This window comes from Streptomyces sp. NPDC027672 (assembly GCF_055566335.1).
Genome location: NZ_JBVHSO010000023.1, coordinates 1 through 52,440 on the forward strand (window position 1 = coordinate 1; position 52,440 = coordinate 52,440).

The 52,440-nt window shown below is 71.3% G+C and carries 43 protein-coding genes; 17 read left to right on the forward strand and 26 right to left on the reverse strand.

The annotated features are described in order from the left end of the window. Positions 1-789: 789 nt before the first annotated feature. A complete protein-coding gene (locus ACZ4SV_RS35000; RefSeq protein ID WP_468010605.1) occupies positions 790-2,682 on the reverse strand; it encodes an ATP-binding cassette domain-containing protein in 1,893 nt (630 codons plus the stop codon). A gap of 298 nt (positions 2,683-2,980) precedes the next feature. Continuing rightward, positions 2,981-4,006 carry an NAD-dependent epimerase/dehydratase family protein gene (locus tag ACZ4SV_RS35005; RefSeq protein WP_468010608.1) on the reverse strand — a complete coding sequence of 342 codons (1,026 nt, stop codon included), beginning with the start codon at positions 4,004-4,006 and terminating at the stop codon, positions 2,981-2,983. Positions 4,007-4,083: 77 nt separating this feature from the next. On the opposite strand from ACZ4SV_RS35005, the gene ACZ4SV_RS35010 reads away from it, so the two are divergent. Next, positions 4,084-4,524 (forward strand): MarR family winged helix-turn-helix transcriptional regulator, encoded by a 441-nt coding sequence (locus ACZ4SV_RS35010; protein ID WP_468010612.1) that lies wholly within the window; start codon positions 4,084-4,086, stop codon positions 4,522-4,524. A 136-nt stretch (positions 4,525-4,660) separates the two neighbouring features. Here ACZ4SV_RS35010 and ACZ4SV_RS35015 read toward each other — a convergent pair whose 3' ends face one another. Further along, a complete protein-coding gene (locus ACZ4SV_RS35015) occupies positions 4,661-5,215 on the reverse strand; it encodes a CGNR zinc finger domain-containing protein (RefSeq protein WP_468010615.1) in 555 nt (184 codons plus the stop codon). Between the two features lie 82 nt (positions 5,216-5,297). Here ACZ4SV_RS35015 and ACZ4SV_RS35020 point away from each other — a divergent pair, with 82 nt between their 5' ends. After that, a complete protein-coding gene (locus ACZ4SV_RS35020; RefSeq protein ID WP_468010618.1) occupies positions 5,298-6,470 on the forward strand; it encodes an epoxide hydrolase family protein in 1,173 nt (390 codons plus the stop codon). Positions 6,471-6,576: 106 nt separating this feature from the next. On the opposite strand, the gene ACZ4SV_RS35025 is transcribed toward ACZ4SV_RS35020, so the two are convergent. Then, positions 6,577-7,125, reverse strand: a complete 549-nt coding sequence (locus ACZ4SV_RS35025) for an AAA family ATPase (protein ID WP_468010622.1) — start codon at positions 7,123-7,125, stop codon at positions 6,577-6,579. Positions 7,126-7,438: 313 nt separating this feature from the next. Continuing rightward, on the reverse strand, positions 7,439-8,479 hold the full coding sequence (locus ACZ4SV_RS35030) for an epoxide hydrolase family protein (RefSeq protein WP_468010625.1): 1,041 nt from the start codon (positions 8,477-8,479) through the stop codon (positions 7,439-7,441). Positions 8,480-8,516: 37 nt separating this feature from the next. On the opposite strand from ACZ4SV_RS35030, the gene ACZ4SV_RS35035 reads away from it, so the two are divergent. Further along, on the forward strand, positions 8,517-9,077 hold the full coding sequence (locus ACZ4SV_RS35035; RefSeq protein ID WP_468010627.1) for a TetR/AcrR family transcriptional regulator: 561 nt from the start codon (positions 8,517-8,519) through the stop codon (positions 9,075-9,077). A 357-nt stretch (positions 9,078-9,434) separates the two neighbouring features. On the opposite strand, the gene ACZ4SV_RS35040 is transcribed toward ACZ4SV_RS35035, so the two are convergent. From ACZ4SV_RS35040 to ACZ4SV_RS35050, 3 genes are all read right to left on the reverse strand, one after another. Continuing rightward, on the reverse strand, positions 9,435-10,880 hold the full coding sequence (locus ACZ4SV_RS35040; protein ID WP_468010630.1) for an Nramp family divalent metal transporter: 1,446 nt from the start codon (positions 10,878-10,880) through the stop codon (positions 9,435-9,437). Further along, a complete protein-coding gene (locus ACZ4SV_RS35045; RefSeq protein ID WP_468010634.1) occupies positions 10,877-11,137 on the reverse strand; it encodes a hypothetical protein in 261 nt (86 codons plus the stop codon). The genes ACZ4SV_RS35040 and ACZ4SV_RS35045 overlap by 4 nt, the downstream gene beginning before the upstream one ends. A 184-nt stretch (positions 11,138-11,321) precedes the next feature. Beyond that, positions 11,322-12,230, reverse strand: coding sequence for a manganese catalase (locus ACZ4SV_RS35050; RefSeq protein ID WP_365884205.1), 909 nt, complete (start codon positions 12,228-12,230; stop codon positions 11,322-11,324). A gap of 493 nt (positions 12,231-12,723) precedes the next feature. Here ACZ4SV_RS35050 and ACZ4SV_RS35055 point away from each other — a divergent pair, with 493 nt between their 5' ends. After that, on the forward strand, positions 12,724-13,485 hold the full coding sequence (locus ACZ4SV_RS35055; protein WP_468010640.1) for an AfsR/SARP family transcriptional regulator: 762 nt from the start codon (positions 12,724-12,726) through the stop codon (positions 13,483-13,485). 125 nt (positions 13,486-13,610) lie between these two features. Here the strand turns inward: ACZ4SV_RS35055 and ACZ4SV_RS35060 are convergent, their stop codons facing one another. Beyond that, positions 13,611-13,802, reverse strand: coding sequence for a hypothetical protein (locus ACZ4SV_RS35060; RefSeq protein ID WP_468010644.1), 192 nt, complete (start codon positions 13,800-13,802; stop codon positions 13,611-13,613). 221 nt (positions 13,803-14,023) lie between these two features. On the opposite strand from ACZ4SV_RS35060, the gene ACZ4SV_RS35065 reads away from it, so the two are divergent. After that, positions 14,024-16,612 carry an NACHT domain-containing protein gene (locus ACZ4SV_RS35065; RefSeq protein ID WP_468010647.1) on the forward strand — a complete coding sequence of 863 codons (2,589 nt, stop codon included), beginning with the start codon at positions 14,024-14,026 and terminating at the stop codon, positions 16,610-16,612. Positions 16,613-16,688: 76 nt separating this feature from the next. Here the strand turns inward: ACZ4SV_RS35065 and ACZ4SV_RS35070 are convergent, their stop codons facing one another. Then, positions 16,689-17,006, reverse strand: coding sequence for a hypothetical protein (locus tag ACZ4SV_RS35070; RefSeq protein ID WP_468010650.1), 318 nt, complete (start codon positions 17,004-17,006; stop codon positions 16,689-16,691). Between the two features lie 681 nt (positions 17,007-17,687). Between ACZ4SV_RS35070 and ACZ4SV_RS35075 the strand changes: the two genes are divergently transcribed. Together ACZ4SV_RS35075 and ACZ4SV_RS35080 are read left to right on the forward strand one after the other, a co-directional pair. Beyond that, positions 17,688-18,626, forward strand: coding sequence for an SRPBCC family protein (locus tag ACZ4SV_RS35075; protein WP_468010654.1), 939 nt, complete (start codon positions 17,688-17,690; stop codon positions 18,624-18,626). Next, on the forward strand, positions 18,623-19,798 hold the full coding sequence (locus ACZ4SV_RS35080) for a zinc-dependent alcohol dehydrogenase (RefSeq protein ID WP_468010658.1): 1,176 nt from the start codon (positions 18,623-18,625) through the stop codon (positions 19,796-19,798). The genes ACZ4SV_RS35075 and ACZ4SV_RS35080 overlap by 4 nt, the downstream gene beginning before the upstream one ends. A 126-nt stretch (positions 19,799-19,924) precedes the next feature. On the opposite strand, the gene ACZ4SV_RS35085 is transcribed toward ACZ4SV_RS35080, so the two are convergent. The 4 genes from ACZ4SV_RS35085 to ACZ4SV_RS35100 are packed head-to-tail and all read right to left on the reverse strand — an operon-like array spanning position 19,925 to position 23,375. Then, positions 19,925-20,368, reverse strand: a complete 444-nt coding sequence (locus tag ACZ4SV_RS35085; protein WP_468010661.1) for an NUDIX hydrolase — start codon at positions 20,366-20,368, stop codon at positions 19,925-19,927. Further along, complete coding sequence (locus ACZ4SV_RS35090) at positions 20,365-21,021, reverse strand: dTMP kinase (protein ID WP_468010665.1); 657 nt, start codon at positions 21,019-21,021, stop codon at positions 20,365-20,367. Before ACZ4SV_RS35090 ends, ACZ4SV_RS35085 begins: the two co-directional genes overlap by 4 nt. Further along, positions 21,018-22,559, reverse strand: coding sequence for a B12-binding domain-containing radical SAM protein (locus ACZ4SV_RS35095; RefSeq protein WP_468010669.1), 1,542 nt, complete (start codon positions 22,557-22,559; stop codon positions 21,018-21,020). Before ACZ4SV_RS35095 ends, ACZ4SV_RS35090 begins: the two co-directional genes overlap by 4 nt. Positions 22,560-22,571: 12 nt before the next feature. Further along, positions 22,572-23,375 (reverse strand): DNA glycosylase family protein, encoded by an 804-nt coding sequence (locus ACZ4SV_RS35100; protein WP_468010672.1) that lies wholly within the window; start codon positions 23,373-23,375, stop codon positions 22,572-22,574. Positions 23,376-23,555: 180 nt separating this feature from the next. On the opposite strand from ACZ4SV_RS35100, the gene ACZ4SV_RS35105 reads away from it, so the two are divergent. Both ACZ4SV_RS35105 and ACZ4SV_RS35110 read left to right on the forward strand, forming a co-directional pair. Beyond that, the gene (locus ACZ4SV_RS35105; protein WP_468010675.1) at positions 23,556-25,349 is read left to right on the forward strand and encodes a hydroxysqualene dehydroxylase; all 1,794 of its coding nucleotides are present in this window, start codon (positions 23,556-23,558) and stop codon (positions 25,347-25,349) included. Positions 25,350-25,502: 153 nt separating this feature from the next. Next, on the forward strand, positions 25,503-26,018 hold the full coding sequence (locus ACZ4SV_RS35110; RefSeq protein ID WP_365879777.1) for a lytic polysaccharide monooxygenase auxiliary activity family 9 protein: 516 nt from the start codon (positions 25,503-25,505) through the stop codon (positions 26,016-26,018). 178 nt (positions 26,019-26,196) lie between these two features. On the opposite strand, the gene ACZ4SV_RS35115 is transcribed toward ACZ4SV_RS35110, so the two are convergent. The 5 genes from ACZ4SV_RS35115 to ACZ4SV_RS35135 all read right to left on the reverse strand — a co-directional run bounded on the left by ACZ4SV_RS35115 (position 26,197) and on the right by ACZ4SV_RS35135 (position 34,064). Beyond that, complete coding sequence (locus ACZ4SV_RS35115; RefSeq protein WP_468010681.1) at positions 26,197-28,101, reverse strand: RICIN domain-containing protein; 1,905 nt, start codon at positions 28,099-28,101, stop codon at positions 26,197-26,199. A 125-nt stretch (positions 28,102-28,226) separates the two neighbouring features. Further along, entirely contained in the window at positions 28,227-29,111 is an 885-nt protein-coding gene (locus tag ACZ4SV_RS35120) for a carbohydrate ABC transporter permease (protein ID WP_468010685.1), read from the reverse strand. 6 nt (positions 29,112-29,117) lie between these two features. Continuing rightward, entirely contained in the window at positions 29,118-30,095 is a 978-nt protein-coding gene (locus tag ACZ4SV_RS35125; protein ID WP_468010689.1) for a carbohydrate ABC transporter permease, read from the reverse strand. 24 nt (positions 30,096-30,119) lie between these two features. After that, entirely contained in the window at positions 30,120-31,403 is a 1,284-nt protein-coding gene (locus tag ACZ4SV_RS35130; RefSeq protein ID WP_468010693.1) for an extracellular solute-binding protein, read from the reverse strand. A 96-nt stretch (positions 31,404-31,499) separates the two neighbouring features. Further along, entirely contained in the window at positions 31,500-34,064 is a 2,565-nt protein-coding gene (locus tag ACZ4SV_RS35135; RefSeq protein WP_468010696.1) for a beta-glucosidase, read from the reverse strand. Positions 34,065-34,347: 283 nt separating this feature from the next. Between ACZ4SV_RS35135 and ACZ4SV_RS35140 the strand changes: the two genes are divergently transcribed. The 3 genes from ACZ4SV_RS35140 (at position 34,348) to ACZ4SV_RS35150 (ending at position 38,479) form a co-directional block, all read left to right on the forward strand. Next, complete coding sequence (locus tag ACZ4SV_RS35140; protein ID WP_468010753.1) at positions 34,348-34,953, forward strand: TetR/AcrR family transcriptional regulator; 606 nt, start codon at positions 34,348-34,350, stop codon at positions 34,951-34,953. Positions 34,954-35,456: 503 nt separating this feature from the next. Continuing rightward, positions 35,457-36,149, forward strand: a complete 693-nt coding sequence (locus tag ACZ4SV_RS35145) for a hypothetical protein (protein ID WP_468010700.1) — start codon at positions 35,457-35,459, stop codon at positions 36,147-36,149. Positions 36,150-36,457: 308 nt separating this feature from the next. Next, a complete protein-coding gene (locus tag ACZ4SV_RS35150; RefSeq protein WP_468010703.1) occupies positions 36,458-38,479 on the forward strand; it encodes an SEL1-like repeat protein in 2,022 nt (673 codons plus the stop codon). A gap of 99 nt (positions 38,480-38,578) precedes the next feature. On the opposite strand, the gene ACZ4SV_RS35155 is transcribed toward ACZ4SV_RS35150, so the two are convergent. From ACZ4SV_RS35155 to ACZ4SV_RS35175, 5 genes are all read right to left on the reverse strand, one after another. Continuing rightward, positions 38,579-39,085, reverse strand: a complete 507-nt coding sequence (locus tag ACZ4SV_RS35155; protein ID WP_468010707.1) for an RICIN domain-containing protein — start codon at positions 39,083-39,085, stop codon at positions 38,579-38,581. A gap of 368 nt (positions 39,086-39,453) precedes the next feature. Then, positions 39,454-39,684, reverse strand: coding sequence for a hypothetical protein (locus tag ACZ4SV_RS35160; RefSeq protein ID WP_468010712.1), 231 nt, complete (start codon positions 39,682-39,684; stop codon positions 39,454-39,456). Between the two features lie 388 nt (positions 39,685-40,072). Next, on the reverse strand, positions 40,073-40,294 hold the full coding sequence (locus ACZ4SV_RS35165) for a hypothetical protein (protein ID WP_468010716.1): 222 nt from the start codon (positions 40,292-40,294) through the stop codon (positions 40,073-40,075). A gap of 16 nt (positions 40,295-40,310) precedes the next feature. Beyond that, on the reverse strand, positions 40,311-40,991 hold the full coding sequence (locus ACZ4SV_RS35170) for a hypothetical protein (RefSeq protein ID WP_468010721.1): 681 nt from the start codon (positions 40,989-40,991) through the stop codon (positions 40,311-40,313). A gap of 580 nt (positions 40,992-41,571) precedes the next feature. Then, on the reverse strand, positions 41,572-42,255 hold the full coding sequence (locus ACZ4SV_RS35175) for an NADPH-dependent F420 reductase (RefSeq protein ID WP_468010726.1): 684 nt from the start codon (positions 42,253-42,255) through the stop codon (positions 41,572-41,574). A 74-nt stretch (positions 42,256-42,329) separates the two neighbouring features. Here ACZ4SV_RS35175 and ACZ4SV_RS35180 point away from each other — a divergent pair, with 74 nt between their 5' ends. Next, positions 42,330-42,710, forward strand: coding sequence for a winged helix-turn-helix transcriptional regulator (locus tag ACZ4SV_RS35180; RefSeq protein ID WP_468010729.1), 381 nt, complete (start codon positions 42,330-42,332; stop codon positions 42,708-42,710). A gap of 361 nt (positions 42,711-43,071) precedes the next feature. Here ACZ4SV_RS35180 and ACZ4SV_RS35185 read toward each other — a convergent pair whose 3' ends face one another. Together ACZ4SV_RS35185 and ACZ4SV_RS35190 are read right to left on the reverse strand one after the other, a co-directional pair. Next, positions 43,072-43,602 carry a VOC family protein gene (locus ACZ4SV_RS35185; protein WP_468010733.1) on the reverse strand — a complete coding sequence of 177 codons (531 nt, stop codon included), beginning with the start codon at positions 43,600-43,602 and terminating at the stop codon, positions 43,072-43,074. 521 nt (positions 43,603-44,123) lie between these two features. Continuing rightward, positions 44,124-44,969, reverse strand: a complete 846-nt coding sequence (locus tag ACZ4SV_RS35190) for an LLM class flavin-dependent oxidoreductase (protein WP_468010737.1) — start codon at positions 44,967-44,969, stop codon at positions 44,124-44,126. A 326-nt stretch (positions 44,970-45,295) separates the two neighbouring features. Between ACZ4SV_RS35190 and ACZ4SV_RS35195 the strand changes: the two genes are divergently transcribed. The 4 genes from ACZ4SV_RS35195 to ACZ4SV_RS35210 all read left to right on the forward strand — a co-directional run bounded on the left by ACZ4SV_RS35195 (position 45,296) and on the right by ACZ4SV_RS35210 (position 52,132). Continuing rightward, complete coding sequence (locus ACZ4SV_RS35195; protein ID WP_468010742.1) at positions 45,296-45,643, forward strand: GntR family transcriptional regulator; 348 nt, start codon at positions 45,296-45,298, stop codon at positions 45,641-45,643. Then, positions 45,640-46,644, forward strand: coding sequence for a DUF1648 domain-containing protein (locus ACZ4SV_RS35200; protein ID WP_468010746.1), 1,005 nt, complete (start codon positions 45,640-45,642; stop codon positions 46,642-46,644). Before ACZ4SV_RS35195 ends, ACZ4SV_RS35200 begins: the two co-directional genes overlap by 4 nt. Before the next feature lie 677 nt (positions 46,645-47,321). Next, positions 47,322-50,354, forward strand: a complete 3,033-nt coding sequence (locus tag ACZ4SV_RS35205; RefSeq protein ID WP_468010757.1) for an FG-GAP-like repeat-containing protein — start codon at positions 47,322-47,324, stop codon at positions 50,352-50,354. Positions 50,355-50,935: 581 nt separating this feature from the next. Then, positions 50,936-52,132 (forward strand): eCIS core domain-containing protein, encoded by a 1,197-nt coding sequence (locus ACZ4SV_RS35210; protein WP_468010750.1) that lies wholly within the window; start codon positions 50,936-50,938, stop codon positions 52,130-52,132. Positions 52,133-52,440 lie beyond the last annotated feature (308 nt).

Genomic DNA, 52,440 nt, shown 5'->3' on the forward strand with positions numbered 1-52,440 from the left:
CATGAACCCACAACCAGCCCCAAACCACAACGCAGTTAAACACCGCCGCTCCACACCCCTGTTGACAACCTTAACCGCCGTCGCGTGTTGGGGGTAACCCAACGGAACCCCCCCACGCCAAGCGCCGTTCTGCACATCGCGGAACGCCTCCCGACCAGATGCCCGGCCGGGGCTCCGCAGAGGGCGTTTCGACCCGTGGCCGCCGCAGTGACCTTTCCCGGGCGCCGGGGTTGTCCGGGCATGATCCCCAAGAGGACGGCTGCGACCATCTTGCTCACCACAGCCGCCTCGGGAGCGGGACTTGCTGCTGCCGCGCCCGCCGGCGCGGGGGGAGTCGGCGACTTCCTTTCCCCTGCCTTCGGCACCAACTGCTCCAACGTGCACAACGTGCGCATGCGGCGGGCGGCACCACCCACGGCACCGGATCGGCCGGCGGCAACCTCCTCGGACTCCCCATCGGCAGCCCCCTCAACCAGTGCGGCGGCGCAGACCTCGACCCCGAAGCCGACCTCGACGCGATGGAGAGCATGTTCCCGTCGCCGCGAGCACGAACGGCGAAGCTCTCACCGGAACGGGTAAGCGCCTCCTGGCGGCAGCCGCCGCGGGACCGCCCGGTCCGGTCGATCGCCGCTTTCCGGCCGTCCGTACGGCCATCCACGCGTCCGGCAGCCGTACGAAGTCCCTTACCGCGGCGCCCGTTTCCGAACGGTCGGCATCGATCAGGTACCGGGCATCGGCGGCCTCGTTCCAGCGCAGAGCGTGCAGATCGTGCGGACGGGGGACACGTGGTCAGCGGTCCTGGGAGAGCCGGAGGAGTTCGGCGAAGGTTCCGCCGGCGTGGACCAGGTCGTCGTACCGGCCCTGCTCGGTGATCCGGCCGTGTTCCATGACGATGATGTGATCGGCGATCTTCGTGTTCTCCAGGCGGTGGGTGACCACGATGGTGATGCGGCCGGGAGCGATGGCCTTGATCCGCTCGAAGATCTGGTGCTCGCCACGCGGATCCATCTGGGAAGTCGGCTCGTCCAGGATCAACAGCCCGGGGCGCCGGTACAGAGCCCGGGAGCAGGCGATGCGCTGCCACTGGCCGCCGGACAGCTCCGAGCCGCCGAAGACGTCGCGGGACAGCAGGGTGTCCAGACCCGCCGGGAGGTCGTCGACCGCTTCGCGCAGGCCGACCGCGTCGATCGCCTCCCAGACCGGGGCGTCGTCATGGCTGCGGGGCTGGCCGAGGGTGACGTTCTCGCGGACCGGCATCGGCCACTGGGCGAAGATCTGCGGCACCAGACCGGTCTGCGCCCACACGGCGGCCGGATCCACCTCGGCCAGATCGGCGCCGTCCCAGGTGACCTTGCCCTTGTCCGCCAGGTAGATCCCGGTGAGCAGGCGGGTGAGCGTGGACTTCCCCGAACCGTTCGCACCGACGATCGCCAGGATCCGACCGCGCTCCAAGGTGAGGGAGACGCCGTCGACGGCGGGCTTGTCCTTGCCCGGGTACTGGTAGACGACCTCCTCTAGCCGGATCTGCTGCACCTGGCCGGCGGGCCGGCTCGGGCCGCGCTGGGGCGTGCGGGCGGCCGCGTCGTCGAGGAACGCCTGCATGTCGCTCAGGTAGAGGCTGGTGTGGAAGACGGCGGCGCCGTTGATGACGACCTGGGAGAGCGCGGCGAGCGTGGTCTGCACGGCGATGACGGCCGTGGCCGCGACCGCCAGCTCGATCCGGCCCGAGACCGCCAGCCACGCCAAGGCTCCCCAGGTCGCCACGAGGAAGACGCCGCCGGCCAACGCGGAGAGCACCGCGATCCGCAGAGTGCGGGGCGCGGCGGCCAGGGTGCGCCGGTCACACCGCTCGGACAGGGCCCGGTACCAGTAGACCAGGTAGTCCGTCATCGAGTTGGCGCGGACCTCGTCGCCGTACTTCGACGTGGTCGCCCACCAGCGCATCATCCCGCGCACGTTGAGGTCCGCCACGTTGGCGTAGTGGATCTCGTAGTCCACCCGGGCGGTCAGGACCGCCCCCACACCGGCCGGCAGCACCGCGAGCAGGAGCAGCGGCAGCATGAGCGGGTTCAGCACCGACAGCACCCCGCCGGCGGTGATCATCCGGATCAGCGCGGACAGGAACCGCTGGGCGTCGGTGACCATCACCTGGGTGCGGATCACTCCCATCTCGGCCGCCTCGTGCCGGTCGGAGAACCCCTCCTCCGCGTAGGCGGACGCCTCCACCCGGCACACCGCCTCGACCAGGGCGCTGTCCGTCTGCGTGGTCAGCCGGGGGCTGATCCGCCGCTCCGCGTACGCGGCCACCGCCGCCGCGCCGCGGCCGAGCGAGGCGGCGAGCGCGACCACCGCCAGTGCCGGGGCGGCCCCGTGCAGCCGGTCGCCGGCGGAGCCGTCGCCCAGGACGGGCCCCATGGCACGAGCCGTGGCGGCCAGCAGCACCGCGGCCGAGACACCCGTGACCACCTGGCAGCCCAGCAGCAGTTGTACGGCGCGCCGGTCGGTCTCCCACGACAGCCGGGCGATCCGGCCCAGGACGGCCGGGATCTGCGCGCACATCCGCCGGAAGGAGACCTCGGCGAGTGGATTGACGGAGTACTGCCCGCTGTAGGTGATCTCCGCCGGCGGTGGCGGAGGGGGCGCGGGGTCCTGCTGTTCGTTCGATGAGGCAGAGGTCGGCATGGGTTCCCCCTGACGGTCGTCCGGCGTGCTTGTGAGGCTCAACGACCCGGCCGGGCTATCGAACACATGTGTTTCGGCCGGTCCTGGATTCCCACGGGGGAGCGGGTGGCGACGCATGGAGGATGCATGGACCCGGCTCGCGCACCAGGTCTGCGCATCGGCACGGTTGGCCGAATCGCCGACGGTGGTGCTTGCGGGGCGGGGATGGGCGGTGGTGTCTACGAGGCCGGAGTGGGCGGTGCTCTTGCGAGGCTCGCGTGGGCGCGTCCGCGTAGAACCCTTCCGGGTGAGGCGGCAGCTACTTGCCGGGCGAGTCCTTGGCCGTGAGCGCGGTGGCGGTGTCGATGATCGTCTGTTCGGTGGGGCGGGGCTGCCAGCCGAGCGTGCGTGCCTTGCTGCTGTCGACGAGCCTCTTGCGGCCGAGTTCGGAGCGCACCATCGCCATCTGCGGGTTCACTCGGGCCAGCAGTTTGACGATGAGGTCGGGCATGGTGCGCGTGGGTACCCTGGCGGCTTCGTCCGGGAGCTTGTCGCGCAGGATGCGGGCGATGTCCCGGTACCACAGGAAGCTGCCCGAGGCGAGGAAACGCTGCCCCGCGGCGGCGGGACTCGTCATGGCGAGAAGGTGCAGTTCGGCGACGTCGCGGACGTCGACGACGTTCCAGCCGATGTTCGGGACAGCGGGGATTTCGCGGGCGAGCAGGCGGCGGATGACGTCGGTCGTCCCTGCCCCGTTCCGCGTGCCCAGCGGGGGGCCTTGCATGAACGTCGGCAGGACGGCGGACAGTTCGAGTCCGGCCGCTCCGGCGAGTTCCCATGCGTCGCGCTCGGCGAGGATCTTCGAGTCCGGGTACGAGCGCTGCGGGGTGCCGGACGGTTCGGCGTATGTCGCTTCGGTCGCGGGCATGCCCGAGTCGCCTCCACCGGCCGTGGTGCCGGAAGAGGTGAGCACGGCACGCTTCACCCCGGCGCGGGCGGCGGCGCCCAGGACACGGCGGGTGCCCTCTCGGGCGGTTCTGACGAGGTCCACGCCTGAGCCGAAGGGCATCGGCGACGCGGTGTGCATCACGTAATCGGCGCCCTCGCAGGCCCTGTCCCACCCGTCGTCGCTGAGGAGGTCGGCGACGGCGAACCGGATACCCATGGCCGCCTCCTGGCCCGCGCGACCACTGACGGCTTCACGCACCTGCTCCGCCTGGCCGAGGCTGCGCACGGTGGTGCGCACCCGGTAGCCGCGCTCGAGTAAGCCCGCGATCACCCAGCCTGCCAGGTAGCCCGTTCCGCCCGTGACGAGCACCGTCTCACCGTTGTCACCGAGAGTCATGTACCCCTCCAACTTCATTGAGATTCTCATTGATATAGGGAACGTACCATGGATCCATGACTGCCGACCGTGATGCGATGACATCGACGACTCACCGCGCGGATGCCGAGCGGAAAGCCGAGATCGTCCGTGTTCTCGTGGAAGTGGGGCACTCCGCGGACGCCGTCGTGGCCCAGGTGCTCGGGGAGTTCCAGGTGCCGGCCTCCGTCGCCGGCACACTGTGGGCGCTCGCGCCGGGAACTGAGCCGCCCACCCTGCGGGACGTGGCGGCCCGCCTCCGCTGTGACCCCTCGACGGTCAGTCTCGCCGCAGACAAACTGCAGAGCGTGGGACTCATCGCTCGCCGGCCTCACCCCTCCGACGGCCGCAAGCGAACCCTGGTCCTGACGGAACGCGGGCACGACCTATGGGAGGTGCTCAGGGCGCGACTTCATGCCTCCGGCCTCTTCGCCGGTCTCGACGCGGAGGAGCAGCGCACCCTGCTCACGCTGCTCACGAAAATGCGGCAGCGGCACTAGTACTCCAGTTGCAGTTCGCTACCCCACTCAAGGCCTCCTGATCAACACCCCTTCCGCGAACTTCCGCGGAGCGGCACTAGAGGTACGGCGGGACTCCGCCAGGACCGTCCAGGCCGCCCTCGTCCTTCGCCGCGCGTCAGCGCTGGTTGGCGTTGAAGCGCGCTTTCTTCTGGCGATTGCCGCAGGTGTTCATGTCGCACCATTTCCGGGTGTGGCTCTGACTGGTGTCGAGGAAGACGGCTCGGCAGGTCGGTGAGGCGCACAAGGCCAATCTCCCGTCCCGCTCGCCTGCGATGACGCTGATCGCGTCGGCGGCGATCACGCTGAGGGCATCTTCCACAGGGGAAGCCGAGCCGAGCCGCCATCGCCGCTCACCCTCGGGTGTCAGGACGGCCGCGGCCCGGCCCTGCGCGCTGCGGTCGTTGATGACTCGGACGGCAGACGCGGGGAGAGCGTCCTGGGTCGCGGCCGCTGTCGCAGCGGCGTGGATCGACTCCCTCAGTTCCCGCGCGAGGTCGAGCTGGGCAGTGGTGCAGGAGTCCACGGCGAGGCCGTGCAGTGCCAGCCAGTCGACGAGTCGCTGCGGCGTGGGGATGCGCTCGACAGGGGTGCCAAGACGCTCGGACAGAGTCCCCGTGAAGCTGGTCGTCAGCACATTGCCGAGGCGGAAGTCGGGGAACGCAGCACGCATGGAACCAGCTTAGCCGGTTGCAGCGCGGCGCGCGGAGCTGTTAGAACCGTCTTAGACGGTTCCGCGATGGCCAGGAGGTCTCATGCCCCGTCCCACCAGCGACGTGCACACATTCGAAGCCCGCGCGACTGACGCCGACCTGGACGAGCTGCGCGCGCGGCTGGCCGCGGCGCGACTGCCGGAGGCCGAGACGGTCCACCGCGCCGAGCCCGGCCCGCACCGATGGGAACAGGGCGTTCCGCTCGCCGACCTCGTCGATGTCGTGAACTACTGGCGCACCGGGTACGACTGGCGGTCGTTCGAAGAACGCCTCAATGAGATCGGGCAGTTCCGTACGACCATCGATGATCTGGGAATCCATTTCCTGCACCGCCGATCCGCGCGCGCAGATGCCACTCCGCTGATCCTGACCCACGGCTGGCCGGGCAGCATTGCCGAGTTCACCGACGTAGTGGACGTGCTGGCGGATCCGGAGGACGAAGACGCGCCGGCGTTCCACGTCGTGATTCCCTCGCTGCCAGGCTTTGGTTACGGCGACAAGCCCGCCGCCACCGGGTGGGGAGTCGAAAAGATCGCGGCCGCGTGGGTGGAACTGATGGGAAGGCTCGGCTACGGCGAGTTCGCCGCCCACGGCGGCGACTGGGGAGGCAATATCACCACGGTTCTCGGCGGCAGGTTCCCGGAGCACGTGCTCGGCATCCACACCACGTTGGCGGAGGCACCGCCCGGGCTGACGACGGACGGGCTGACGGCGGTCGAGCGCAAGTGGGTGGAGGAAACCCGCGATTTTCAAAGCCGTCGCGCGGCGTACGCGAAGCAGCAGGCGACCCGACCGCAGACCGTCGGCTACTCGCTCGTCGACTCACCCGTCGGGCTTCTGGCCTGGATCCTCGACAAGTTCGCCGAATGGTCGGACACCGAGGACAGCCCGTTCGAGACGATATCCAAGGACCGCGTCCTTGACGACGTCACCCTGTACTGGCTGACGCGGACCGGCGCGTCGTCGGCCCGCATCTACTGCGAAAGTCACAACTCGCTCGATCCCGACCTCCGGGTCGACGTCCCGTCGGCCATCACCGTGTACCCCCGCGACATCGAGAAGTGTCCGCGCCCCTGGGCACAGGAGCGGTACCGGCAGATCGTCCGATGGAGGGCACCCGAATTCGGGGGCCACTTCCCGTCGCTGGAGGTGCCCGAGTATTTCGTCCAAGATCTGCGAGAGGGCCTCGCGGCAGTGCTGGCCGCGCATCGCTGAACCTGGCTGTTCCCGGTGAAGCAGTGCAGGGCCTCGCCGCCCCGTACGCCGGTACGCCGGTGCCACCGCGTCCGGTTCACCTCCGCCGCCGTCACCTCCGCCGTCGTCACGGCTGTCGCGGCGGCCGGCGATCACTCTCGACGGCCTCGGCGATCTGCTGGGCGGTCTGGGCGGGGGTGAGGTGTGTGGTGTCGACGACCTCGGCCTCGGCGTGCAGCCATGTGCGGGCCGCCTCGGCATAGGGCTCAAGGTAGCGGAGACGGAACGGGGAGTCGGGGCCGAGTACGGTGTCGCCCGCGATACGCGCGCGGAGGGTGTCCTGGTCGGCATGGAGGACGAAGTGCCGGACCGGAATGCCGTGCTGGGCAAGGCCCGAGCTGATCTCGCGCCAGTACTGCTCGACCAGAACGGTCATGGGCATCACCAGGGTTCCGCCGGTGTAGTCGAGGACGCGGCGGGCGGTCTCCACCACGAGCGGCCGCCAGGGCGGCCAGTGCTGGAAGTTGTCCGTCGCGGGCAGTCCCGGCTCGATGTCCATGAGCGTCTCGCCGACTTTCTCGGCGTCGAACACCCGTGAGTCCGGAATCAGCTGCTGGACGAGCGCACTGGTCGTCGTCTTGCCCGCGCCGTGCGTGCCGTTGAGCCATACGATCATGGACACGACGCTAGCGTCGTGCGGGCCGCAGGGACGGGCAGAGCAGAAAGTCCGGTGCGGTCGATCGCCTTGGCTAGTTGCTTGGTGTGGTCTTCGGGCAGTGGCTTGAGGGGGCCGTAGTAGAGCTGGTGGTCAGCTTTGCGGGGGCCAGTGGATGGCGTTGTCTGTCTCCCGGGTCCAGGCGGCGCGTAGTTCGGGGGCAGGTGTGATGTGCGGGGCCGGCGTCGAGGGCTTGTTCCAAGTCGCGGGCAGTGTCGGCGACGTCGACGCCGGCACACGGTGTGGCAGCCGTGGAGCGTCTGCAAGTTCCGTGTCAGCCGCCCAGTTTGACCGTGCGGTGTACGTCGGCGGCGTAGGCCTCGGGCTGTTCCCAGGCTGCGAAGTGGCCGCCGGCGGGGTGTTCCACGTAGTCGCGAACGTTCAGGAAGGCCTCTGCGTAGCTGCGCGGCTCCGGTTTCAGGTCGCGCGGGAACACGGAGAGCACGGTCGGCGTGCCGATCCGGTCGGGAAGGGTGACCCGTTCGGCATAGGTGGCGAACGAGGTGCCGATCGTGCCGGTGACCCAGTAGGCGGTGACCCAGGTGAGAAGCTCGTCCGGTGTGAAGGCCGACTCGTCGGACCAGGACTGCAGTTTTTCGACGATCCATGCCAGGAGGCCGGCTGGTGAGTCGCCGAGGGCGACGGCGAGCGTGTTCGGTCGCGTCGACTGCTCCGCGATGTACCCTCCCTCGGTGCGGAACCACTGCGCCGACCGGCGGAGGTAGGCCGCCGCGTCGGGCGCCAGTTTCGCCGGGTCCGCCGTGAGCGCGCGCAGCGGGGCGATGTTCGTGAGGTGCAGGGCGGCCACCCGGTCCGGGTGGTCGGCCGCGAGGATCTCCGCGACGGTGCCGCCCACGTCGCCGCCGGACACCGTGTACCGCCAGTAGCCGAGCTGATCGAGAGCGTCCGCGACGATCCCCGCGATCTTGTCGACCGACATACCGGGAACGGTGAGCGGGGCCGCGAACGGGAAGCCCGGCAGCGCGGGAACCACCACGTGCAGGTCCGCGAGCAGAGGCAGGACGCGCTCGAACCGCAGCACCGAGTCCGGCCAGCCGTGCAGCAGTACGACGACCGGGGCGTCGGGATCCGCGGACCGCTGGTGGATCACGCGCAGCTCGGTGTCGCCGGCCTGCACCGTTACCCAGGGGAACGCGTTGATGCGGCGCTCGTGCACGCCCCAGTCATACCCGTTCGCCCAGCGTGCGAGCAGTTCGTCGAGGTCGGTGCCGCTGATGCCGCGCGTCTCGTCGTCACTCCACGGGGTCGTGACGCGCCGCGTCCGCTGGAGTCGTTCCCGCATCTCATCGTTCATGTGTATGAGCGTACACATGATGTGTATGCTCATACACATGACTTCGCGCAATGCGGCCGCCACCAGGCAGCGGATCCTGGAGCACGCTCGCCGCCAGTTCGCCCGGCACGGGTACACGGCGACCACGGTGAAAGGCGTAGCCGACGCGGCCGGCGTGTCGCCCAACCTCGTCACGCGCTATTTCGGCGGCAAGGACGGCCTTTTCCTGGCGGCGACCCGGGTCGAGATCCCGGTCTCGAACTCCTTCGACGGCGACCGTTCCGCGCTGGGTTCGCGCCTCGCGGCGAGCATCGTCCAGCGCTGGTTCGGTGCACCAGGGGAGGATCCCCTGCTCGTGCTGCAACGCGCGTCCGGCGAACGCCCGGAGGCGGCGGAGGCACTGGCCGCCTTCCTGGACACCAACTCGCTGGAACCGCTGTACCGTTACCTGCGCGACAGCGGCCTGGACGACGCGGACGCCCGCAGCCGCGCCGCAGCGATCGACGCCTTCGTACTCGGCGTCTCGACCCGCCGCCGGGTCCTGCGGTCCGAACTCGGCGATCCCGCTGCTCTCCAGGCTTGGCTGAGCGCCACCATCCAGCTTCTCGCCGACGGATGACGCACGATGGCGAGGCGCCCGGGCGGTGGGTTGGCCCAAGCGTCGTTGCCGTCCACTCGCGCCGGCGTGCCGCTTTCGCCGGCGTAGTCGACAGGGCGGCGGGTGGCGGGGTGTCCGGGTGCGGCAGGCGGACGCCGCCGAGCGGTGGCTGAACCACTGCCGGGTCTGCCGGGCCTGCTGGTCCGTGAAAGCGGTCAGGGCGCCGTGACGAGCACCGAGCAGACCTTCGTCGCCAGCTCCGCGAACTCGCCTGTCGGCCAACGGCGTCGAGGGGGTGGTCGGGGCGGAAATCCCGGCCCCGGCCCACCTCCTCGACGCGAGACTCAACCGGCCAGCGCAGCGGTGACCGGCGCCGGGTCAGCCGTGTACCGCTCGGGCCACGAGGAGGACGTTCAGGACACTGATCGCGGCACACGCCAGGGTGGCGAGTGCGGTGGTCGCCGCGTGGTTGGCCATGGAGCCCATCAGGGACCGGCGGGCGGTGAACCACAGCAGGGGGCCGAGCGCGCAGGGGATGCCGCAGGACAGCACGATCTGGCTGAGCAGGAGTGCCTGGGTGGGGGGAATCCCGGTGGCGAGGACGGCCAGCGGCGGTGTCATGGTCAGCAGCCGGCGGGTGAGCAGGGGAATCCGCCGATGGAGGAAGCCGCGCATGATGACCTGCCCGGCGAAGGTGCCCACGCCGGCCGAGGCCAGTCCCGAGGCGAGCAGGGCGAGGGCAAAGGCGAGGGCCGCGCCGGGCCCGAGTGCGAGTCGCAGCCCGTCGTGGAAGTCGTCCAGGCTCTTACCGCCCTGCCCGGGGGAGCGCAGTGCCGTCGCGGCGAGGGCGAGCATGCCGGCGTTGACCAGTCCGGCCAGGCCGAGGGTGAGGGGCAGGGAGATCCGCTGTCCGCGCAGCACCCGCCGCTTCTCCTCCGGCGGGGTGGTGGCCGGCATTTTGCCCAGGGAGGAGTGCAGGTAGATCACATGGGGCATGACGGTCGCGCCGACGATGCCGGTGGCCAGTGTCAGGCTTTCGTTCCCGGCCAGGGCGGGCCGCAGCCCGGACAGCGTGCCGTGCCAGGAACCGGCGCGCACGAACTGGTAGGCGAAGCCGGCGACGAGGACCAGCAGCAGGAGCGCGGTGACGGTCTCGAAGCGGCGCCGCCCCTCGGGGGCCAGGACGAGCAAGGCCAGCGACAGTGCCGCCACGAGGAGCGCGGCGGGCAGGAGCGGCAGGCCGAACAGCAGGTGGAGGGCTACCGCTCCGCCGACGAATTCGGTCAGGTCGGTGGCCATGGCGACGAGTTCGGCCTGGCCCCACAGCGCGTAGGTGACCGGGCGCGGGGCGTGCTCCCGGCACAGTTCGGGCAGATCTCTGCCGGTGGCGATGCCTACTTTGCAGGCCAGGTACTGCACGCCCGTCGCGACGGCGTTGGACAGCACGATCACCCACAGCAGCAGGGGTCCGTAGCGGCTGCCGGCGGTCATGTTGGTGGCGAAGTTCCCCGGGTCGAGGTAGGCGACGGACACCACCAGGGCCGGGCCGAGCACGGCGAGCCCGTGGCGGCCCCGCAGCGGCCCGCGCCCGGCCCGTGGCCCGGCGGCGACGACGGTCTCGGGGGCCGCGGAAGGCGGACCGGCCCCGGTTAGCGGGTGCTCTTCCCCGGTGGTCTGCTGACCGGCGGCCGGGTGGCCGGTGGTCTGGTAACCAGTGGCCGGGTGCCCGTCGGCCGGGTGGCCGGGAGCCGTGGTGGGAGCCGTGGTGGGAGGCCTGAGGGCGGCTGCGGGGACGCGCCGGCAGGAGCGTGGGTCGAGCATCATGCCCGGCTCCGGTCGCCGACGGGTTCCCCGGCCGCACGGTCGGCGCCGTGCGGCCGGCGAAGCGCGCCCGCCCGCGGCCGGGACACGGCGGCCCGGCAGGCGGCGGCGGTGAACAGCGCCGCCACGATCAGCCACTGCGGCCAGGTTCCCAGGGCCAGGGCGGTCACGGCGGCGGCGCAGTACAGGCCGTGCAGGAGGAGACGTGCCGGGGCCGGACGGGACTGGTGCCGTGCCGCGGCGGAAGAGGGGACTGCCATGCTCGCTCCCCGGGTTGCGTGACGAAGTGCGGACCTGGAGTAGGGGTGGAGAAGACCGGAGCGGGGTGATGAGGGGCAGGGGGCCGGGTCGGGCCGGCGTGCGCCCGGCTCGCGGGCCGTGGCCTGGCGGCGCGGCGGGACGGGGCCGGGGCCCACCGTGAGTGGTGGGCCCCGGGCCGGGAGGTCAGTCGTCCGGGGTGATCGCGTCCTTGATCTTGCCCTTGATCCCGGTCTCGGTTCCCAGGACCGGTCCCTTGGGCTTGCCCTGGCTGCCGTCATAGGTGGCGAACAGCTTCGGGTCGGGCGGGGGCGCCATGCCGAGGTCGCCCAGCGGCTGCGGTGTCTCCAGCACGGTCAGCTCGTGCTCGCCGTCCGGTGCCAGACCGGAGGCCCACAGTCCGGCCCCCGACTCGGTGCCGTCGGACAGGTGCCACAGGGTCTGCGCGTGCTCGCGGTACTCCTCTTCCTCCAGCCCGCCGGGCACGACGTAGTTCTCCAGGCCGTCCTCGCGGAGCTGCTCGATCGCGGCGAGCCACTGGTTCTGGTGGACGGTGTCCCGGGCCAGGTTGAACCGCAGCATGTTCTTCACGCCCGGGTCGTCGGTCATGTTGTACAGCCGTGCGGTCTGCAGGCGGCTCTGCGCCTCGGCGGCGACGTTGGCGTAGAAGTCGGCCATCAGATTGCCGCTGGCGATGGCGTAGCGGCCGTTCCACGGGTAGCCGTTGCTGTCCGCGGGCAGGGCCGCGCCGCCGGCGATGATCGCCTGCTGCGGGTCCATGCCGCCCAGGACCGCGCCCACGGCCGGGTCGCTGGTGGCCATCTTGGTGGTGGCGGTCGCGGGCGCGCCCTCCAGCAGCCGGGCGATCATGGTGGCCAGCATCTCCACATGGCCGATCTCCTCGGTGGCGACGTCCATGATCAGGTCCTTGTACTTGCCCTTGATCCTGGCGTTCCAGCCCTGGAAGAGGTACTGCATCATCACCGACATCTCGCCGTAGGCGCCGCCGACCAGCTCTTGCAGCTTGTGGGCGTAGGCGGGGTCGGGCTTCTCCGGCTTGGCTTCGAACTGCAACCGCTGGGTATGGGTGAACATCGCTGCTCCTTGGGGGCGTATGGGGTGCGGCCGTGAACGGCGGGTCCTGCCGGCGCCGACGGCCGCGGGGGCCGATGACGGTGACGTTAGGCGCCCCCTGTCACCGCCTCGTCTCCGCCGGCGTACCCCCGGCGCCACCGGCCCCGGGAGCCACACGCGCTCCGGTCCGCGCCGGCCCGGGGGGGGCGACACGTCCCTGTCCGGGCAGCGAGACGCCCCCGCCGCCGACGGCGAGACGCCCCCGCCGATGGTGAGACGTGCCCGCGCCCCCGGAGCCATACGTGCCCATTCCTGCCGGCCCGGCCCGGTGCCCATGCGCGCAGGCGCCCCGGTGACGCGGCGGAGACGGCGGCGCGTGGGAATCCGCCGGGGACCGCGTGGCCGTTTGCCCCGGCGGCCCCCGGATACCCGGGCTCCGCGACAGTCCCAGGCGCTGCGACAGCCCTACGGGCACCGCCACCACGCGAACAGATGCGAGCAGACGGTTACGCGTATGAGTGCTGACAACGTCCCCCGCCGAACCGTCCAGGACAGCGCCTCCTTCCTCACGCTCCTGGGCGGCTTCCAGTTGCAGGTCGACCAGCGTGGCGTCTATCTCCCGCCCTCGGCCCAGCGGCTCCTCGCCTACCTCGCCCTGCACAACGGAGTGGTCTGCCGTGACCAGGCGGCCGAACTGCTCTGGCCCAACCTGCCGCGGGCGCGGGCCGGGGCGAGTCTGCGCTCGGCACTGTGGCGGATCTCCCGGCGCAGCAGCCCCCACCCGGTGGTGGACCTGGACACCACACGGCTCTCCCTGTGCAGCCGGGTCGGCGTCGACTTGCCGACCGCCTCCCGGTACGCCGTCGCGCTCGCCAACGGCTCCGGCGACGACCCGCCGGGCGAGGAGATCCCGGGCATACTCCGCGAAGAACTCCTGCCCAGCTGGTACGACGACTGGCTGGTGGACGCCCGGGAGCACTTCCACCAGCTGCGGCTGCACGCGCTGGAGGCCGCCAGCCGCCACCACCGCTCGCACGGACGGCTGTGCACGGCCCTGATGTACGCGATGACGGCGGCCGAGGCCGAACCCCTTCGGGAGAGCGCCCACCGCGAGATCACCGCCGTACACCTCGCGGAGGGCAACGCCACGGAGGCACTGCGGCACTTCACTTCCTACCGGCACCGTCTGCACCGGGAACTCGGCCTGCCCCCGTCCACGGAATACCGCCGCCTCATCTCTCCCTACCTGGGCCGTCAGCCGTCCGGCAGAGGATGACCACCGCTCCGCGCCACCCGCGCCCCTGGCGCGCGCCGGGGGCACGGGTGGCGCGGGACCGGCCGCCCGGGTCCGGGACGTAGCGGAGCCGGCTCGGGACCGGGGCCTCGGGCGGCCGGGCGTGGTCATCGGATCAGCTTGCACAGGACGGGGACGGCGGTGCCGGCGCTGGTGAGTCCGACAGCGACCGCGCCGGCCACCGGGACATCGGCGAGGAGGGCGAGTGTGCCCATGACGACGCCGATGACGAAGGCGACGAGCAGGACGACGGCCGTGTGCAGGGACAGGAACGGCTGGGAGTTCCGCGGTGTGGTCATGTGCCGACTGTGCGCTGCCCGAGGACCCGATCCGCGTGCACCGAACAACCCCGGAAAAGCTCGAACAACAGGTCACCGGCACCGGCCACCGGGCGTGTTCGGCGGGAGGGTCCTTCCCTTCCGGCACCGTTCGGGATTGTTCGGCGAAGTCCGCCGCGGAGTGCCCGAAGCGCCCTAACCTGTCCTGTCACAGGGCGACGCGGGGGGGGAAGGGGGGCGGGATGGCGGAGCAGCACGACCCACACGCCGGCGGCAGCACCTACGAGGAGCTGCTTCAGGAACAGGCCCGGGAGCTGAGGGCGCTGAAGGCGCGTGCGGGGAATCCGTCCATGAGGAAGGTCGCGCAGCGGGCCGCGGACCTGTTCGCCGACGAGAAGGCGGTCCTGGCGCCCTCCACCCAGAGCGCCTTGTTCCACGGCGGCCACTCCCGCCGCGACACTCTGCTGTGGCTCGTGCGCACGCTGCTGTCCTGGGACCGGGACGGCGAGCCGCCGGCCTATGGCGCGGCCGAACTCGACGCATGGGACGAACGCTGGACGGCCATCACCCAGGCCAAGCCGCGACGCCGGGCCCGCGGCGGGCTGAAGGCGTACCTCGCCGATGTCTGCCGCGCCGCACAGGCTCCGGAACCCTACGTCTCCCAGTCGGTGGTGAGCTGGGACGCCGGGCGTTCCGCCGAGCGTGCGACGGCCCGGCCGGCGAGCGCCGCCGTCTTCACGGCCGGGCCGCTCGTGGTGCTGCTCGGTGATCCAGGTGGCGGCAAGACCGCGCTGCTACGACGGCACCAGCTCGACGTGTGCCGACAGTGGGAGGCCGGAGTCCGGACTGCCGCGCTGCCGGTCTACGTCGCGGCCACCTCGCTCGCCGACGAGCCACTCGCGGCGCCGCTGCACGCCCGCCCGCCGGCACCCGGCTCCCACTGGCTGGTGCTGCTCGACGGTCTCGACGAGATCACCCACGCACCCACACGCCGGGAGACGCTGCGCGGCATGGTCCGCTGGGTCGCGCGACGCGGGAAGACCCACCGGCTCGTGGTCGCCACACGGCACCTGTCCGCGCAGGAGCTGAGCGATCTGAAGGATGCGGCACCCGTCTGCCTGGAGCTCTTGCGGTTCGAGACGGAGGATGTCCGGAAGCTGGCCGCGGCACGGCTCGACCCGGAGCGAGTCGACGTCCTCATGACGGCGATCGACGACGCGGGCCTCGCTGACCTGGTCAAGCTGCCCCTGATCGGCGCCGTCGTCTGCCGGTCGTACCGGGACCATCCCGACCGGCCGCTGGGCAGCACCCGGGGCGAGCTCTACGACGAGTTCCTCACCGGGCTGATGGCCCCCACACCGCGCACGGACACCCGGCCCGAGCATCACGCGGGCCAGCAGGGCGACGCCGGGGCACCGGCGGCGCTCAGCCCGGCGGTGCGGGAACACGTCGACGCTCTGAGCACGCTGCCGCCCGCCGACCTCCGTACGCTGCTTCAGGAGGTGTCCGCCCGTCGGCGGGAGAGCGACGCCGGCCGGCCGGTCATGGACATCCTGCTGGAGCAGCCCCTCGCCAGGCGACCGCCCGGCGTGCCGGTCGAGTGGTGGAAGGAGTGGCTCATCGCCTGCTTCCGGCGCAGCGGGGTGTTCCGGCAGCAGGGCGCGGAGCTGGAGTTCGAGCATCACACGTACGAGGAGTTCCTGGCCGCCTGCGCTGTCTGTGAGCCGCCCGGGCGTGGCCTGGCGGAGCTGCGCCGTGTCCTCGACGGCCACCGGCGCCGGCTCTGGCCGTGGCAGCCCGCTCCCGGTTACCGGCCGGGGGGCGGCTGGGGCCAGCGGATGTGGACGGCCGCGGCCGTCGACGGCGAGAACATGTCCTACCTCGGCTTCCTCATCGACCGGCTCACCGGTGCCGCCACCGCGGAGCTGGAGAAGCTGCCGTCATCCGCCGGCATCAGCGGCTCCACGTTCCTCGCCGCCCAGAAGCGGCTCGGAACCCACCTCCCGGCCGAGGTGGGGCACCAGGCGGTGGAGAAGCTCCGGCGGCACCTCAAGGCCGGTGCCCTGGCACGGTTCGGCGCCGCGGTCGACATCGACGGGGTGAACCAGCTCGACCCGAACTCCGTGCCGGTGGCCGAGGCCCTCGCCGCCCTGGCGATCGACGACTCCCGGGTCGACGCGGCCGGCGCGCTGCTCGCCTTCGCCGAGAGCCGGGCCGAGGGCCGGGCGGCGCTGCGCGCACTGGCCCGCTCGCCGCGACTGACCAGTGTGCAGGGCCGGGTGGCGGCGGCGACGGCGCTCGTCCACGACGGTGACGCAAGCGGCCCCGGCCTGATCGTGGACCTGGCGTCCGACCCGGGACTGGACGACGACACGCGGCTCGGCATCGTATGGCGGCTCACCGGGCTCCGCCGGCACCTCGCTCTCGACCTCCTGGACAGCTGGATCGACGCCCGTACCGGAGAGGATCTCTGGTTCAAGGCGGTGCTGATGGTGGTCAAGATCGACGAGGCGCACGGCGTCGCGAGGATGAAGGCCATCGCCGACGATCCCGCCTGCCCGGCCCGCAAGCGCCTCAACGCGGCCTATGTGGCCGCGCGACACCACGATCCCCGGGCTCCGGAGGACCTCGCGCGCTTCGCCCGCGACCCTGGTCTGGAGGAGGACCTGCGCGTGGCGGCGGTGCACCTCCTGGCCGAAATCGGCCACCCGTCGGCCATGGCGGTACGCGACGAGCTGACCCGGGACGCGCACCTCACCTCCCGGGCCCGGAAGTCCCTGCGCCGGCTTCCGTCGAGCGACGAGAGCATGGCCACCCGGCTCGGCGAGTAGAGAGGAGGGCCAGGAGCGGGTGCTCGCCACCCCTGAGGGGCCCGGACCACGGCGGCCCCGCCCGGCCAGGCGCGGATCAGTCGGCGGAGCGGCGCTGGCCGGTGAGGGTGTCGAACACCCAGGGGTGCGCTTCTGGCGGTTCACCGCAGACCTCGCAGACGCCGGGGCGCAGGAGCACCTCGAAGTAGTTGTGAGCGAAGCCGCCGGGGCCGTCGTAGTCGCGCTGCGCGGCTGTCAGGCAGTTCCGGCCGGACCGGCAGCGGCCGCAGCAGTCGTGTCCGAAGACGGTCGGGTTCACCTTCTTGCTGCATCCCTGGTGACTGCACACGCAGTAGCCGCCCGCGTGGTTGGTCCATCGGCGAGTGGGTGGCTCGGTGTCCTCTTCCTCGACCACGTCGGCCCCAGTGGCGCGAGGGCTGGACGAGGTGAGAAGACTTCCGGCCACCGCAGCGGCCACGCCGCCGATCACGATGACCCCCGCTTTGCCGACGGGCCCGAGGCGGTTCCATCTGTCGGCGAGGCGCTGACGCAAGGGCCTTTTCCCCTCGCTGCCTTCCTGCGGTGGGTCGGCAGGCTGAGGATCACTGCTCGGCGAGTGGGATGTCGCATCGTCCGGCGCTGCCATCTGACAGGTCGTCCTCTCTGCTGTGGAGACCCGAAGTCTAGCGAGTAGGTCGGTCCGGCTTGCCGGGCGCGTGCCCGAGCTGGACTAGGACCCATACGAGTGTGCAGGCCGGCACCACGGCACCGGCCGGCAGGAGCACGGCGGCGCCCAGACCCTGCAGAACCCGTCCGGCCACCAGCGTGGCCAGGCTGGTCGCCGCGGAGCCGACCGCCGCTGCCGGGCTCGACGGCCCAAGGGCGGCGGGTGCCCCTCCCCTCGGACCCGAACCCCGGAGCCGAGGACGTGCGGCGTCCCCGGGAGCGGCCACCGGAGGGCGGCGCCGTTCGGCGACGGGCGGTGAGGATTGAACACGGGCCAGGCGGAAACTACGGCGTTGTCCGACACACGCGCTTCACCTTGTCACTCGAGGCGCCCGCCGTCCGTCCACCTCACCGCACGTGGGGAGCATCCATGAAGACAGACACCCGTTCCGCCTCCCGCCTACGGGGCGATCCGCTCGTACGCGGCCTCGGCTGGGCCAGCGCCCTCCTGGGCGTGCCCCAGGTCGTCGCCCCGGCGGGCTTCGCCCGGACCCTGGGCGTGGGCGACGCCGCCCGGCACCGCTCGGCCACGGCCGCCGTCGGGGTGCGCGAGCTGGCGGCGGCGGCCGGGCTGCTGGGGCGGCCGCATCCCGCCTGGCTGTGGGGCCGCGTCGGTGGCGACCTCGTCGATCTGACGATGCTGGCCCGGGCCCTGAAGAACCACGACGGCCGCGGTCTCGGCCGTACCGTCGCCGCGACCGCCGCGGTCACCGCCATCACGGCCACGGACGTGTACGCGGCCGTGACCCGCACCCGTAGGAGCGCCCCCGTGGAACTGACCGCGACCACCACCGTCAACCGGCCCCCGGACGAGGTCTACCGTCTCTGGAGCGACCTGGAGCGCCTGCCGGACTTCATGGAGCACCTGGACGAGGTGCGCGTCACCGGCGCGAAGACCAGCCACTGGCGGGCGAGCGCGCCGTTCGGCGAGACGGTCGAATGGGACGCCGAGACCACGCAGGACATCCCCGGCCGGCTGATCGCCTGGCAGTCCGCGGACGGCGCCGACATCGGCAACTCGGGCGAGGTCCGCCTGGTGCCCGCTCCCGGCGACCGGGGCACGGAGATCCGGGTGACCCTGCGCTACGACCTGCCCGGCGGCGCGCTCGGCAAGGCCGCGGCGCGCTACTTCGGCGAGGAACCGCACCAGCAGCTCGACGACGACCTGCGCCGCTTCAAGCAGATCGCGGAGACCGGCGAGGTCGTCCGCTCCGAGGGCGCACCCGGCGGCAAGCGGGCCCGCGGGGAGTTCCCGCAGCACCCGGCCCGACCGCTGACCGAGGACGAACTCAAGGAGGCCCTGGCATGAAGGCGAACTGCTGGACGGGACGCAACTCGGTCGAGGTGCAGGACGTCCTCGAACCGTCGATCCTGAACAGCCGCGACGCCATCGTGAGGGTCACCTCGACGGCGATCTGCGGCTCCGACCTCCATCTGCTCGACGGCTATGTCCCCACCATGGAAAAGGGCGACATCATGGGCCACGAGTTCATGGGAGAGGTCGTCGAGGTCGGGCCCGGCATCAGCGCAGACAAACTGCGCGTCGGCGACCGGGTCGTCGTGCCCTTCCCGATCGCCTGCGGCGCCTGCGCGTCCTGCCGCGCGGAGCTGTACTCGTGCTGCGAGAACACCAACCCCAACGCCGGCATCTCGGAGAAGTTCTTCGGTCACCCCACCGGCGGCATCTACGGCTACTCCCACCTCACCGGCGGCTTCGCCGGCGGCCAGGCCGAGTACGCCCGGGTGGTGTTCGCCGACGTCAACGCCCTCAAGATCGAGTCGCACCTCACCGACGAGCAGGTGCTGTTCCTGTCCGACATCCTGCCCACCGGGTACATGGGCGCCGAGCTGTGCGACATCCAGAAGGGTGACGTCGTCGCCGTCTGGGGCGCCGGGCCGGTCGGGCAGTTCGCCATGGACAGCGCCCGGGTCCTGGGCGCGGAGAAGGTCATCGCGATCGACAAGGAGACCTACCGGCTCGACATGGCCGCCGCCCAGGGCTACACGACCGTCAACTTCGAGGACGTGGACGTACGGTCGGCGCTGCTGGAACTCGCCGGCGGCCGGGGCCCCGACAAGTGCATCGACGCGGTCGGGCTGGAGGCCACCCACGGCGCCTCCCACGTCCACCTCTACGACCGCGCCAAGCAGGCGGTCCGCTCCGAGACCGACCGGCCGCACGCCCTGCGCCAGGCCATCCTGTCCTGCCGGAGCGGCGGCGTGGTGTCGGTCATCGGCGTCTACGGCGGGCTGATCGACAAGTTCCCGGCGGGTGCCTGGATGAACAGGTCCCTGACCCTGCGCACCGGGCAGTGCCATGTGCAGAAGTACATGAAGCCGCTGCTGGGTCTGATCGAGCAGGGCAGCATCGACCCGACCAGGGTCATCACCCACCGGCTGCCCCTGACCGAGGCACCGACCGGCTACGACCTGTTCAAGAACAAGAAGGACCGCTGCGAGAAGGTCGTCCTCACACCGTGAGCGCCGCACCGGCGAACCGCGGCACCCTCCGCCCGCCAGCCCGGCCCACGCCCCCGCGTCCGACTGCTGCGCGACAGCAGGGACCGGGGGAGCCGGGCCGGCCCGGGGCGGCACCCGGGCGCCGTGTCACCGCCAGTTGTGCACCGTCAGCGGGCCGGTGGCGCCGAGGTAGCCGAGCAGGCCGACGCCCGGGTATTCGATGATGTCGTCGGGGAGTTCGTGCACCGTGAACCAGGTGAGCGCCAGACACTTCTCCGGTTCCTTGTTGACGGGCTCCCCCTCCCAGGTGCGCGCTTCGAAGAAGAAACCGATCCGCTCCATCTCCTCGTCCTCGCGATGGTGGACGACCTGGACGAGCCGGAGATCGGCCGGGTCGACGGTGATCCCGGTCTCCTCGAACAGCTCGCGGGCGGCGCCGGCGGGCAAGGGTTCGCCTCGGTCGAGTTTCCCGGACGGCATGTGCCAGCGGCCGTGGCCGTACGGGCCGCCCCGCTGGGAGAGCAGGATCTTGTCGCCGTCGCGGACGATGACGTGGGTGTCGATGACGGGTGTTGCCGGTTGTCCGCTCATGTTCCTTGGGGGGTCGCAGGTGCGGGGGAGGGCACCGAGGCTAGCGGCAGAACCGGGATGGCGCGGGCGATCCGCCACGCTACGTCCGATGGGGTGGCGGCACCGTTGTCGACGACCAGCACGTTGACGCCGGCGCTCGTCAGCTGGGCCGCGGCCTCCCGGTACAGCTCGACCTCGCGGCCGGGCGCCGCCGGGTCCGCCCGGAAGCGGTGGGTGACGCCTGCCGAGGCGATACGCCGTGTGATCTCAGCCGGGGAAGCGGTGAGGATGACCGCCAGGTCGGGCATGCGCACATGCCGGTTGACGTCGAGCAGGAACTCCAGCGGGACGCCGTCGAGGCGCTGCAGGACGAGCGTGGACGGCAGATAGCGGTCGCTGACGACGAGCCGGCCGGCGCGCACCGCGGGCTCGATCACCGTCTCGACGTGCTCGTAGCGGGTGGCGGCGACGAGGCAGGCCAGCGCCAGGCCGTGGATCTCGTCGGCGTGGGAACGGGTGAAGGCGCCTAGGGCGGTGGTGGTCGGCTCGGCCGTCCGCACGGCAGGGCGGCCCTGTCCGGCCAGGAGGCCGTGCAGGGTGTCGACGGTGGCGGACTTGCCGACCCCGCTGGGTCCGTCGACCGTGACGAAGAAGCCCCCGCGCTGCCCGGTCACGCGGCGGTCCCCAGACCGGCCTGGTCGCGTTCGTGCTGCTCCCGGGTGAGCATGGCGAGCGTGGCACGGAGCTGCTCCAGGGGGACTTCACCGAACGGGATGCCGACACTGAAGTTGAACTCGTCGCGCTGCCGCATCGACTCGTCGGCGCCGTCCCGCGTGAGGTCGACGTCCGCGTAGGCGAGCAGGTCGTCCGGGGCGTACCCGTGCTCCTCGGTGAGGGTCTTCCACACCGGTGTTCCGGGGTACGGGCGGAACTCGAAGACGCTCGCGCGGATGCCGCCCGGGCTGCGGTCGGCGAGGTCCCACAGCTTCCGGATGTGCCGCACGGTGGCGTCCAGGTCCGCGCGGGTCTCGCCGGGGTAGCCCAGGATGAAGTAGCCCTTGACGCCGATGCCGCGCCGGAGGAGGCGGCGGGTGACGTCCTCGGTCATCGCGGCGGTGATCCGCTTGTCCATGACCTGGAGCATGCGATCGCTGCCGGACTCGATCCCGAGGGCCACCTCCCGCAGGCCGTTGGCCGCGAGGACGTCCAGGTCCCGGTCTTCCAGGCGGTCGAGGACGTTGATGCGGCCGGTGGCGTCCCACACGTACTTCTCGCCGATGCCGTGGCCGGCGAACGCCCGCATGTGCCGGTGGATCACGTCCCGGACGCCGAGGAAGAGGTCGTCCACGAACCGGAAGGCACTTACGCCGTACTCGTCGTGCAGTGCTTCCAGTTCGCCGATGACGTTCTCGGGGCTGCGCACGCGGATCCGCACGTCCGGGTTGGCGCTCCAGGCGGCCCCGCAGAAGCCGCAGTTGTACGGGCAGCCGCGGCTGCCGACGATGTTCGCCTCCAGGTGCCCGCCGACGGCGGCGGCGAGCCGCTGCGAGTCGCGGCGGGCCGCGATGCGCCGGTCGGCCGGTGTGGGAGCGGCGCGGTAGGGGTCCTGGGGGAGGAAGGCGCGGTCGACGTACGGCAGCGAGTCGATGTCGGGGCCGAGCATCCGGGCCCTGGTCCGGGCCTCGGCCACGCCCATGCCGGTGGTGCCGAGGAGGGGGTCCCGCCAGAACACCTCGGGCAGTTCTCGCCGGCGCTGCTCGTCCTCCAGCAGAGCCGTGACACGTGACTCGCCCTCACCGATGACCAGCGCGCGCAGGTTGCGCATCCGGGGGTCGGCGAGGACACGGGCGGGCAGGGCCCTGGCGTGGTGGCCGCCGGCCATCAGGGCGATTCCCGGGTCGAGTTGGGCGGCGATGCGGGCGGACATCTCGTAGGTGGGGGCGAGCAGGTTCATCCCGGCCCAGCGCGGCCGGGCCGCGTTCACGATCGCCGCCGTCTCGGCCGGGCCCAGGCCGTGCGCCTCGGCATCCAGGACACCGACGTTGAAGCCGGCCTGCCGGGCGTACGTGGCGATGTAGGCCATGCCGAGGACGGGGAGGGTGTAGTCGTTGGTGCGTGGCCGCACGGTGTAGTCACGCAGCGGCGCGTTGACGAACAGGGCGTCGAGCGTATGCGTGGCGTCGGCGCCCGCGATCAGCGGTAACGGCTGCATGGAACCTCCGGCTCATCGGGCGTGCGACCCCCAGGTGAGGGTCGTGAGGGTGAGGGTGTGCAGGGCGGTGCGGTCGGTGCCGGCCCAGCCGGTCCACAGCGGGCCGAAGCTCCTGTCCGTCCTGTCCGGCCAGGGGTGGGAGGGGGCGATCTGCGCGGCCCAGGTGCGGACCGCGAGGTCGTCGTGCGGGTAGACGCTGAAGTCGCCGGTGTAGTCGGCGGCGGCCGCGCGGGCGGTCCAGGGCCCGATCCGGGGGACGGCCGTCAGTGCCACGACAAGGTCGGCGGGGGCCGCCTGTTCCCACCACTCGTGCCGGCGCTCGTAGTGTTCGGCCGCGGCCCGCAGCGCGGTGCGGTGGAACTTCGCGCCGACGGCGGCGAAGCTCTCGTCGGCCAGCGACAGCACCTCGGCGGGGGACGGGGCCACCGCCAGCTCGCCGAAGGGGCCGTCGACGACGGTGCCGTACCGGGCGCACCAGGTGCGGTAGAGCCTGCGGGCCTGCTCGGCGCGCACGACCTGGCGCAGGATCGCCGTGGTGATCGCGTCCCACAGCCACGGGTTGGCCAGCCGCTGCGTGACGCCGAGCCGGACGAGCCCCGCGCGCAGGGCCTGCGGTGTGGCCTGCGGGAGGTGCGCGGGATCGGTGTTCAGGACGGCGGGCTTCACGTCCTCCGCGCCTTCCACGCAGTCGATACGGAGTCCTTGGTGATCGCGGACCAGGACCCAGACGCCGGAGGCCGTACGGACGGCACGCGCGCGTGTCCCGTCGTCGTGGCCGTGCCAGGCGGGGTGATCGGTCGTCAGGACACCGCTCATGAAACGCTCCAGGGGTGGTTCGGGTCGCGCGCCATAGCCTCTCGCACCCACCCGGGCGGCACGTCCCGGTTGTGGAAAGCCGGGGGACCACCCCGTGAGATCCGCTGGATTGTGAGGATGCGGTGGTGACCGAATGGCGACCTGTCGCCGCGTTCCCGGTCTCTCTACCCTCCCGTAGTCATGACAACTGGACACAAGGGAACGTCCCGCAGACGGTTCCTCGCGGGTGCGGGGGGCACGGCGGGCGCCCTCGCCTTATCGCCGGGTACCGCCCGGGCCGCCGCCTCCGCCGGCAAGCACGTCGCCGTCCTCGGCGGCGGGGTCGCCGGACTCAGCGCCGCCCACGAACTCGCCGAACGCGGCTACACCGTCACCGTCTACGAGTACTACGACGTGCTCGGCGGCAAGGCCCGCTCGATGGACGTACCGGGAACCGGCACGGGCGGCCGCAGGCCCCTGCCCGGGGAACACGGCTTCCGCTTCTTCCCGGGCTTCTACCGGAACCTGCCGGACACCATGCGCCGCATCCCCTTCCCCGGCAACGCGAACGGCGTCCACGACAACCTCCGCAACGGCACCGAGACCCTCTTCGCCCGGGCGGGCGGCCGCCCGGACCTGCACTTCCCCCTGCGCCGCGCCACCACCCCGCCCGCACCCGGCGACATCACCCCGTCCTGGCTCCGCGACCAGCTCCTCTCCGTCCTCGACCTGGGCAGCCGGCTGCCCGCGCACGAGGCCGCCTACTTCGCCGACCGTGTCCTCGTCCACCTCACCAGCTGCGACGCGCGCCGCGAGGACCAGTGGGAGAAGACCTCCTGGTGGCACTTCATCCGTGCCGAGCGGATGAGCGAGGAGTACGGCACCCTCCTCGGCATCGGACAGACCCGCAACCTCGTCGCCACCCGCGCCGAGGTCGCCTCCACCCGCACCGTCGGCCGCGTCATCATCGAGGCGCTGCTGCTGTGGGGCCTGCTGGGCCGCGGTATGGACGGCGACGCGGACATCGACCGGGTGCTCAACGCGCCCACGAGCGAGGCGTGGATCGACCCCTGGTCCGCCCACCTGCGCTCGCTGGGCGTCCGGTTCGTCCTCGGCACGCAGGTGCGGGAGGTGCTGTACGACGGCGGGCGCGTCACCGGCGTGCGGGTCTCGGCCCGTGACGGGAGCGGTGAACACACCGTCACCGCCGACCACTACGTCTCCGCCATGCCCGTCGAGCACGCCCGGCGCACCTGGGGTGCCGCGCTGCGCGCGGCCGACCCGCAGCTCGCCCGGTGCGACGCGCTGCAGACGGACTGGATGACCGGGGTGCAGTTCTATCTGCGCACCCCGACGCCCGTCGTCCGCGGGCACGTCAACTGCCTCGACTCGCCGTGGTCGGTGACCGGGATCGGGCAGGCCCAGTTCTGGGACGTACGGGACTTCGCACAGGACTACGGCGACGGACGCGCCCACGACTGCCTGTCGGTGATCGTCTCGGAGTGGGACAAGCCGGGGATCCTGTACGGCAAGACGGCCCGTGAGTGCACGCGCGAGGAGATCGTCGAGGAGTGCTGGGCGCAGCTGCGGGACGCCCTGAACGACTCCGGCAAGACGACGCTCAGGGACGCCGACCGGGTCGCCTGGTTCATGGACCCGGCCGTGACCGGGCTCGGCGGCCCCGATCCGCAGAACCGGGAGCCGCTCCTGATCCATCCCACGGGCACGCTCTACCACCGCCCGTCGGCGAAGACCGCCGTGCCGAACTTCTTCCTGGCCGGCGACTACGTCCGGACCGACGTGGACCTGGCGACGATGGAAGGCGCCAACGAGTCGGCGCGGCGGGCCGTCAACGCGCTGCTCGACCGGGACGGTTCGGACGCCGGACGGTGCCGGGTCTGGGAGCTGTACCGCCCCGAGGAGCTGGAGCCCCTCAAGCGCGTCGACGAGGTGCGCTACCGGCTCGGCCTGCCCAACACCTTCGACCTGGGCTGAAGGGGCGTCGTAGCGGAGTAGTGGTTTGGTCTAGACCAAGGAGGGTACGCTCTCGTCACTGTCCATGGCCGCTCACCGGGCCATGGAAGCCCTGCTTGACATGCTCACGCCCATCCGGTCCGGGTGGGCACGAACCCCCACACAGGAGTTGTCATGAAGAGCAAGAGGATGCTGGCCGTCGCCATCGGCGCGGGGATCGCCCCGCTCCTGGCCGTGAGCCTGCCGGCCGCCAGCGCGAGCGCGCACGGCTACATCTCCTCGCCCCCCAGCCGGCAGGCCCAGTGCGCCGCGGGTACCGTCTCCTGCGGCTCCATCAAGTACGAGCCGCAGAGCGTGGAGGGGCCCAAGGGCCTGATGAGCTGCAGCGGAGGGAACGCCGCCTTCGCCGAGCTCGACAACGACAGCAAGGGCTGGAAGGTCACCCCGGTCAGCCGTACCACCAGCTTCAACTGGCGGCTCACGGCGCGGCACGCCACCAGCACCTGGCAGTACTACGCCGGGGGCCGGAAGATCGCCGAGTTCAACGACGGCGGTGCCCAGCCCGGCCAGACCGTCACCCACCAGGTGAACTTCGGCAGCCTGACCGGCAAGCAGAAGGTGCTGGCCGTGTGGAACATCGCGGACACCTCCAACGCCTTCTACGCCTGCGTGGACGTGAACGTCAGCTGACCCGGCGTCCCGGTGCCCGGAGCGGACGGAGGCCCGCTCGCTCCGGGCACCCCGGCCCGCCACCCCGTGCGGCGATGACCGTGCCGCGACCGCGGGGCGGCGGGACGGAGCCCGGGTGACGGGGCAGGGCCCGGTCCACCGGACCGGGCCCTGCGCGTCGCGGAACGCTTCAACGGTGTCAGCGGCTCAGGGTGAACGCCTGGGCGGAGGAGCCGTTGCAGGGCTGCTGGGACAGCTTGGCGCCGTTGACGGTGGAAGAGCCGTTCACGGCGAGGCACTTGCCGCTGTGGCGGGCGACGAAGCGGTACTGGTTGCCGGTGTCGGCGGGTTCGGCCTTCCACTGCTGGTTGGTGCCTCCGCCGTAGGTCCACAGCTGGAGCCGGGCGCCGTCGGCGGTGGCGCCGGGACCGCCCTCGACGTCCCACGCCTTGGAGTTGTACTGGTTGACGACCTGGTAGTTGCCGTCGCTGGTGGGCCTGAACTGCCAGCGCTGGTTGGTCTGTCCGGCGCCGCAGGTCCACTGCTGCACGGCGGTGCCGTCACCGGTGCCCCAGTCGGCGGCGTCCAGGCAGGCGCCGCTGCCCGCGTTGCGGACCTGATACCACGCGCTCGGGTCTATCGCGCCGGCGGGCGGGTTGGCCGGGCCACCGCTGTCGGTGCCGTTCCACAAGAAGGTGGCGACGGCGCCGGCGGGGAGGGAGTAGGCGAGGGACTTGCCGTTGTCGGTCAGCGAGAACTGCTGGGCGCCGGAGCCGGTGTTGACGACGTAGGCGGCCCGGGTGCCGTCCGGGTTCTGGAAGGCGACGTCCTCCACGCCCCCGTCTCCTTGGCTGGTGGAGCCGATACGGGTGGCGCCGGGCTTGACGAACTTGGTCAGCTGGCCGAGGACGTAGTACTCGGCGTTGCGGGTGACGCCGCCGCCTGCGATCTCCACGACGCCGTTGCAGCGGTTGCCGCAGTTGCCCTGGTGTGGACCGCCGTTCTGGTCCAGGGCCAGGTTCCAGTCGACCACCGTCTCCCCGCCGTTGCGCATGTTCTGCACGACGAGGTTCTCCGCGTGCCACTTGAGGGTGTCGGCGAAGGTGTTGGCCGGGGCGGGGCTGTCGGTGCCGGAGCACTCGGTGAAGAAGACGCGCTTGCCCGCGTTGACGATCTGCTGCTGCGCGTCGGGGCTGCCGCTGTAGCAGTGGAAGGCGGCGCCGATCACCCGGTTGATGCCCTGGGTGGCGTTGAAGACCTGGAGCGGGTAGCCCGGGTCGTCCCAGTTGTGGTCGTAGGCGAGGATGTTGGTGGGCAGGCCCGCCGCGGTGAGCGACTTGTCGAGGACCTTGATGAAGTCGGCCTGCTGGGACGCGGACATGGTCATCGAGGGGTAGCCGGCGGCGAGTTCCGGCTCGTTCTGCACGGTGAGGTCGGTCAGGGTGATGCCCTGCTGCCCGTACGCCTTGACCGTGTCGACGAGGTAGTCGGCGTAGGCCTGGTAGTCCTCCGTCTTGAGGCTGCCGCCGTTGAGGGAGTTGCTGGTCTTCATCCACGCGGGCGGCGACCAGGGGGTGCCCATGAAGCGGATGGCGGGGTTGATCGCGGTGGCCTGCTTGAGGACCGGGATGATCTCGCTCTTGTCGCGGTCGATGGAGAAGGACTTGGGGGTGTCCTCGTAGGTGTGGAAGCCGCTGTCGGCGTTGAAGTCGCTGCTGCCGAGCGGCTGGCGCAGGTAGCCGAGCCCGATGCCGTCGCCGTTCGTGGAGAACAGCGAGTTCAGCAGGGCGGTGCGCTGGTCCTGGGGCAGGCTCTGGATGAGGTGGGCGGAGGCACCGGTGACGGAGGCGCCGGCGCCGGTGAACGTCTGGGCCTTGCTGTTCGCGTCGATGCGGAGGTCGACGGACTGGGGCGAGCCCGAGAACGGGACGCTGCCCTCGGCGGACAGCTTCTTGGCGCCGTCCGGCGTGGTGACCCACACCTGCGCCGTCGGGTCGGCGGCCCGGGCCGGGCCGGCGCCGGCGGCGCCGAGTCCGGCGGCGGCCAGGACGAGGGCGGCGCTCGCGGCGCACGCCCGGGGGCGGAGGAATCTGCGAGGTGACACGGTGCGGCTCTCCTTCGGTCGGTGCCTGAGGGGGTGGTGCGACCCGCCTGGACGGAACGGCAATCCGCGCAGGCCGGTGGTCTACCGGAAGGGGTGGTGCACGCGGGGCCGGTGGCCCCTGGTTCTCACTTCAGGCCGGTGGTCGCGATCCCGGCGACGAAGTGGCGCTGGAAGAGGAGGAAGACGATCATCACGGGCAGGAGCACGACGACGGCTCCGGCCAGCAGGACGCCGTAGCGGGTGAAGTCCTGGCCGCTGCTGGCAAGGGCGAGGCCCACGGGAAGGGTGTACTGGTCCTCGCTCTGGGCGGCCACCAGGGGCCACAGGAAGTTGTTCCAGGAGCCGAGGAAGCTGATGATGCCCAGGGTGGCGAGAGCGGGTTTGGTCATCGGCAGGATGATCCGCCAGAAGATGGCGATCTCGTGGCAGCCGTCCATCCGGGCGGCGTCGATCAGTTCGTCGGGCAGCGAGCCGATGAACTGGCGCATCAGGAAGACCCCGAACGGTGTGGCGAGGAACGGCAGGATCAGCCCGAGAAGGGAGTTGGTCAGGCCCAGATTCGTGGTCAGCACGTACAGCGGCACGAACGTGACCAGGCCGGGCACCATGAGGGTGCCGATGACGACGGCGAAGACCGTCTTGCGGCCGCGGAACTCCAGCTTGGCCAGGGCGTAGCCGAGCATCGAGCAGAACAGCAGGTTGCCCGCGGTCACGGCGACGGCGACGACGACGGAGTTGGTGAACATGCCGACGAAGTCCAGCTTGCCGAACAGTTCGTGGTAGTTGGCCGTGGTGGGCCGGCCCGGGATGAGGACGGGCGGCACCCTGCGGATGTCGGACTCCGGCTTCAGGGAGCCGGACAGCATCCACAGGAACGGCACGAGCATGAGGAACAGGGCGCCGGTCAGGGGCAGGTAGAGCCAGGGGTTGCCCCAGCGCTGCCGCGTCGCGCGCCGGCGCTGCGCGCGCCGGGCTGCGGTGGTGTCCACAGGTGCGGAGACGGTGGTCATGCGAGGTCAGTCCTTCTCCCGCAGCAGGCGGAACTGGAGCACGGTCAGTGCCGCGATGAGCATGAACACGACGTAGCTCGCGGCCGCGGAGTAGTCGTAGTTGCCGAAGCCGAACTGCCGGTAGGAGAACATCGTCGCGGACAGGGTGGAGTCCAACGGGCCGCCGTCGGTCATGACGAACGGCTCGTCGAAGAACTGCAGATAGCCGATGCCCGTGGTGACGGCGGTCAGCAGCAGCGCCGGACGCAGCAGGGGGAAGGTGACCCGCCAGAACCGCTGCCAGGGTCCCGCGCCGTCGATCTCGGCCGCCTCCAGGAGCGATCGCGGGACACTCTGCAGGCCGGCGAGCATGATGATCATGACGGTGCCGAGATTCCGCCAGACCGCCATGACGATCATGACCGGCAGGGCGAAGCGGGGGTCGGCGAGCCAGGCAGGGCCGTCGATCCCGCACCAGGCCAGCACGGTGTTGACGAGGCCGGCACGGGGTTCCAGCAGGGTCTTCCACACCACGGCGACGGCGACGACGCTGGTGACCACCGGCAGATACAGACCGACGCGGAACACCGCGCGGAAGCGGTGGATCCCGCGGTCGAGCACCACGGCGGCGGCGAGCCCGGCCGCCAGGGTGAGGGGCAGGCCGAACAGGACGAAGACGGCGGTGTTGCGCAGCGCGGTGAAGAACACCGGGTCCTGGAACAGCTTCACGTAGTTGTCCAGGCCGACGAAACCGACCGCGAACGGGGTCCTCAGATCCGCGCTCTTGGTGTCGGTGAGGCTCATCAGCAGGGACCAGAGGACCGGCAGCAGCATGAAGAGAGCGAACAGAGCCAGGAACGGTGCGGCGAGTACCCACGCGGCACGGCTCTGGCGTCCGGCGGTGGCCGAGACCTTGCGTCGTGGCCGGCGGGCCGCTACGGGCGTGTGCGCCCGCGGGGTCCCTGCCGCCGTGTCACCTTGCCCTGGAGCTTTGGTGAGGGACATGGAAGTGATCCGTCCGTGCGGGTGTCAGCGGCCGGTGCCGATGTTGGTGGCCTTGGACTGCAGCGCCTGTTGCACGTCCTTGGCCGTGGCCTTGCCGAGGGCGAGCTTTTCCAGCTCCGAATCGATCTCCGAGGCGATCTGCTGCCAGGTGGTGATCGCCGGCGGCGCCTTGGTCACCTTCAGCTGCTCGCGGAACGCGGCGAGCTTGCTGTTGCCCGCGATGCGCTGGTCGTCCCAGGTGGCGGCCACCGCGGGTAGCTGATTGGTGGCGGTCCCGTATACGGCGAGGTTCTTGGCATCGGTGAGGAACCGCACGAACTTCCAGGCGGCGTCCTTGTTGTGGCTGCTCTGGAAGACGGCCAGGTCGGTGCCCCCGGCCAGTCCGGCCGCCTGCTTGTTGCGCGGCAGCGGCACGGTCTGCCACTTGGCGTCCAGGTCGGGGCTGTCCTTGTGCAGATTGCCGCCGACACTGGCGCTCTGCTGCAGCGTGCCGATCAGGCCGTCGTGGAAGCCCTGCTGTCCGTCGGTCTTGTCGGTCGGCGCCATCCTGTTCTTGAAGATCTTGCCGTAGTACTCGAGCGCCTCGGCGACCTGAGGGGTGTCGAAGGTGAACTTCTTCGCGGCCGGGTCGTAGATGTCACCGCCGCTCTGCCACACCAGGGGCAGCCAGAACAGCCACGCGTTGAACCCGGTCTGCAGCCCGGAGGCGTAGCGCAGCTTGGGGTTCTGCTTGCCCGCGGTCTTCTGGATGGCCTGAAGGTCCTCGTAGAAGCCGGCCCAGTCGGCGGCCGGCTTGTCGATGCCCGCCTTCGCGGCGATGTCGGTGCGGTAGTAGATCACCGAGGTGTCGGCGATGAACGGCACGCCGTAGGCCGTCCCGTCGTACTTGGTGGTGTCCCACTGCCCGGGGAAGAAGGCGGAGGGAGCGATCTGCTGCGGCGTGGCCTGGAAGCCGTTCATGGCCGCCATCTCGGCCATCCACGTCGTCCCGATCAAGGACACGTCCGGGCCCTTGCCGCCGGCGATGGCCGTGGTCAGCTTGTCGTGCGCGGCGTCCCAGGGGATGGGCGTGATGTGGACGTGCGCGTCGGGGTTCTGCTTCTCGAACTCCTTGGCGAGGCTTTCCAGGGACGGGTCCGGGTCGCCCATGGACCACATCGTCAGGTTGCCCTCGGCCAGCCCCGTGCCCAGGGTCGCGGTGTCCTTGCTGGGGCCGTTGTCGTCGGAGCGGCCGCAGGCGGTGGCCAGCAGTGCGGCGGCGATACCGAGGGAGGCGGCTCTGGCGAGGGTGCGCTTCGTACGGGACATGTCTTTCACTTCCTGATCGTTCTGGGTGGGAGTCGCGGGAGTCCGCTGGGCGGCCGGCCCGGAGCCTGGACCTCCGGGCCGGGTGCAGGGCAGCGGTTACCGGGCGGTGGCCGGCAGCCGGAGGACGGTCCCGCCGCCGTCGGTCGTCACCTCCACGTCGAGCTCCAGCCGCAGATCGCGGCTGGAGCGCCCGATGCGCAGCCGGTGCCGGCCGGTGCGGGCGCGCCAGCCCCCGGCCTGCTCGTCCCAGACCTGGAACGCGCGCAGCGGCACGGTGACGGCGGCCGTGGCGGTCCCGCCCGCCGGGACGCTGACGCAGGCGAAGCCGGCCAGGACGCGGACGGGCCGGTCGATGCCGTCGTCCGGTGCCTCCGCGTACACCTGGACGACTTCCCGGCCTGCCCGCGGCCCGGTGTTGGTGAGGGTGACCGCGAGGGCGGGTCCGTCTCCGCCTGCGGGGCAGGCATGATCGGCGGAGACGGACGTCTGGAGGGCCTCGGCACGGTCGTAGGACCAACGGGTCCAGCCGAGGCCGTGGCCGAAGGGGAAGGCGGGCGTGGTGCCGGCGCGGTCGTGTCCGCGGTATCCGATGTGGAGCCCGTCGGTGTAGTCGACGATGCCGTCGACCGGGACGGCGTCGGGGACCGGTACGTCCTCGGCGCGCGCGGGCAGGGTCCAGGGCAGCCGGCCGGCCGGTTCGGCCCGGCCGAGCAGCACGTCGGCCAGTGCGTGCCCCGCCTCCTGGCCGGGCAGCCACGCCCACAGCAGCGACGGCACCTCGGCGGCCCAGGGCAGCAGGACCGGTGCTCCCGCGTTGACCACCACCACGGTCCGGGGCTGGGCGGCCGCGACCGCGCGGACCAGCTCGTCCTGCTGCGGCGTCAGCCGGAGGTCGGGCCGGTCCCAGCCCTCCGACTCGGTCTCCTCGTTCGTGCCGACCACCACCACCGCGACATCCGCCCGGCGGGCGGCGGCCACGGCCTCGGTGATCTCCTCCGCCGCGGACGGGCCGGGCGGCAGGTGGCGCAACTGGGCGGTGACGAAGCGGCCGTAGCCGTCCGCGTCGACGACGCGCAGGTCCATCGTCAGGTCCAGATGCCGGGGCTCGGTTCCCACGCTGACGGGATGGCGGTGGGTTTCGGGATGGCTGTGGCTGGACTCCAGGATCAGTTCCACGCCGCGGTCGTCCTGGCCCGAGTGGACCGTCTCGCCGTCCAGTTCGACGCGGAAACGCCCGGAGCAGCCGAACTCGAGCAGGTGCGTGCCCGGTTCGGCCAGCGTGATCCGCGTCCGCAGGACGACGCGGTGGGTGCCGGGCGGAAAGGAGCCGAAGCCGCCCCAGTCGCCGGTGCAGCGGACCTCGGTGCCGAGCGGCACACCCGCCGCGTCCAGGTACTCGGCGCGCACGCCCATGGCTGCAAGGTCGGGAGAGGACGTACGGGAGGGATCGATGAAGGGGGCCCGGCGCCGGGAGGAACCCCCGCGGTGCACGGTGAGGCCGACGTGCCCGGGCAGAGCGGCGCGCAGACCCTCTTCGAACGTGACCGTCCGTACGGCGGGCACGTACGCGCTTCCGCCTCCTTGCAGGTAGGGCTGGACCGCGTTCGGGCCGATCAGCGCCACGCTCGTCAGCCGTCGTGCGTCCAGGGGCAGCAGCCCGCCCTCGTTGCGCAGGAGCACGGTGGCGCGGGCGGCGGTGTCGCGCAGCACGGCGAAGTCGTCCTCGCCGGGCGGCGGCGGAACGGGCCGGCCGGGCAGCGGGGGACGCTCTTCACCCGGCGCCCAGGGCCGGGTGAGCCTGCCCACCCGTGCGGCCAGGCGCATCAGCCGCAGCACCTTGTCGTCGACGACGGCCTCGTCCACCTCGCCCCGGCGGACGGCGTCGACGAGCCGCGCACCCCACGGGCCGTCCGGCCCGGGCATCACCAGGTCGAGACCGGCGTTGGCGGAGGCGGCCGTCGAGCGGGTGGCGGCCCAGTCGCTGATCACCACCCCGTCGTAGGACCACTCGCCCTTGAGGACGTCCCGCAGCAGCCGCCGGTGCTCCAGCATCGGGGCCGACTCGATGCCGTCGTCGACTCCCGAGTAGGCGCCCATCACGCTCCAGGGGCCGGCCTGGGCCAGGATCTGCTCGAACGGGGCGAGGTAGACCTCGCGCAGCGTGCGGGCGTCGATGCGGGCGCGGTAGCGGGTCCGGCCGGTCTCCGAGTCGTTGGCGACGAAGTGCTTCAGGCAGGCGGCGACCCCGGCCTCCTGCAGGCCCCGGACCAGGGCCGCCCCGAGGGTGCCGGTCAGCAGCGGGTCCTCGGACAGGTACTCGAAGTGCCGGCCGGCGACGGGTGTGCGCTGCAGGTTGACCGCCGGCGCCAGCACCACGTCCACGCCCTTGCGGTGTGCCTCGGCGGCGAACAGGCGGCCCAGGCGTTCGGCGACGGCCGGGTCCCAGGTGGCACCCACCGCGCTGGGAGCGGGCGCGAGCAGACCGGTCTGGCCGGGGACCTCGCCGGTGCCCCGGACGCCCTGCGGCCCGTCCGAGGCGACCACCGGGTGCAGGCCCAGGCGGGGTTCGGCCGGCAGGGCCCACAGCGAGGCACCGGTCAGCAACCGCACCTTCGACTCAAGGTCCAGGGCGGCGACCAACGCGGCCCAGCGATCCGTCACAGCCGTGTCCGGGGGCGCCGGAGCGACTCCCGTGTCGGCCCGGGTTGCTGCGCGCGAAGGGGAGACCATGAGTGTCCTTCCAGCCATGACGGCGGCATGTCGTCTCGATGACGGCGTCATGAAAGCACACTTACTAAGTACTTAGTAAGTGGTTGGCCGCAGCGTCTTCGCCGCCCTCGCCCGCGGTCGTCCGACAGTCTCCGGACGGGATTAAGCTGTGCCGGTGAGCAACCAGTCAGCAGGCAAGCCGACGCGTCCCGCCAGGCCCCGCACCCCGCGCAGCGTGGAAGCACAGCGGCGGCAGCGGGACATCCTCGGCATAGCGACGGACACCTTCGCCGCCCGCGGCTACCACAACGCCTCGCTCGCCGAGATCGCCGACCGGGCCGGACTCACCCAGGCGGGCGTCCTGCACTACTTCCGCTCCAAGGCACTGCTGCTCACCAGCGTCCTGGAACTGCGCGACCAGACGGACATCGAGCAACTCGGACCCGACCGGCCCCGGGGACTGGAGTTCCTGCGCCACCTGGTGGACACCGCACTCCGCAACGCCGAACGCGAGGGCATCGTCCGGCTCTACACCGTGCTGTCGGCCGAATCCGTCACCGACGACCATCCCGCGCAGACCTACTTCCGCGACCGTTACAACGGCCTGCGCGCGTTCGTCACCGACGCCCTGATCGAAGCCTGCGACCTGCCCGCCGAGGGCACCGACGCCCGGGTCGAGCACGCGGCCAACGCCATCGTCGCGGTGATGGACGGCCTCCAGGTGCAGTGGCTCCTCGCCCCCGACCGGGTGGACATGGCGGCCTCCACCGATCTCGTGATCACGTCCCTGCTGGACACGCTCGCCCCCGGACGCTTCCGCTCCGCCCCGGCGGAGGGCTGACCTCCGGACCCGACGGCAGGCTGACCCGCGAAGGCTTGGCGTACGCCGCCGGTGCCCGGCCGAGCCGCGCACCGGCCAGGGCTACGACCGTGACCGCCTGCGCCGATGACCCGGCGGGCGAGACATGCCCCGCGTCCCACCCGCGGTGGTGTTACCCGCTGAGGCGCCGACTGCCGCGCCGACGCACCGCGTCGTACCCCAGCTACGGCGCCAGTCACCGCGCCGAGCCGTACCTTCGCCGCGGTGCCGACCGTCACGCGGCGCACCGGGCCGTATCCCCGCTGCGGTGCCGGCCGCCACGCCGACGCACCGCGCCGTACCCCGCACAGTGCGCGGGGTAGGGCCCTGCACAGTGCGCGGGGTACGGCCCCGCACAGCGCGCGGATTGCCGCAACTCGCCTGCGCGGCAAGCCGATTGCGTATCATCTGAGCCACGGCGCGGAGTCCGGCGGGGGAGTGGGCCGAGCCGGAGCGCCGGCGGATCCGGTGGGAACGGGGGCCACATGCCGAGAGCCGACGGGCGCCACCGCGCCCTGATATGGGGCGGGACCGGCGGGGCGGCGGCCGCGCTCGTGACCGCCGCGCTGCTGTGGGCGCCCGGACAGGCGCTGGCCTGGGCCGCCGGTGTCCTGGCGGCCGCCTCGGCCGCCTACCTCGGCCAGCAGGCACCCCAGCAACTCCAGGAGGCCCTGGCCCGGCGCCGGGCCGCGCGGCAACCGGCCGCCGGTGACCCGCTGGCCGTGGCCGTGGAGATCCGGGACCACGACTACGTCACTCTCGACCTCGGCGACCGCGTCGTCGACATCCCGGCCGCCGGGCACACCCTCCGCGTCGTCGTGACCGCGACCGGACCCTCGGCCGTGGTGCTGACCGGGCTGCGCGCGGAGGTGCTGTCCCGCGCGGAGGCGCCCGGGGATCTCGCCCGGCACGCGGCCGAGGTGCCGGTGCGGCGGTTCGAAGTCCTCCTCGACCCCGACCCGCCACGGGTGCGCGCCCTGGCCGGCAGCGACTTCCCCTACCGGATCGCCTCGGACGAGTCCGAGGTCCTCGACCTCCTGGTCAGCACCGAGCGCGGCCTCGTACGGTGGGTGCTGTGGCTCGACTGGACCTCCGCGGGCCGCCAGGGCCGTACCCGGATCGACCTCCAGGGCCACGCGTTCCGCACCGCCGCGCGCCTGCCGGGCGGCACCCGATGACACCGCTGCGGCGCCCCGCCGGCGCGGTCACCCTGGCAGCGGCACTTCCCGCGGTGGCCGGCGGCGCCGTCCTCGCCGCCACGGGCACGCACAGCTGGCTGCCGTACGCCGCGGTGGCCGCCGTATCGGCGCTCTCCGGGGCGACAGCCCGCACCCGGCGGCCACGGAACCCGGCAGCCGGTCCAGCGGGCAGCACGGGGAGGTCCTCGGAGCCGGCCACCGGGTACGGACGGGATTCCTCCGCCGGGACGACCCGGGCGGGGAACCGGGCGGACGACGCGCCCGCCTCCCAGGGGTCCGTCTACGACATGACACGGCCCGTCCGCACCGTACCCGTACAAGGACTGCCGGACGACCCGCCGTTCACCGTGCGGGCCGCCGTGCACAGCCACCTCGCGCACATCGTCTCACCCGGCCTTCTGGGCACCCCCGAAGCGGTGCACATCCCGCTGACCGGGCACAACCTCCAGCTCTCCCTGACCGCGACGGGCCAGGGCGAGGCCGTACTGCGGTCGCTGCGGGCCGAGGTGACGGACCGCCTGCCGGTGCGCGTGGACGGCGTCGCGATCGCCCGGTCACGGATGCCCGACCTGGTCATGAGCGCGGACCTGCTGGAGTCCGCCCAGCGCGCGGTCCGCGCCTACCGGCGCCTGAGCAGCCCCGACGTCGCCATCCTCCTGGACGTCTCGCCCGCGCCCGTGCTGACGGCCGCCGGTGCGGACCCCGCCCTGCCGCTGACCGCCACGCCCGGTGCCGGCGCCGCCCTCACCTGTGCCCCCGTGACGGACGACGGGCGGTGCGTACGGTGGCGGCTGACGGCGGAGATCGAGTGCGCGGGACGCCTCTGGCGGCCCTGGTGGGACCTCACGGTCACCGCCACCTCGGGCGTGACCCGCTTCAGCCCCGACACCACACCGGTGCCCGAGTCCGTGCACACCCTCTTCCCCGACCACTACGACCCCCGGGACCCGGACGGAGGACGGACCGGCCCGGAGACGGACCGCTCCTTCCACCTGGTGGCGCACATCTCACAGGACGGTCAGGGCGTGCTGGAGATGCCGTCCCGGCCCGCCCCCGATCCCGAGCCGCCCGGCGCCGAGGAGACCATCCGGCGCGCCGCCGGCCTAACCCGCGCCGGTGACCTCACCGGTGCCGCGGCGGCCTACCGGTCGGCGGCGGATGCGGGCAGCGGACAGGCCGCCTACCTGCTCGGCAGACTCGAACAGAACAGGGGCGACCTGGACGGCGCGGCGCGCTGGTACGAGAAGGCCGCCGCCCGCCGTATCCCCGCCGCCCCCCACAACCTGGGCGTGCTGGCCCTGCTGCGTGACGACCTCGACGCGGCCGAGCGCTGGTTCCGCCGGGGGATGGACAGCGGGGACTGGACGGCGGCCGTGGGCCTCGGCGCCGTACGCGAGAGGCAGGGTGACGAGGCACAGGCCGAGGAACTGTGGCGGCTTGCCGGCAAGCGCGACGCCCCGAACGCGGCGCAGAACCTCGCGGTCCTCTGCCGGCGGCAGGGCCGGCACGAGGAGGCCGACGAACTCTTCACGCGGGCCGCCGAGGCGGGCGACGTCCAGGCGGCCGTGCACGTCGGCTTCCGCTGCCAGGAAGCCGGGGACCAGGCAGCGGCCGAACGCTGGTGGCGCACGGCCGCCGACGCGGGCAGCGCGGAGGGCGCCTTCTACCTGGGGCTGCTGCTCGTGCGCACGGCCCGCGCGGCAGAAGGGCAACGCTGGTGGGAGCGCGCCGCCGAGCGCCTCGGCCCGCCCGGTCACGGGGCCGCGGGGCCACCGCCGGGGCCGGACACGGGGACCGCCCACCGCATCGACGGAACGGCGGAGTCGGCCGAGGCGTACGCCGCGTACCACCTCGGGCTGCTTCACTGGGAACGGGACGACCTTGAGGCCGCCCTCGCCTGGTGGACCCTGGCCGGCGGCGCCGGTCACGCGGGCGCCGTGTTCCGGCTGTGCGAGCTGCACCTCAACGTACGCGGCGACCTCGCGGAGTTCCTGCGCTGGGCATCCTTCGCGCTGCGACTCGACGGAGCGCCGGCCGGCCGGGTGGAGGCTCTCGCCGCCGGATTGCGCGAGATCACGGAGCAACTGGCTTCCACGGCAGGCGCGTCCGCTCCCGACCCCGGGACCGCCGCGGAGGTCTGCTCCGTGGCGGCCGAGGCATATCGGCGCCTCACCACGCACGACAGCGCCCACCGCCCGGCCTGGGAGGAAACCGTCCGCCGCCTCGCCACGCTGGCCGACGCCTCCGGCTCACCACGGGCACGCCAGCACGCCGACACCGCCTTGGCACGACTGCGGGCAACGGGCTGAACACGGAACACGGCCAACAGCGACGGACCTCCGGGGCCCACCCGCACTCGGCGGTGGCTTTTGGCAAACAGCTTGTTCAGCGGTGCGACACCGGAGGGCTCAGTCGTCTATGGGCACGCCGACTCGCTGGACGGTCCAGCGGCGTGAGGGGTGCGTGTCGCAGGTGAATTGGACGAGGCCCACGTTGTTGGCGGTGGAGACCCCGCCCGCGACGGTCATGCATTTGCGGGTCTGCACGTTGACGATCTGGTACGAGCTGCCGTTCCAGGCGATGATCCAGCGGCGCGAGGGGTGCGTGTCGCAGTTGTATTGGACGAGTTCGACGTTGTTGGCGGTGGAGACCCCGCCCGCGACCGTCGCGCATTTGCGCGTCTGCACGTTGACGATCTGGTAGGAGCTGCCGTCGTAGTTGGCGAAGACCCAGCGGCGCGAGGGGTGCGTGTCGCAGTTGTATTGGACGAGTTCGACGTTGTTGGCGGTGGAAACTCCGCCCGCGACGGTCGCACACTTGCCGGTCTGCACGTTGACAATCTTGAAGTCTCCCCCCACCCGTGCCGCGGTATTGGGCGTGGCCAACTGCGCGACCGCGGTATCGGGCCAGAACATGGCCCCGGCTACAAGAACTGTCGATGCCGTCAAAAGACGGCGCGTCCGGCTTGTGCGCATAGTGGTACTCCACTACTGATCCTGTGCGGGAGTTGAGAAAGACATCGGCTCGTCCGCTGGCCCCGACCCAGGGCTTCCGCCGCTGTGGCCGACGGGCTCCGGCGCCTCGTCGACGGCCTGACAGTGGGGCACCGATAAAGGTGCGGCCTTCTCTCCCGTCCATCGAAGCACGAGGCGCACAAATCGGCACCTGGAGTGGTGTGGAGCCGAAGCGCGGGAGGGCACAGGGCGTCGTCTCAATCCCCAAGGGCGGCAAGTCGGACCGGGTGAGAAGGATCCGCTGTCCCGCCGTGCGGTTCCCCAGGGCGTCAGGCGCCGAGCCGGGTCAGCGCTGCGTCCAGACGAGCCGCGATCTCCTCGAGCTCGTGCCGGGACGTGACGTCGGAGCCGACCTGGGCCTGGAGATCCGCTCGGGAGATGACCTCCAGAGCTCCTCGGTACTGATCACTGCCCAGTGCGGATGCCGGTACGACCTCGGCGGCACCCGACACGACGACCAAGGTCGGCTCGTCCGCGCCGGAGTCCAGCAGAGCCCTCACGTGATCTGCCGTGATCATGATCGCCTGCCGACCGGGCGTGCTTCTCCGGAAGTCCTCATGGTTGTTTCCTCCCTCAGGGCACCATTGCACAGCGGACGTACCGGTTTCCCTCGGCCAGGGGACCGAAACGGGCAGGAGGTGACGGAGAGGGACCCGGGTGCTGGGTGGCGCCCGGCGGGTACCCCCTCCCGCGACGACTGGGCGTTCGCCGTGCCCGACAGCGCCCGCCTGGCCGCGGTGATCGCTGATCGCACGGGCCGGCCCAGCAGGCGGACGTGGCTGGACATCCCGGGCTCACGTCGGCCGGCACCCTGACCCGGTCCGGCCGTCAGTCAGTCTGGTTCCGCCGGGCCCGGCGGACGTTCACCGGAGGGCCGGCGTACGTGCGTCAGGCCTGCTGCGCCTGCTGGTAGACCTGCTTGGCCGTGGCGCCGAACACCTCGCCGTACATCTTGGTGGGCGTCAGGGAGTCCAGCGCGCTGTTGACGGAGACGAGGACGCCCTTGCCGGTGCGGGCGTCGAAGTCGGCGAGCCACGGACCGCCGCTGGAGCCGCCGCTCATGTCGCAGGGGATGACCTGCATGCCGTTGCCCTTCTTCGCCGTGCCCACGCAGCGCAGGAGTTCCTCACCGAGCTGCGGATGCGTGGCGGGGTAGCCGAAAGCGGAAATGCTGCCGCCGACCGGGCGGTTGAACGCGATGGCCTGGCCGCCCACGACAGGTGAGCCTACGGCCGCTCTTGCCGGCGTCGACCACCAGCGCGGCCATGTCATCGGTGGAGTCCTCCTCCCAACTGCGCGGGGACATGACGCTGCGGACCGCGAAGGCGCCGTACGGTTCCTTGTGCTCGTCGTAGCCGGGGACGAACGCCATGGTGGTGTTCGTGTTGAACGGAGAGGAGACCCGGCGCACGCAGTGTGCCGCGGCCATGGCGACAGAGCGGTTGGTGCTCGTGACGGCGGTGGCCGTGCACCATGTGTCGGCTCCGTCCGCGTTGACGAAGAAGAGGCGGCCCACGGCCTTCATGGAGGTGCCCTTCCAGGGCTTGGCCTTCGGCCCAGTCGGGCTGAGGTCCACGGACTTCCCGACGGCCTTGATCCGGGCGGGAGTCCGGTAGGCGAGGGCGTCCCGGCGCTCCTTCGCCGTGTACTTCATCACCGACACCGGCCCGGCCGAGACGCCACGCGACGGGCCGGTCAGGGCCGTCGCCGCGCTCGGGGCGGCGAGAGCGAAGACGGAACCGGCCACGGCGAGCGCCGTCACACGCGGTCGGAGGTGTCGGATCACGGACGCGGACTTCTCGGGCACGGTGGATGTCTCCTCGTCGGATGCAGAAAGGGGGCGGTCCTTCGGCCCCACCCTGCAGAACAGGGAAATCACCGACCCGGTTGGCCGTCTCCCGCGTTGTCGCGGGCCTGTGACAGACGACCGCCCCGAACCTTGTCCGCACGGGAACGGGGGAGCGGCGGCTGTGTCACGGGCTGCGCCAGGCCGCCCTGCCACCAGATCAGTGACCAGTGCGCCCAGGCTCGGACTCCCACCCGGGGTCCGTCACAAACCGGCTCAGCCGGTAGGTCGTCGGCAGCGCCAGGCGCCCGCACAGCGTGTCGATCCGCATCAACGACCCGTCGACGCCTGCCTCCCGAAGGCGGCGCAACTGCGTACGCATCTCCGCCTGGTCCCGAGTCTCAACGACCACTTCCCACTGTCCCGCGCCGGGCGCGGTGCGAGCGGCAAGCCGCTGACTCTCGGCCTCCTGTCGCCGCCGTCTTTTCTCTTGTCCTGGCACCAGCTCAGACTCACTGACCGACGTCAGGACGGCAAGGCAATGGGACCGAGGATGCACATCCCCGCTTGCTGATCATGTGTCAGACACTCCCTGGAACCTCTAACGGAAAGCCGCCGTGCCCTCCTCCGCTTCCTGGTGGCTCGGTCCGGCCGCGTATGCGAGCGGAGGGGCGATCGCCTGGGCATCCGCTCCCTCGCCGACCCACAGCGCGATGAACAGCGCGGCGGTCGCTTCCAGGAGTCCCGCGCGTTCGAGACCGCCGCCAGCCACGGGTTCGCAGCCCGTGTCCCGCACCAGCTCGCGTACACGCACGAGAGCCGTCTCGTCGTCCCCGCAGACCGGGACGGCCAGTGGTCGCCCATCGAAGACAGGCGGCCGCATCCGCCACACGTCCTCGTGGCAGAGGTTGAAGGCTTTGACCACGTGGGCTCCGGGTGCTGCCGCTGCCAGTTGCTGCGCGGCGGAGGGGCCTCCTTCCGTCAGCAGCCGGAAGCCCGGCCCGACCGGGTTGGAGCAGTCGAGCAGCACCTTGCCCTCCAGGGCCGCGTGCAGCTCCCGTGCCACTCTTACTCCGGCCCTGAAGGGCAGCGCCGCCAAAACCACCTGGCCGTACTCGGCCGCCGCGCGCAGACTGCCAGGCTTCGCGCTGCCTCCGATGCGCGTCGCGAGCCGCTCCGCCTTGTGTGCGTCCCGTCCCCCGATGGTCACGTCGTGCCCGGCCCGCGCCCAGTGGGTGGCGAGCGCGTCGGCCATGTTGCCCGTTCCCAGTACGCCGATTCTCATCACGTGGTCCCTCTCCGTGCCTGCTTCGACCGTTCACACCGACGCTAGAAGGCCGTTCGGGCACCATTTGGTACGTGACGACCGACGCCTTTCTCGCCGACTGCCGCGCCCGCCTCGCCTTCGACCTGCTCTCGAACACCTGGAACGCCGTGGTGCTCTGGGCACTGCGCGACGGCCCCAGGCGCCCGGTCGAATTACGGGAGCGGATCGGGGGCATCAGTTCCAAGGTCCTCACCGAGACTCTGCGCCGATTGCAGTTCAACGGACTGGTCGACCGGCAGGCGGACCCCGACGCGCCATCACGGGTCGAGTACCAACTCACGCCTCTGGGACGGACCTTGCTGGCGCCCATCGAAGCCGTCGGCGCATGGGCCTTCGAGCACGGCGACGAGGTCATGGCCGCCCAGGAAGCAGCATGCACTCCTGGGCGGCAGTCCCCTCGTCCAACTTGCTAGACGGGTCAACGGGGAGTCAGCCGAGGCCGGTTGCCCATGCCGTCAGCGCGGCGAAGTCGTCAATGGTGAGGCCGAGTCGTGGGTCGACCCGATGCAGTAGGGCGGGACCGCCGTGGTGACCCTTCACCCAGGCGCGGTCCGCCTCTGTGCTTTCGTCGTCGACCCAGGCGAACGCACGGCCTCAAGCACAGTGCCCTTGCGGAACCATCGGCGCAGCGGTCCGAGGCGGTTGATGATGCGGTCGGCCGCAGACTTCGAGGCACCGCCGCGAACCTGGGCCAGGTCGGACCCCCGGCCGGAGAGCAGAACACAACCGCTGCCGCCGCGCCCCGGTCCAGCACGGTCAAAGCCGGACGAGTGGTCAGCGCCAGCGGTTGTTGCTGGTGTGGTCGCCGGCGAGCCAGCGGGAGAGGTCGTCGTGTGCTGTGGCTCGCCGTTCGGCGTCGATCTTTTCCACGTCGGGGTGGTCGACAGCGAACTCCAGCATCAGCCCGTTGGGATCCGTGAGGTACAGCGAGACGCAGTACCCGTGGTCGATCACATGGGCGTTCGTCTCCGCATGGCCGGCCGCGGTGACGCGCTCGCGCATGGCTTCCTGGGTCTCCGCCTCGACCTTGAAGGCGATGTGGCGCACGGGGGTGGCATTGATGGCGGTCTTGAACTCCTCCTGGTCCTCGGGGTTCGCGAACTGGAAGAAGGCGAGCGCACTGCCGTCGGCCAGACCGTAGAGGGTGTGACTGTAGACGCGCTCGGTTCCGAACAGCACCTCGCGCTCGGTCCAGGTGGCGACCAGGGGCAGGCCGATCACATCCTCGTAGAAGCGCCGGTTGGCTTCCTGGTCGTCAGTGATCCAGGCGTGGTGGTGGAGACGGAGCGGCAGGACCTCGCTCATGTCACGTCATCTCCCGCGGTGGATGGGGGTGTTGGGCTGGCGACCCGGGTGGTCGCCGACCTAGTGGCCAGCATGCCGCTCAATTAGGTTGAACGCTAAATCAAATCGAGCCGTTGTGTGCGCGCCGGGGAGCGGGTAGCCCGCCGGTCTGCCGACGGGCGTTGACATCGGACGGTCGGTTCGCGCCGGGTCGTGCGTGGTGCTGCATTCGTACCCGGACGGGCCCGCTGCTCGGTGGGGGCTGGGCCTGGTGGGTGCGAGGGCTCCGACCTGGCCCGACGTCGCACTCCTCCGCCCCGTTCGCGCAGGTCCACCGGCAAAATGGCGGATGTTGGCCCGGTGTGCGTCCAGTGGCGCGAAAAGGTTGAACAGTAATCTACTCGGGGCGGGGCTCCGCTGGGGAGGAGGCGACTCCTTCACGGAGATGCCGTCCGGGACGCGACCCTGGAACCCGCGTGACACCCGTACCGGAGCAGTTGACGGACGGTCTCAGAGAGCGCGTCCGTCAACCGCCCGGAACGTCAGACGACGTCGGCGAGGCGGTCCACCTGGTCCGGGTCGACGCCGTAGCAGTACAGCATGACCTCGTCGGCGCCCAGGTCGGCGAAGGCGGTGACGGCATCGCGGATCTCGGCCGGCGTGGTGAGCATTCCGGCCACCATGCGGTCGGCCATGCCGGTGAAGGCGTAGTAGGCGTGCATACGGGCCTGCGCGTCCCGGACCACGTGCTGCGGGCCGAGGGCGACGTTGACCTGCGCGACGATGCGCGGTTCACCGGCGCGGCCGTACTCCTTCCAGAAGCCGCGGGCCATGTCGAACAGGCCCCCTGCCCAGGAGGGCGCGGCGGCGGCGAGGAAGCCGTCACCCCAGCGCGCGACGCGTTCGACAGCGGCGGGCTTGAAGCCGCCGAACAGCACCTGGGGGCCGCCGGGCCGGGCGGGGGAAGGACCGATCGGGCCGATACCGTCGCCGTACGGCTCGCCGGACCACAGGCGGCGCAGCACCGGCATCTGCTCGTCGAGGCGTCGCCCTCGGATGCGCTTGTCGACGCCCGCGGCCTGGTGGTCGTCGTCCCGGCCGCCGATGCCCAGTCCGAGGACCAGGCGGCCGCCGGTCATCCGGTCCAGGGTGGCAGTCTGCTTGGCGAGCAGGGCAGTGTCGCGCAGCGGGGCGAGCAGCACCTCGGTCTGGAGACGGATGCGGGAGGTGCAGCCGGCGAGGACGGCGAGCGCGACCAGGGGTTCGGGGTTGTCGTAGACGAGTCGGTCGAGCAGGCCGAGCGTGCTGAACGGCCCGGCGTCGGCGCGCTGGGCCCAGGTGGGCAGGGCGGCGGGATCGCCGATGGGCAGGCCGATACCGATGTGCATGAGGTACTCCTCGGAAGGGTCGACAAGGACTGCTGCCGCCCCTCCGGCACCTCGGTGAGGTGGGACGCTCCCGCTCTGCGGCGTACTTCTGGGGAACGTCTCGTCGAAGTGATCTCACCTTAGGGAGAGGCGATTCGCCGGGACAAGCGGATTTGGCTCGACCCCTAGGCCGTTGGCTTCGACGGGAAGTGGTCGCTCGCCGCGTACAGCGGTTCCGTGTGGGGGAGGGCAAGGCGAGGGCCCGCACGCCTGTACGGCCTCGCTGGGAGTACGGAACTCCTTCCCAGCGGCTGGTTGACACCACTGGTGCTATCGTCATTAGCACCATGTTGCTGCGTCTGGACAAGAGGGACACCCGGCCCCTGCATGAGCAGGTGGCCGGCGCGATCCGTCGTGCCATTACCGAGGGCGAGTGCCTGCCGGGGGACCGCCTGCCGTCGGCACGTGAGCTCTCGCAGGTGCTCGACGTCAACGTCAACACGGTCCTGCGTGGCCTGCGCGGTCTCAGGGACGACGGGCTGCTGGAATTCCGCAGGGGCCGTGGCGTGACCGTGGCCGATGGCGCTGACCGGCGATCGGGGCTGCTGGAGCGCGTACACGCCCTGGTCGGCGACGCCGCCCGGCTGGGTTACACCAGGACCGAACTCGTCGAGATGATCAGGGGGGTACCGTGAACGACCGCTCAGGGGCCGGCCGCGGGGCGAGCTGGGGCAGGGGCGCGTGGGCGGCGGGCACCGCTGCCTTGATCGCGGCGCTGCCGTGGACCGCGAACGGACGGCTGCCGGACCGGCTGGCCACCCATTGGACGCTCGGGGACAGCACACCCGACGGATCGATGCCGCTGTGGGCGGCGTCTGTACTCCCTGCCGTCATCTGGTTGTTCCTGGCGGCTGCCGTGCTGCTGACGCTGCGACGGAGCCCAGACGCTTCCTTTGCACGAGGAGGGCCATGGGTCGCGACCTCGCTGCTGTCGGGAGGCGTCCTCTTCGCCGGCCTCCAGGCATCCGTCGTCCGTGCGAACCTCGACCGCGCGGACTGGCACGACGCACGCCAGCCGACTCCCTGGCTCGTGGCCACCCTGGTGGCGACGCTCGCCGTAGGCTGCGTCGGATGGCTGGTGAGCAGCCGCCGCCAGGCCGCTGCTCCCGCAGTACCGGAACACCCACAGGGGCCGGTTCTGCACATACCCGAAGGGCAGCGCATGGTCTGGCTGTCCCGGACGGCCAATCCCTGGCTCCAGTTGCTGGCCGCGGTGACCGGTCTGGTGGCCGTGGCAGCGATCATCGCTCTCGTCAGCGGCCTGGCCGACCCGGAGACGTTCTGGGGGCTGTTCATACCCTTCGCGCTTTGCTCCCTCGCGGTAGCCGGCTGCGCAGCGGTACAGGCCCGCGTCTCGGAGCGGGGCCTGGAGGTGGCGTTCGGACCGTTCGGCTGGCCCGTACGCCGCTGGGATGCGGCGGACATCGAGTCCGCCCGCACCGAGAACCGCACCCCCGCGCAGGTAGGCGGCTGGGGTTACCGGCTCAGCGGCCTGGGCACCACCGTCATGCTGCGCGGCGGGCAATGCCTCGTCATCCGCACCAAGGGCAAGGGAAGGGAATTCGCCGTCAGCGTCGACGACGCCGAACGGGGCGCCGCTCTCCTCAACGCCCTGAGAGAACCTCGGCTGTACTGAAGAGGTCGCTCATATTCTCCGCCCGCGAAGGCGGCAGACGACCAGCTTGCGCCGCCGTGGCCGAGGAACTGCACGTCGGCCGCGCCGCCGAGCGCCTCGTCATGGCCCAGCCACCACTGTCCCGGGCGATCCAGCAGCTCGAACGGCGACTTGGTGTTCACCACCTGCTGGACCGCGGCCGCCGCGGTCGCCCTGACCGGCGCCGGAGAGATGCTGCTGCCGGGGAAATCCCGGTGCCGGCGGTGTCGTACGCCGCTCAGCAGGCAGGGGTGGTCACTCCTGCGAGCTACACGGGACTGTTTACCGCAGGGTCATGTTCGCAGATCACCGATCTCATACAGTGCTCCCTGTCGGGGGGCGCGGCTTCCGGTCACGCGGACCCTCGCGGCGTCGCCATAGGACAGCCGAGGGCCCGTGGGGCCGCGCCACTTCGCGCCATAAAGCGACGATCCGCGTCGGGCGGGTGGTCATCGGTCGGGCCGGGCACGGCCGGGTGCAGACACGAGTACGACCGCGGGGGCCGGACCTGGCTCGGGTATCGCTTCTCTTCATGGGGAAAGGGCAGCTTGGTGCGCTTACGTGCGTTGATCGTCGTGTCGGCGATCCTGGGAACTCTTCTGACGGTCGTCGGTGTGACGACGAGCCCTGCTTCGGCCGCCGGCCTGCAGTCGTGGCCTGTGATCACCAACAACCTGCAAGGCGCCAACAGCGGGGGCGACAGCAAATGGACCACTTCGGTGGTGAACTACGCGCGGTCCGCGGAGATCGTCGCGCTTCAGGAGGCGGGTGCGTCACCACCGGGGACATCTGTCCGCAACATCACCATCACGCCGAACGCGCCCGGCCGCTCCGGCTTCGTCCAGCATCATCGATGGACGGTGCGCGAGGGGTACGAGGTCTACTTCCTGCAGACCGACCCGAACGGTGGTACCTACGAGGGAGGCCGAGTCAACCTCGCCATGGTCACGCAGCGGCCGGCGGACGAGGTCACCATCGTGGCCAACCCCAACCCGGCGGGCCGCAACGCCCTGGGTGTCCGCTTCAATGACAACTGGTACTTCACCTACCACGCCCTCTCCAGCAGTAGCGGCGAGGGTGGCCGGGACGCCCAGGCCATGGTGCAGGCGATCGCCGACTACGTGAACAACTCGGGGCCGAACCGGACGTGGACCGTACTCGGCGATTTCAACCGCGAACCCGGAACGTTCTTCCTGCCGGCGCGGTCCTGGCTCTACCGGACGGGTCTGCCGACCCATCAAAGCGGCGGGGAACTGGACTACGCCGTCTCCTCGGAGAACATCCCGGACCATCCGGTGCACAGGCTGCCCGGATCGAGCCCCGATCACTACGCGGTGGGCCTCGGCGCGATGCGTGCGGCGGCCGAGCCGCCGGAGCTGCGCATCCTGCCGTTCGGCGATTCGATCACGTTCGGCGCGGGCAGTACGACCGCCGCGTACCGGGGACCGCTCTGGGACGAGCTGCGGCAGCAGGAGAACACCACGGTGAGCTACGTCGGCTCCCAGCACTACGGGAACATCCCGGACAACGACAACGAGGGCCATCCGAACTGGAAGATCAACGACCTCATCGGCATCACGGACTCCGTGATGGACACCTACAAACCCAACGTGGTGCTGCTGCACATCGGCACCAACGACATGAACGAAGCCGTCGACCCGGCCGCCGCTCCGGACCGGCTGGGCAGCCTGATGGACAAGATCTTCGCCAAGCAGCCGGACGTGACGCTGGTCGTCTCGACGCTCGTCCCGTCGGCCAACTCCGCCACCGAGCAGCGCATCGCCGCCTTCAACAACAGTCTGCCCCAAGAGGTCTACGAACGGCGGGAACAGGGCAAGCACGTATGGCTAGTGGACAACTTCGCGGCGCTGAACGCCACATCCGACCTGGCCGACCTCCTGCACCCCAGCGACGACGGTTACCGCAAGATGGGTCACGTCTTCTACGAAGGCATCGAGGCGGCCGAGTGGGCCGGCTGGATCGGCCCGTCGACACCTGCCCCCGGTGGAGGTACCGGCGGCCCGGTGCGGGGCTGGCTTCCGCAGGACGTCATCGCCGGCGGCACCATGACTCCGGGCTCCTACCCCGGCAGCCTGTCCCTGCGTGGCAATGAGCGAGTCCACTACGCCGACGTCAACGGCGACGGCAAGGCGGACTTTATCGTCTCACGCGACACCGGCGCGGCCGAGGTCTGGTTCAACGGCGGCGTCCACAGCGACGGCACCATCACCTGGAACCACTCCGGGAACACGATCCTGGGCAGCTCCTTCGCCCAATGGCAGTTCGCCGACGTCCTCGGCCACGGCCGGGCCGACGCGATCACCGTCGTGTCGTACCAGGTGAAAGACGAGAAATACGACGCGGTGAAGGTGTACGGCAATCCCACAGGGCAGTACCAGCCCGCCGGCGACCCGCCCCTGTCGTCGTTGCACATCAATCACCGCTTCGCCGACATCGACGGGGACGGCGCGGCCGACTGGCTGCAGGTCTACCCTGACGGCTCGGTCAGGGCAGCGCTGAGTACTCCCGGCGCAGCGGCCCCCTGGACCGAAGGGACGCAGGTGGTCGCCTCCGGCGTCGGCAAGCCGGGCGGCAATGTGCGCTTCGCCGACCTCAACGGCGACGGCCGGGGCGACTATCTGGTCGTGGACCCCGACGGCACCGTCCAGGCGTGGATCAACGGCGGCCCCAAGTCCGAAGGCGGCGACTACATCTGGCGCCCGCAGGGCACCATCTCCACCGGCCTCCGTTCGCCCGACAGCCAGATCCAGTTCGCCGACCTGGACGGCGACGGCAAGGCGGACCTCCTTGATGTCGACCCCGGCACCGGCGAGACGTGGCTGTGGCGCAACGGCGGCTCACCTGCCGGCCCCGGCTGGACCTGGCACCAGCAGGGATCGATCACGGCAGGCGGCCCCAGCCAGGTCCTCTACGCCGACATCACCGGCGACAACCGGGCCGACTACCTCCAGGTCAACGCGGACGGTTCGGTCCGGGCGTGGAGCAACGGCGGCCCCAAGCCCGAGGGCGGTGACTGGTATTGGACGCCGCAGGGCACCATCGCCGGCGGTGTCGGCGCGTCCGGCCGCGACGTACGGTTCACCGACCTCAACAGTGACGGCCGGGCCGACTACGTGGTCGTCAACGACGACGGTTCGGTCAGGGCATGGCTCAACGGCGGGCCCAAACCCGACGGTGGCGACTGGTACTGGGCGCCGCAGGGCACTATCGCCGGCGGCGTAGGCGCACCGGGTACCACCATCCGGCTCGCCGACCTCAACGGCGACGGCCGGGCCGACTACGTGGTCGTCAACGACGACGGTTCGGTCCGGGCGTGGAGCAACGGCGGGCCCAAGCCCGAGGGCGGTGACTGGTATTGGGCGCCGCAGGGCACCATCGCCGGCGGTGTCGGCGCAGCAGGCCGCAACGTCCGCTTCGCCGACCTCACCGGTGACCGCCGCGCCGACTACCTCGTCGTGCACGACAGCAGCGCGGTCGACCTGTGGGCCAACGGCGGTCCCAAGCCCGAGGGCGGCGACTGGTATTGGGCGCCGCAGGGCACGACCGCCTCCGGCGTCGGCGCGCCCGGCAGCCAGATCCAGTTCGCCGACCTCAACGCCGACCGTCGCGAGGACTACCTCGACGTGCATCCCAGGACCGGTTCCACCCGGGCCTGGATCAACTTCGGCTGACAGCACGGCGCCCGTGCCGCGGTGGCCCTCCCCGGGTGCGGGGAGGGCTGCCGGCGGGGCTCCTCGAGTGCGGTGTGGTGGTCCGTGGGCCCGCCCGGGGGAGGGGGCATGCCGGGCGGATCAGCGGCTGCCATCGGTTCCGGCCCGCGGCCCCATCAGCCTGCCTTCAGAGCTTCCAAGTGGCGCCCCCTGCCTGTTGGTTGCTTTCCCTGCCCGCACAGATGGGCGTGACTGTCCGTTCGCCTCTGGTGCCCGTGCGCGGGTACTGGTAGACGGGAGGTCCCTTCGAAAGAGGAGCCGACGTGCGGGCACGGAGAAGTCGGGACAGCGAGCGGGAACCCCTGGTCTTACCGACGGCAGGCGTGAAGCGGCCGGTTGGGGGTGCGGCCGGGCCGCTCGGTATGCAGCCGGTGATCGGCAACGCCGCGGTGGTGCAGTCGCTGCGGCGAGCCGGGCACCCCGGGGCGCTGGACCGGCACCGGCACGGACCCGGACGCGGGCACACCGAGGAGCCGGGGCGATCAGGCCGGTCGGGGGAATCGGAACAGTCGGAGCCGGCGACGCGGTCGGCACAGTCACCCGTGCAGCGTTCGGCGGTGCCCGGCGTGCTGAGCGGCAGCGGACGGCCTCTGGACACGACCACCCGGACCGACATGGAGGGCCGCCTCGGCGCCGACTTCTCCGACGTACGGCTGCACACCGGCGCCGAGGCCCGCCGCTCCGCCGCCGAGATCGGTGCGCGTGCCTACACCTCCGGCAACCATGTCGTCATCGGCGACGGCGGTGGCGACCGGCACACCCTCGCCCATGAGCTGACCCATGTCATCCAGCAGCGTCAGGGCCCCGTCGCGGGCACCGACCACGGTGACGGGCTGTCCGTCTCCGACCCCGGCGACCGCTTCGAACGGGAGGCCGAGGCCAACGCCCGGCGTGTGATGAGCGGTTCCCCCGTCGCGCGGACGACCGACACCGGCCGCTCCGCGCGCGGGGGCGACGGCAGCGCCGTCCAGCGGGCGAAGCGCACCCACGACGAGAGCATGGGAGAAGGAGGAGTGGACCCGGACGCGCTCAACCTGATCGCCGCCTCCGCCGGGCGGGAGGACACCTACGCGGGCGGGCGGGGACGCAAACTGCCCAAGACGCCCGAGGAGGCCGCCTGTTGGGAGTGGGCCGTGCGGGCCGCCGCGGACTCCGGCGGCCTCGACCGGGGTGAGTACTGGAACTACCTCATCGGCCTGAGCGAGGAGGACGACGTACGGGAGCTGGACCAGGTGGAGCCCGTGGTCAGAAGCGATCTGGATCGGCTGCGGGACGACATCACGGCCGCGGGCATGCGCTTCGACCCCGAGAACTTCGACGCCCAGCACGACGAGGCGGCGATCCTCCCCCTCATGGAACGGGCGGTCCGGACCTTCGTGCAGTCCCACGGCCTGCGGATCGACGCCGCCAACCCGGCGGGCTGGATCATGTGCCACTACCGGATGGACGGCGCTTTCGGCGTCCCCGAGCACTTCTGGATCGAACTGCCCGTCCCGAACGGCGGACGGGTGCTCCTCCAGACCGTCCCGGACATCCCGTACATCGAGGCAGGCGGCACCGAGCTGCGCTGGCACGACGAGAACAGCGTGGAGGAGCGGCAGGAGGGCCACGAGACGTACCAGACCATCGAGGTGCCGGTCGCGGCGCTCAAGGGCCGTCACTCCGAGATCATCAACGGCATCCTGGCGAGGGGCCGGCGCATCCGGCGCAAGGCGACGGCGACCTCCTCGGGAACCTGACGGGTCCCGCGAGCCGGACCCGGACGGTCCCCCGGCCCGCCTCGGCTTGCCGGGACTGCAGGTGCGTGTGGTGCGGCAATGGGTGAAGGACCCCACATGACGCACGTCACCTACGACCCCGGACCGTAGACCCATTTGCCCGATTCACCCCACCTCGCACCCCGACTGACCTGCGATTTGAGAGGTGCGTCACATTCACGGCACGCATCCCGAATCCGGCCACCACTAGTAAAGGGGGTCATTGCGGACACCTGCCGGGGCTGCTTATCTGAATGACGTCGCCAGGCGCCACGAGCCCACAGCGGGCC

What these genes read in the sequence shown, in the direction of transcription:
- ACZ4SV_RS35000 (WP_468010605.1), bottom strand. Translation starts at nt 2,682, where the DNA reads ATGCCGACCTCTGCCTCATCGAACGAACAGCAGGACCCCGCGCCCCCT.
- ACZ4SV_RS35005 (WP_468010608.1), bottom strand. Translation starts at nt 4,006, where the DNA reads ATGACTCTCGGTGACAACGGTGAGACGGTGCTCGTCACGGGCGGAACG.
- ACZ4SV_RS35010 (WP_468010612.1), top strand. Translation starts at nt 4,084, where the DNA reads ATGACATCGACGACTCACCGCGCGGATGCCGAGCGGAAAGCCGAGATC.
- ACZ4SV_RS35015 (WP_468010615.1), bottom strand. Translation starts at nt 5,215, where the DNA reads ATGCGTGCTGCGTTCCCCGACTTCCGCCTCGGCAATGTGCTGACGACC.
- ACZ4SV_RS35020 (WP_468010618.1), top strand. Translation starts at nt 5,298, where the DNA reads ATGCCCCGTCCCACCAGCGACGTGCACACATTCGAAGCCCGCGCGACT.
- ACZ4SV_RS35025 (WP_468010622.1), bottom strand. Translation starts at nt 7,125, where the DNA reads ATGATCGTATGGCTCAACGGCACGCACGGCGCGGGCAAGACGACGACC.
- ACZ4SV_RS35030 (WP_468010625.1), bottom strand. Translation starts at nt 8,479, where the DNA reads ATGAACGATGAGATGCGGGAACGACTCCAGCGGACGCGGCGCGTCACG.
- ACZ4SV_RS35035 (WP_468010627.1), top strand. Translation starts at nt 8,517, where the DNA reads ATGACTTCGCGCAATGCGGCCGCCACCAGGCAGCGGATCCTGGAGCAC.
- ACZ4SV_RS35040 (WP_468010630.1), bottom strand. Translation starts at nt 10,880, where the DNA reads ATGATGCTCGACCCACGCTCCTGCCGGCGCGTCCCCGCAGCCGCCCTC.
- ACZ4SV_RS35045 (WP_468010634.1), bottom strand. Translation starts at nt 11,137, where the DNA reads ATGGCAGTCCCCTCTTCCGCCGCGGCACGGCACCAGTCCCGTCCGGCC.
- ACZ4SV_RS35050 (WP_365884205.1), bottom strand. Translation starts at nt 12,230, where the DNA reads ATGTTCACCCATACCCAGCGGTTGCAGTTCGAAGCCAAGCCGGAGAAG.
- ACZ4SV_RS35055 (WP_468010640.1), top strand. Translation starts at nt 12,724, where the DNA reads ATGAGTGCTGACAACGTCCCCCGCCGAACCGTCCAGGACAGCGCCTCC.
- ACZ4SV_RS35060 (WP_468010644.1), bottom strand. Translation starts at nt 13,802, where the DNA reads ATGACCACACCGCGGAACTCCCAGCCGTTCCTGTCCCTGCACACGGCC.
- ACZ4SV_RS35065 (WP_468010647.1), top strand. Translation starts at nt 14,024, where the DNA reads ATGGCGGAGCAGCACGACCCACACGCCGGCGGCAGCACCTACGAGGAG.
- ACZ4SV_RS35075 (WP_468010654.1), top strand. Translation starts at nt 17,688, where the DNA reads ATGAAGACAGACACCCGTTCCGCCTCCCGCCTACGGGGCGATCCGCTC.
- ACZ4SV_RS35080 (WP_468010658.1), top strand. Translation starts at nt 18,623, where the DNA reads ATGAAGGCGAACTGCTGGACGGGACGCAACTCGGTCGAGGTGCAGGAC.
- ACZ4SV_RS35085 (WP_468010661.1), bottom strand. Translation starts at nt 20,368, where the DNA reads ATGAGCGGACAACCGGCAACACCCGTCATCGACACCCACGTCATCGTC.
- ACZ4SV_RS35095 (WP_468010669.1), bottom strand. Translation starts at nt 22,559, where the DNA reads ATGCAGCCGTTACCGCTGATCGCGGGCGCCGACGCCACGCATACGCTC.
- ACZ4SV_RS35100 (WP_468010672.1), bottom strand. Translation starts at nt 23,375, where the DNA reads ATGAGCGGTGTCCTGACGACCGATCACCCCGCCTGGCACGGCCACGAC.
- ACZ4SV_RS35105 (WP_468010675.1), top strand. Translation starts at nt 23,556, where the DNA reads ATGACAACTGGACACAAGGGAACGTCCCGCAGACGGTTCCTCGCGGGT.
- ACZ4SV_RS35110 (WP_365879777.1), top strand. Translation starts at nt 25,503, where the DNA reads ATGAAGAGCAAGAGGATGCTGGCCGTCGCCATCGGCGCGGGGATCGCC.
- ACZ4SV_RS35120 (WP_468010685.1), bottom strand. Translation starts at nt 29,111, where the DNA reads ATGACCACCGTCTCCGCACCTGTGGACACCACCGCAGCCCGGCGCGCG.
- ACZ4SV_RS35125 (WP_468010689.1), bottom strand. Translation starts at nt 30,095, where the DNA reads ATGTCCCTCACCAAAGCTCCAGGGCAAGGTGACACGGCGGCAGGGACC.
- ACZ4SV_RS35130 (WP_468010693.1), bottom strand. Translation starts at nt 31,403, where the DNA reads ATGTCCCGTACGAAGCGCACCCTCGCCAGAGCCGCCTCCCTCGGTATC.
- ACZ4SV_RS35145 (WP_468010700.1), top strand. Translation starts at nt 35,457, where the DNA reads ATGCCGAGAGCCGACGGGCGCCACCGCGCCCTGATATGGGGCGGGACC.
- ACZ4SV_RS35150 (WP_468010703.1), top strand. Translation starts at nt 36,458, where the DNA reads ATGACACGGCCCGTCCGCACCGTACCCGTACAAGGACTGCCGGACGAC.
- ACZ4SV_RS35155 (WP_468010707.1), bottom strand. Translation starts at nt 39,085, where the DNA reads ATGTTCTGGCCCGATACCGCGGTCGCGCAGTTGGCCACGCCCAATACC.
- ACZ4SV_RS35175 (WP_468010726.1), bottom strand. Translation starts at nt 42,255, where the DNA reads ATGAGAATCGGCGTACTGGGAACGGGCAACATGGCCGACGCGCTCGCC.
- ACZ4SV_RS35185 (WP_468010733.1), bottom strand. Translation starts at nt 43,602, where the DNA reads ATGAGCGAGGTCCTGCCGCTCCGTCTCCACCACCACGCCTGGATCACT.
- ACZ4SV_RS35190 (WP_468010737.1), bottom strand. Translation starts at nt 44,969, where the DNA reads ATGCACATCGGTATCGGCCTGCCCATCGGCGATCCCGCCGCCCTGCCC.
- ACZ4SV_RS35195 (WP_468010742.1), top strand. Translation starts at nt 45,296, where the DNA reads ATGTTGCTGCGTCTGGACAAGAGGGACACCCGGCCCCTGCATGAGCAG.